The organism is Alteromonas marina (assembly GCF_000808575.1).
In the GTDB taxonomy this organism is placed as follows: Bacteria; Pseudomonadota; Gammaproteobacteria; order Enterobacterales; family Alteromonadaceae; genus Alteromonas; species Alteromonas marina_A.
Window position 1 is genome coordinate 1 of the sequence record NZ_JWLW01000023.1, and the last position, 57671, is coordinate 57671.

57 protein-coding genes (1 of these 57 running past the window's edge) are annotated in these 57671 nt (G+C 44.7%); 37 read left to right on the top strand and 20 right to left on the bottom strand.

The annotated features are described in order from the left end of the window. Positions 1-51: 51 nt before the first annotated feature. The 4 genes from gyrB to dnaA all read right to left on the bottom strand — a co-directional run bounded on the left by gyrB (position 52) and on the right by dnaA (position 6485). The gene (gene gyrB / locus RJ41_RS12285) at positions 52-2472 is read right to left on the bottom strand and encodes a DNA topoisomerase (ATP-hydrolyzing) subunit B (protein WP_039221179.1); all 2421 of its coding nucleotides are present in this window, start codon (positions 2470-2472) and stop codon (positions 52-54) included. A gap of 8 nt (positions 2473-2480) precedes the next feature. Beyond that, on the bottom strand, positions 2481-3569 hold the full coding sequence (recF, locus tag RJ41_RS12290) for a DNA replication/repair protein RecF (RefSeq protein ID WP_039221183.1): 1089 nt from the start codon (positions 3567-3569) through the stop codon (positions 2481-2483). A gap of 124 nt (positions 3570-3693) precedes the next feature. Beyond that, on the bottom strand, positions 3694-4794 hold the full coding sequence (gene dnaN / locus RJ41_RS12295; RefSeq protein WP_012516526.1) for a DNA polymerase III subunit beta: 1101 nt from the start codon (positions 4792-4794) through the stop codon (positions 3694-3696). 32 nt (positions 4795-4826) lie between these two features. Next, positions 4827-6485 (bottom strand): chromosomal replication initiator protein DnaA, encoded by a 1659-nt coding sequence (gene dnaA, locus RJ41_RS12300; RefSeq protein ID WP_039221192.1) that lies wholly within the window; start codon positions 6483-6485, stop codon positions 4827-4829. 437 nt (positions 6486-6922) lie between these two features. On the opposite strand from dnaA, the gene RJ41_RS19095 reads away from it, so the two are divergent. The 25 genes from RJ41_RS19095 (at position 6923) to RJ41_RS12415 (ending at position 28246) form a co-directional block, all read left to right on the top strand. Continuing rightward, a complete protein-coding gene (locus tag RJ41_RS19095) occupies positions 6923-7090 on the top strand; it encodes a hypothetical protein (protein WP_156964779.1) in 168 nt (55 codons plus the stop codon). A gap of 20 nt (positions 7091-7110) precedes the next feature. Further along, positions 7111-7245, top strand: a complete 135-nt coding sequence (gene rpmH, locus RJ41_RS12305; protein ID WP_014290886.1) for a 50S ribosomal protein L34 — start codon at positions 7111-7113, stop codon at positions 7243-7245. Positions 7246-7260: 15 nt separating this feature from the next. Then, positions 7261-7620, top strand: coding sequence for a ribonuclease P protein component (rnpA, locus tag RJ41_RS12310; protein ID WP_015000154.1), 360 nt, complete (start codon positions 7261-7263; stop codon positions 7618-7620). Further along, positions 7605-7853 carry a membrane protein insertion efficiency factor YidD gene (gene yidD, locus RJ41_RS18940; protein ID WP_081765860.1) on the top strand — a complete coding sequence of 83 codons (249 nt, stop codon included), beginning with the start codon at positions 7605-7607 and terminating at the stop codon, positions 7851-7853. The genes rnpA and yidD overlap by 16 nt, the downstream gene beginning before the upstream one ends. 10 nt (positions 7854-7863) lie before the next feature. Beyond that, positions 7864-9522: a membrane protein insertase YidC gene (yidC, locus tag RJ41_RS12315; protein WP_039221209.1), complete on the top strand. Its 1659-nt coding sequence runs from the start codon at positions 7864-7866 to the stop codon at positions 9520-9522. Between the two features lie 64 nt (positions 9523-9586). Then, on the top strand, positions 9587-10069 hold the full coding sequence (locus RJ41_RS12320; RefSeq protein ID WP_039221213.1) for a YajQ family cyclic di-GMP-binding protein: 483 nt from the start codon (positions 9587-9589) through the stop codon (positions 10067-10069). Between the two features lie 2 nt (positions 10070-10071). Next, the gene (gene mnmE / locus RJ41_RS12325; RefSeq protein ID WP_039221216.1) at positions 10072-11460 is read left to right on the top strand and encodes a tRNA uridine-5-carboxymethylaminomethyl(34) synthesis GTPase MnmE; all 1389 of its coding nucleotides are present in this window, start codon (positions 10072-10074) and stop codon (positions 11458-11460) included. A 97-nt stretch (positions 11461-11557) separates the two neighbouring features. Continuing rightward, positions 11558-11995: an FMN-binding protein MioC gene (gene mioC, locus RJ41_RS12330; protein ID WP_039221219.1), complete on the top strand. Its 438-nt coding sequence runs from the start codon at positions 11558-11560 to the stop codon at positions 11993-11995. Between the two features lie 27 nt (positions 11996-12022). Beyond that, the gene (locus tag RJ41_RS12335; RefSeq protein ID WP_015000151.1) at positions 12023-12691 is read left to right on the top strand and encodes a DnaT-like ssDNA-binding domain-containing protein; all 669 of its coding nucleotides are present in this window, start codon (positions 12023-12025) and stop codon (positions 12689-12691) included. A 6-nt stretch (positions 12692-12697) separates the two neighbouring features. Beyond that, positions 12698-13525, top strand: a complete 828-nt coding sequence (locus tag RJ41_RS12340; protein WP_014951458.1) for an ATP-binding protein — start codon at positions 12698-12700, stop codon at positions 13523-13525. Between the two features lie 895 nt (positions 13526-14420). Then, positions 14421-16322 (top strand): tRNA uridine-5-carboxymethylaminomethyl(34) synthesis enzyme MnmG, encoded by a 1902-nt coding sequence (gene mnmG / locus RJ41_RS12345; protein WP_039221252.1) that lies wholly within the window; start codon positions 14421-14423, stop codon positions 16320-16322. A 318-nt stretch (positions 16323-16640) separates the two neighbouring features. Further along, entirely contained in the window at positions 16641-17276 is a 636-nt protein-coding gene (gene rsmG / locus RJ41_RS12350) for a 16S rRNA (guanine(527)-N(7))-methyltransferase RsmG (RefSeq protein WP_039221253.1), read from the top strand. A 35-nt stretch (positions 17277-17311) separates the two neighbouring features. Beyond that, entirely contained in the window at positions 17312-18106 is a 795-nt protein-coding gene (locus tag RJ41_RS12355; RefSeq protein WP_014951455.1) for a ParA family protein, read from the top strand. Positions 18107-18151: 45 nt separating this feature from the next. Then, on the top strand, positions 18152-19030 hold the full coding sequence (locus tag RJ41_RS12360) for a ParB/RepB/Spo0J family partition protein (RefSeq protein ID WP_039221254.1): 879 nt from the start codon (positions 18152-18154) through the stop codon (positions 19028-19030). A 206-nt stretch (positions 19031-19236) separates the two neighbouring features. Next, entirely contained in the window at positions 19237-19623 is a 387-nt protein-coding gene (locus tag RJ41_RS12365) for an ATP synthase subunit I (RefSeq protein ID WP_039221255.1), read from the top strand. 101 nt (positions 19624-19724) lie between these two features. After that, positions 19725-20558, top strand: coding sequence for a F0F1 ATP synthase subunit A (atpB, locus tag RJ41_RS12370; protein WP_039221257.1), 834 nt, complete (start codon positions 19725-19727; stop codon positions 20556-20558). A gap of 99 nt (positions 20559-20657) precedes the next feature. Continuing rightward, complete coding sequence (atpE, locus tag RJ41_RS12375) at positions 20658-20879, top strand: F0F1 ATP synthase subunit C (RefSeq protein ID WP_012520222.1); 222 nt, start codon at positions 20658-20660, stop codon at positions 20877-20879. Positions 20880-20924: 45 nt separating this feature from the next. Continuing rightward, on the top strand, positions 20925-21395 hold the full coding sequence (gene atpF / locus RJ41_RS12380) for a F0F1 ATP synthase subunit B (protein ID WP_014951452.1): 471 nt from the start codon (positions 20925-20927) through the stop codon (positions 21393-21395). Between the two features lie 14 nt (positions 21396-21409). Further along, a complete protein-coding gene (atpH, locus tag RJ41_RS12385; RefSeq protein ID WP_015000145.1) occupies positions 21410-21943 on the top strand; it encodes a F0F1 ATP synthase subunit delta in 534 nt (177 codons plus the stop codon). Between the two features lie 13 nt (positions 21944-21956). Next, a complete protein-coding gene (gene atpA, locus RJ41_RS12390) occupies positions 21957-23498 on the top strand; it encodes a F0F1 ATP synthase subunit alpha (RefSeq protein WP_039221264.1) in 1542 nt (513 codons plus the stop codon). A gap of 58 nt (positions 23499-23556) precedes the next feature. Beyond that, entirely contained in the window at positions 23557-24417 is an 861-nt protein-coding gene (gene atpG / locus RJ41_RS12395) for a F0F1 ATP synthase subunit gamma (RefSeq protein ID WP_012520217.1), read from the top strand. Positions 24418-24450: 33 nt separating this feature from the next. Beyond that, the gene (atpD, locus tag RJ41_RS12400) at positions 24451-25836 is read left to right on the top strand and encodes a F0F1 ATP synthase subunit beta (RefSeq protein WP_039221268.1); all 1386 of its coding nucleotides are present in this window, start codon (positions 24451-24453) and stop codon (positions 25834-25836) included. Between the two features lie 60 nt (positions 25837-25896). Then, the gene (locus RJ41_RS12405) at positions 25897-26310 is read left to right on the top strand and encodes a F0F1 ATP synthase subunit epsilon (protein WP_039221270.1); all 414 of its coding nucleotides are present in this window, start codon (positions 25897-25899) and stop codon (positions 26308-26310) included. Positions 26311-26509: 199 nt separating this feature from the next. After that, positions 26510-27496 (top strand): hypothetical protein, encoded by a 987-nt coding sequence (locus RJ41_RS12410; RefSeq protein WP_039221272.1) that lies wholly within the window; start codon positions 26510-26512, stop codon positions 27494-27496. A gap of 150 nt (positions 27497-27646) precedes the next feature. After that, positions 27647-28246, top strand: a complete 600-nt coding sequence (locus tag RJ41_RS12415) for a glutathione S-transferase family protein (RefSeq protein ID WP_039221273.1) — start codon at positions 27647-27649, stop codon at positions 28244-28246. Positions 28247-28269: 23 nt separating this feature from the next. Here RJ41_RS12415 and RJ41_RS12420 read toward each other — a convergent pair whose 3' ends face one another. Further along, the gene (locus tag RJ41_RS12420; protein WP_039221274.1) at positions 28270-28851 is read right to left on the bottom strand and encodes a tRNA-uridine aminocarboxypropyltransferase; all 582 of its coding nucleotides are present in this window, start codon (positions 28849-28851) and stop codon (positions 28270-28272) included. Between the two features lie 79 nt (positions 28852-28930). Between RJ41_RS12420 and RJ41_RS12425 the strand changes: the two genes are divergently transcribed. From RJ41_RS12425 to RJ41_RS12435, 3 genes are all read left to right on the top strand, one after another. Then, a complete protein-coding gene (locus RJ41_RS12425) occupies positions 28931-29269 on the top strand; it encodes an MGMT family protein (RefSeq protein ID WP_039221275.1) in 339 nt (112 codons plus the stop codon). Between the two features lie 67 nt (positions 29270-29336). After that, positions 29337-30536, top strand: a complete 1200-nt coding sequence (locus RJ41_RS12430; protein WP_039221276.1) for a cyclic di-GMP phosphodiesterase — start codon at positions 29337-29339, stop codon at positions 30534-30536. Between the two features lie 349 nt (positions 30537-30885). Beyond that, positions 30886-31527, top strand: a complete 642-nt coding sequence (locus RJ41_RS12435; RefSeq protein ID WP_039221278.1) for a YiaD family glycine zipper/OmpA-like lipoprotein — start codon at positions 30886-30888, stop codon at positions 31525-31527. Between the two features lie 51 nt (positions 31528-31578). Here RJ41_RS12435 and RJ41_RS12440 read toward each other — a convergent pair whose 3' ends face one another. Then, positions 31579-32046: a nuclear transport factor 2 family protein gene (locus RJ41_RS12440; protein ID WP_039221279.1), complete on the bottom strand. Its 468-nt coding sequence runs from the start codon at positions 32044-32046 to the stop codon at positions 31579-31581. A 209-nt stretch (positions 32047-32255) separates the two neighbouring features. Here RJ41_RS12440 and RJ41_RS12445 point away from each other — a divergent pair, with 209 nt between their 5' ends. Beyond that, positions 32256-33416, top strand: coding sequence for an acetyltransferase domain-containing protein (locus tag RJ41_RS12445; protein WP_052235466.1), 1161 nt, complete (start codon positions 32256-32258; stop codon positions 33414-33416). A 140-nt stretch (positions 33417-33556) separates the two neighbouring features. On the opposite strand, the gene RJ41_RS12450 is transcribed toward RJ41_RS12445, so the two are convergent. From RJ41_RS12450 to RJ41_RS12460, 3 genes are read right to left on the bottom strand one after another with little or no spacing between them, the layout of a single operon-like run. After that, complete coding sequence (locus tag RJ41_RS12450; RefSeq protein WP_039221282.1) at positions 33557-34558, bottom strand: LacI family DNA-binding transcriptional regulator; 1002 nt, start codon at positions 34556-34558, stop codon at positions 33557-33559. A 45-nt stretch (positions 34559-34603) separates the two neighbouring features. Next, complete coding sequence (locus tag RJ41_RS12455) at positions 34604-36211, bottom strand: MFS transporter (RefSeq protein ID WP_039221283.1); 1608 nt, start codon at positions 36209-36211, stop codon at positions 34604-34606. A 17-nt stretch (positions 36212-36228) separates the two neighbouring features. Next, positions 36229-37566 (bottom strand): GH1 family beta-glucosidase, encoded by a 1338-nt coding sequence (locus tag RJ41_RS12460; RefSeq protein ID WP_039221285.1) that lies wholly within the window; start codon positions 37564-37566, stop codon positions 36229-36231. Positions 37567-38093: 527 nt separating this feature from the next. Between RJ41_RS12460 and RJ41_RS12465 the strand changes: the two genes are divergently transcribed. From RJ41_RS12465 to RJ41_RS12475, 3 genes are all read left to right on the top strand, one after another. Continuing rightward, positions 38094-41024, top strand: a complete 2931-nt coding sequence (locus RJ41_RS12465) for a TonB-dependent receptor (RefSeq protein WP_240485796.1) — start codon at positions 38094-38096, stop codon at positions 41022-41024. A gap of 141 nt (positions 41025-41165) precedes the next feature. Next, the gene (locus RJ41_RS12470; RefSeq protein ID WP_039221289.1) at positions 41166-42839 is read left to right on the top strand and encodes a tryptophan halogenase family protein; all 1674 of its coding nucleotides are present in this window, start codon (positions 41166-41168) and stop codon (positions 42837-42839) included. Next, entirely contained in the window at positions 42817-44322 is a 1506-nt protein-coding gene (locus RJ41_RS12475; protein WP_039221291.1) for a tryptophan halogenase family protein, read from the top strand. The genes RJ41_RS12470 and RJ41_RS12475 overlap by 23 nt, the downstream gene beginning before the upstream one ends. Before the next feature lie 159 nt (positions 44323-44481). On the opposite strand, the gene RJ41_RS12480 is transcribed toward RJ41_RS12475, so the two are convergent. Continuing rightward, positions 44482-45345, bottom strand: a complete 864-nt coding sequence (locus RJ41_RS12480) for a YicC/YloC family endoribonuclease (protein WP_039221292.1) — start codon at positions 45343-45345, stop codon at positions 44482-44484. Between the two features lie 301 nt (positions 45346-45646). Between RJ41_RS12480 and rph the strand changes: the two genes are divergently transcribed. From rph to tusA, 3 genes are read left to right on the top strand one after another with little or no spacing between them, the layout of a single operon-like run. After that, on the top strand, positions 45647-46360 hold the full coding sequence (gene rph / locus RJ41_RS12485; RefSeq protein ID WP_014951432.1) for a ribonuclease PH: 714 nt from the start codon (positions 45647-45649) through the stop codon (positions 46358-46360). A 57-nt stretch (positions 46361-46417) separates the two neighbouring features. After that, positions 46418-47059: an orotate phosphoribosyltransferase gene (gene pyrE / locus RJ41_RS12490; protein ID WP_039221293.1), complete on the top strand. Its 642-nt coding sequence runs from the start codon at positions 46418-46420 to the stop codon at positions 47057-47059. Next, positions 47049-47309: a sulfurtransferase TusA gene (gene tusA / locus RJ41_RS12495; RefSeq protein WP_014951430.1), complete on the top strand. Its 261-nt coding sequence runs from the start codon at positions 47049-47051 to the stop codon at positions 47307-47309. Before pyrE ends, tusA begins: the two co-directional genes overlap by 11 nt. Positions 47310-47330: 21 nt before the next feature. On the opposite strand, the gene RJ41_RS12500 is transcribed toward tusA, so the two are convergent. From RJ41_RS12500 to RJ41_RS12525, 6 genes are all read right to left on the bottom strand, one after another. Continuing rightward, positions 47331-47510 (bottom strand): hypothetical protein, encoded by a 180-nt coding sequence (locus tag RJ41_RS12500; RefSeq protein ID WP_014951429.1) that lies wholly within the window; start codon positions 47508-47510, stop codon positions 47331-47333. Between the two features lie 25 nt (positions 47511-47535). Continuing rightward, positions 47536-47997: a hypothetical protein gene (locus RJ41_RS12505; RefSeq protein WP_014951428.1), complete on the bottom strand. Its 462-nt coding sequence runs from the start codon at positions 47995-47997 to the stop codon at positions 47536-47538. Positions 47998-48160: 163 nt separating this feature from the next. Continuing rightward, positions 48161-48751, bottom strand: a complete 591-nt coding sequence (locus RJ41_RS12510) for a YqaA family protein (protein ID WP_039221298.1) — start codon at positions 48749-48751, stop codon at positions 48161-48163. A 24-nt stretch (positions 48752-48775) separates the two neighbouring features. After that, complete coding sequence (locus tag RJ41_RS12515) at positions 48776-50068, bottom strand: amidohydrolase family protein (RefSeq protein ID WP_039221300.1); 1293 nt, start codon at positions 50066-50068, stop codon at positions 48776-48778. A 150-nt stretch (positions 50069-50218) separates the two neighbouring features. After that, on the bottom strand, positions 50219-50803 hold the full coding sequence (locus RJ41_RS12520; protein ID WP_039221302.1) for a DUF1285 domain-containing protein: 585 nt from the start codon (positions 50801-50803) through the stop codon (positions 50219-50221). After that, positions 50790-51650, bottom strand: a complete 861-nt coding sequence (locus RJ41_RS12525; protein ID WP_039221305.1) for a DUF3014 domain-containing protein — start codon at positions 51648-51650, stop codon at positions 50790-50792. The genes RJ41_RS12520 and RJ41_RS12525 overlap by 14 nt, the downstream gene beginning before the upstream one ends. 382 nt (positions 51651-52032) lie before the next feature. Here RJ41_RS12525 and RJ41_RS12530 point away from each other — a divergent pair, with 382 nt between their 5' ends. Both RJ41_RS12530 and RJ41_RS12535 read left to right on the top strand, forming a co-directional pair. Then, the gene (locus tag RJ41_RS12530) at positions 52033-52425 is read left to right on the top strand and encodes a hypothetical protein (RefSeq protein ID WP_014951423.1); all 393 of its coding nucleotides are present in this window, start codon (positions 52033-52035) and stop codon (positions 52423-52425) included. A gap of 90 nt (positions 52426-52515) precedes the next feature. Beyond that, complete coding sequence (locus tag RJ41_RS12535; protein ID WP_014951422.1) at positions 52516-52824, top strand: DUF6482 family protein; 309 nt, start codon at positions 52516-52518, stop codon at positions 52822-52824. A 175-nt stretch (positions 52825-52999) separates the two neighbouring features. Here the strand turns inward: RJ41_RS12535 and RJ41_RS12540 are convergent, their stop codons facing one another. The 4 genes from RJ41_RS12540 to RJ41_RS12555 all read right to left on the bottom strand — a co-directional run. Beyond that, positions 53000-54367, bottom strand: a complete 1368-nt coding sequence (locus RJ41_RS12540) for an ABC1 kinase family protein (RefSeq protein WP_039221309.1) — start codon at positions 54365-54367, stop codon at positions 53000-53002. A 377-nt stretch (positions 54368-54744) separates the two neighbouring features. Continuing rightward, on the bottom strand, positions 54745-55164 hold the full coding sequence (locus RJ41_RS12545) for a hypothetical protein (protein ID WP_039221311.1): 420 nt from the start codon (positions 55162-55164) through the stop codon (positions 54745-54747). Between the two features lie 174 nt (positions 55165-55338). Next, a complete protein-coding gene (locus tag RJ41_RS12550; RefSeq protein WP_039221314.1) occupies positions 55339-55923 on the bottom strand; it encodes a DUF6702 family protein in 585 nt (194 codons plus the stop codon). Beyond that, positions 55913-57671: the 3' portion of a M1 family aminopeptidase gene (locus RJ41_RS12555; RefSeq protein ID WP_039221316.1), read on the bottom strand. The gene runs 704 nt beyond the window's last position; the window shows 1759 of its 2463 coding nt (coding positions 705-2463); its start codon lies off the right edge, out of view; it ends in the stop codon at positions 55913-55915. The genes RJ41_RS12550 and RJ41_RS12555 overlap by 11 nt, the downstream gene beginning before the upstream one ends.

Genomic DNA, 57671 nt, shown 5'->3' on the forward strand with positions numbered 1-57671 from the left:
TAACTGATCGGCATTAACCAATTGGTCGCTTTTTTCAAATAGCTAAAAACGCTACACGTCTAAGTTTTCCACTTTAAGTGCATTAGCTTCGATAAACTCTCGACGTGGCTCAACTTGGTCACCCATCAATGTAGTGAACAGCTGGTCACAACCAATAGCATCTTCAATGGTAACTTGAAGCATACGGCGGCTTTCTGGGTCCATAGTGGTTTCCCATAATTGCTCTGGGTTCATCTCACCTAGTCCTTTATAGCGCTGAATGTATTGACCACGTTTCGCTTCATTCATTAACCATTCTAGGGCTTCTTTGAATGACTCAACTGGCTGTCTACGTTCACCACGCTGGATGTAAGCGTCTTTACCCATCATGTCATTGATAGCAAGGTTCAGCTCTTTAAGGCGCTGATATTCAGACGACTCGATGAACTCATGATCGATAATGTACTCATAATCGATACCATGCATACGCATGATGATTGTAATGTAGTACTCGCTAAGTTCAGCATCAGTGCGAATTTCATAACGGTATGTGGCACCATCGTTTTCGCGCTCTGTAAGCTGTTCTACGAAGTGCTTCGCCACATGTTCTAGTGCAGACTCATCTTTAAGGTCTTCAAGGTTTAGCGTAGGCGTGTAAAGCATTCTGTAGAGGATAGATGCAGGCATAAGACGTTTCATACGTGCAATCATCTTCTCTACCGATTGGTACTGCTTAACAAGGTTTTCTAGGCCTACACCACTAATACCTGGGTCTTCATCGCTGGTGTGCAAAGACGCACCGTCAATTGCGATTGATGTTAGGTAGTTAGTTAGCGCATCGTCATCTTTAAGATACTGCTCTTGTTTACCCTTCTTCACTTTGTATAGCGGTGGCTGTGCAATATATACATATCCACGCTCAATGATTTCAGGCATTTGACGATAGAAAAATGTGAGTAGAAGCGTACGAATGTGAGAACCATCTACGTCAGCATCGGTCATGATAATGATGCTGTGATAGCGTAATTTTTCAGGGTCATACTCGTCACGACCGATACCACAACCTAGTGCCGTGATAAGCGTCGCAACTTCCTGAGAAGAAAGCATCTTATCAAAACGCGCTTTCTCAACGTTTAGGATTTTACCTTTAAGCGGCAGAATAGCTTGATTTTTACGGTTACGACCCTGCTTAGCTGAACCGCCCGCAGAGTCACCCTCCACAATGTATAATTCACTAAGTGCAGGATCTTTTTCCTGACAGTCAGCTAGCTTACCCGGCAGACCAGCCAAGTCGAGCGCACCTTTACGGCGTGTCATTTCACGGGCCTTTCGCGCAGCTTCACGAGCACGAGCAGCATCGATAATCTTACTCGCAATGATTTTACTTTCTGCAGGGTTTTCTAATAAGAACTCGGCTAGCTTTTCATTCATTGCCGATTCAACAGCTGGACGAACTTCAGAAGATACAAGCTTATCTTTAGTCTGTGAGCTAAATTTTGGATCTGGTACTTTAACGGAAATAACCGCGGTTAGACCTTCACGCGCGTCGTCACCACTGGCATTCGTTTTAGCCTTTTTGTTCAGGCCTTCCTTTTCCATGTAGTTATTCAATGTACGCGTCAACGCTCCACGGAAGCCCGCCAAGTGAGTACCGCCGTCGCGCTGAGGAATATTGTTGGTGAAACAGAACACGTTCTCTTGGAAGCTATCGTTCCATTGCATCGCTACTTCTACTGCAATACCGTCTTCTTGTTCACTGCTGAAATGAAACACTTTCTGGTGAACTGGTGTTTTCTTCTCATTCAAATATTCGACAAAAGCTTGTATACCACCTTCGTACATGAAGTGGTCTTCTTTACCGTCGCGTTCATCTTTCAAGCGAATCGACACACCAGAGTTAAGGAATGATAGTTCACGGAGGCGCTTGGCAAGAATATCGTAGTGGTAAAGCGTATCTGTGAAAGTATCTGAACTTGGCCAAAAACGGATCATAGTTCCTGTTTTATCAGTATCGCCTGTTACCGCTAGCGGCGCTTGTGGAACACCATGATGATATTCTTGTTCGTGCGCTTTACCGCCACGACGAATACGAAGCTTCAGTCGGCTTGAAAGTGCATTTACTACTGATACACCTACACCGTGCAAACCGCCCGATACCTTATATGAGTTATCGTCGAACTTACCGCCGGCGTGAAGAACCGTCATAATGACTTCAGCTGCAGATACACCCTCTTCTGGGTGCAATTCAGTTGGTATACCACGTCCATCGTCAGACACAGATACTGAGCCATCGCTGTGAATGAGCACAGTAATCTCAGAACAATGTCCAGCAAGTGCTTCATCGATAGAGTTATCGACCACCTCGAAAACCATGTGGTGTAATCCGGTACCATCATCAGTATCACCGATATACATACCAGGACGCTTTCTTACGGCATCTAATCCTTTAAGTACTTTAATACTGGACGAGTCGTAGTTGTTCTCTGCTGACATACTAGCTTTTACTCCTCTTTCACGCTTCCATGTTCCACGTGAAACATTTTCTTTTCGTTGTATTTTTGTATAAAAGCGAGCTGCGTGGATTCTATTGCAGTAACGAAAACCTGCGTATCCATTTTGAGCAACCCATCAATAAATTGTTCTCTTTTATCGGCATCTAGTTCGGCACCCACATCATCAAGTAAAAAGATACTTTTACGCTGCGTTGCCTTATTAAATAGCTTAGTCTGTGACATTTGAAGCGCTGCCACAGCCATTCTAAGCTGCCCTCTCGATAAAAGCTCCTGGGCGTTTACTCCATTCACTTTAAGCCGTAAATCGGCTTTATGGGGCCCAGAAGAGGTATGCCCTATTTTACCATCATACTCACGTTTTTTAACTAGGCTTTCTGATAAACCGACATCTTTTTCCCACCCTTTATAGTAACTCAATTCCACATCGAAGTTCGGAAGAAATTCTTGCGAGTACTGCTTAAAAATAGGCGTAAGGGTATCGACATATCCCTGACGCGTAGCCGATAAAGACTCACCGAGTTCAGAGAACTGAGACTCCCAATATTGGTTTTGTGGCGCGCTTAAATTTGCCTGCTGTTTCAGCAACGCATTTCTATGCTTTAGGAATTTACCGTATTGATTTGCAAGCGATTGAAACTGATGTTCCACGTGAAACAATCCCCAATCACAAAACCGGCGGCGCTCGGATGGTGAACCAATAATAAGGTCAGTACTCTGCGGAGTAAAAAGTTGAAGCGGTACCAGGCTGACTAAATCTGATAACTTATTTGAATGCTCACCGTTAATACTACAGGTGAATGTCTCGTTTCGACTTCGTTGAAAGCCTAGCTTTAATTCATCCCCTTCTTCAGTTTTGCATGACGCGAAAACACTGAAGCTGTTCTTCTCATTTTGAATAACCGAGCTGTGTTTATTTGTTCTAAAAGAACGTCCAAAACCAAGGTAGTAAAGTGCTTCGATTAACGAGGATTTCCCACTCCCATTTACCCCTTTAATGATGGTTAAAGCTGGTGAAGGAGAAAGTGATACGGAAGTAAGATTACGAAACTGTGTAATCTGGACGCGGTCCAGTTTCATGAGGTCACACTGATGAAAGAAAAGAAGCGAGGTGTGTCAACACACATCGCTTCTTGAATTGATAATTTTAATAACAAAATAACGTGGATATGCGAAACGCTGCAAATACTTAATGTAGCAGTAACTACAGTCGCATTGGCATAATTACGTATAACGCGGCGTCATCAGCATCATCTTCGATTAGCGCACTCGCGTTTGAATCTGATAGGCTCACTTTAACACCATCAGATCCAAGCGCGTTCAATACGTCAATTAGATAGGCAACGTTAAAGCCAATTTCTAAATCGTCACCTTGATACTGAACATCAACGATTTCTTCAGCTTCTTCTTGCTCTGGGTTATTCGCCGTTATCTTAAGCTCACCAGAAGACAAGTTTAATCGTACGCCTCTAAACTTCTCGTTAGATAGAATGGCCGCACGTGAGAATGCTTCTTTTAATACAGCTTTACTCGCAATAATTTCCTTGTCGCCATTTTGAGGTAACACACGGCGATAATCAGGAAATCTGCCATCAACTAGTTTCGAAGTGAAAATGAAATCGTTTGAGAAAATTCGAAGATGGTTGGCGCCTATTTGCACCTTAAGAGATTTGTCATCCTCGCTAATAAGACGAGAAATTTCTAACACGCCTTTACGTGGAATAATCACCTGACGAGATGGCAACGCGGTCTCATAGTTTAGGCGACAAAGTGCAAGGCGGTGACCGTCTGTTGCAACGGTACGAATGATATTCTCTTCCGTTTCAAGGGACATACCATTTAAGTAATAACGTACGTCTTGTTGAGCCATTGAAAAGCTCGTTGCATCAATAAGACGTTTTAGATCACTGCACGATAATTCAAACTCAACTTCACCTTCCCAATCTTCTAAATTTGGGTAGTCGTTGGCAGATAAAGTAGAAAGCGTATAACGACCTCGACCGGCACGAATAAGTGCTTTGCTGCCGTCTAACGAGAAATGAATATCTGTTCCTTCAGAAATACCACGAATAATATCAAACAGCTTTTTAGCAGGAACAGTAATTTCACCTTCCGTGAATTCACCTTCTAATTTCACGCTAGAAATTAGTTCTACCTCTAAATCTGTACCAGTAAGCCAAAGTGCGTCCTCACTTACTTTGATGAGAACATTGGAAAGAATTGGCAGTGTGTGTCTACGCTCTACAGCACCAGATACCAACTGTAGGGGTTGTAAAAATTGTTCGCGGCTTATAGTAAATTTCATCGCAGTGCTATCTCGCCTCTAAGGTCGTGGTGTTAGGAAGACAAAGTCCTAATGAGGTTCTTATAGTCCTCTTTTATATCATGACTTTCTTCTCTTAGCTGCTCTATTTTTCTACAAGCGTGTAAAACCGTAGTGTGGTCTCGTCCACCAAACGCGTTTCCTAGTTCAGGTAAACTGTGGTTGGTAAGTTCTTTGGCCAGCGCCATCGCGACTTGGCGAGGACGCGCCACACTACGACTACGTCGTTTAGACAAAATATCAGCTACTTTTATCTTATAATAATCTGCGACGGTTTTCTGAATATTATCAACGGTTACCAATTTTTCTTGAAGTGCGAGAAGGTCTCGAAGCGCTTCGCGAACGAAATCAATAGTGATAGGGCGACCGGTAAAGTTTGCGTTAGCAATAACACGGTTTAGTGCACCCTCGAGCTCGCGTACGTTTGAACGCAATCGCTTAGCTATAAAGAACGCCACTTCATTAGGTAAGTGAATCCGGTTCTCTGCCGCTTTGCGCATCAAAATAGCTACTCGGGTTTCAAGCTCTGGTGGCTCTATAGCAATGGTTAAACCCCAACCGAAGCGCGATTTCAATCGATCCTCTACTCCATCAATCTCTTTAGGATATCTATCAGAAGTAAGGATGATTTGTTGGTTACCTTCAAGAAGCGCATTGAACGTGTGGAAGAACTCTTCTTGTGAACGCTCTTTATTAGCAAAGAATTGAATATCATCGATAAGTAACGCATCAACGCTGCGATAGAAGCGCTTAAAGTCCTCTATAGCGTTATTTTGTAGTGCCTTAACCATATCCTGCACGAAACGCTCTGAATGCATATACACAATTTTAGCGTCACCGTTATTAGCTACGATGCCATTACCCACTGCATGTAATAAGTGAGTTTTACCTAAGCCCGTACCACCGTAAATAAACAGTGGGTTGTAAGAACCGCCTGGGTTATTTGCAACTTGAGTTGCAGCCGCACGTGCTAGCTGGTTAGATTTACCTTCGACAAAGTTGTCGAATTGATAAGTCGGATTAATATTACTTTTATGCTTCATCGCCTCAGGGATCGGGATCACTTTTGGCGGTGTTGACGATCTTGGCGCTTGATCTGCGTGTGCATTATATCCATTACGGTCGTGGTCTTGCGCACCGCGATCATTTAGATCCATACCCTGTGTGTATGAAGGTGATTTTGAAAACGCATTGTTTTGTCCCTGCTCACCCGCTTGGCTCGCCGTTGATGGCATACCGCTATTCGGCATTGGTGAGTAAGACGATGTGTGCTGCCCATTACTGCCGCTGTGAACAGACTGGTTACTACTATTATAGTTCTGATACCCTTGACCGCCCGCAGGCGCACTAGGCTTACTTGGTTGATTATTATTAGGCGTATTTGGAGCAGGTGAAGATCCACTGGTACTTACAGGCTGACTACGGCTTACGCTGTGACGATTCATCACTTCTAAACGCAATTGTGGTGCGTCACTACCGGCAAACTCTTTTAGTAGTGCGGTAATATTATTCAGGTACTTGTCTCTTACCCAATCAAGTACAAAACGATTGGGAGCATAGAGTGCAACAACGCCTTGTTGTTCTTCACAAACAAGAGGTCGTATCCACATACTAAACTGCTGCGTTGGTAGTTCTTGACGCAATCTTTCAAGGCATTGGTTCCACAAGGACATGGTACGTAGTTAGCTCCCGTAACTCGCTAGAAAACCAACTCCTGAAAAGCCAAGCATAAAGAAAGCAGGCACTAAAAAGCGCCATTAGAAGAAAATAGCGTTGGAAGTGTTGGGTAGCAGCGAGAAATTAAGTTATCGTTTTAATCGCTGTGGATTATCTTACTTTATCAACACAATGTAAATGGCGATCCCGAACGATCTTTTCGATCAAAACAACAAACATCTGATTAGTAAGCTTTTTTCTTTTAGATCAAATCAAACTATAACGAGAAAAATTCATTCTAAATTTGTGCTAAAAAACCGTTAGATCACCTTGCTTTTTATATCCATCTCTGTGTTTTTCACAACGCACTGTGGATAACCTAACCAAATTTAACGCGTTATTCACAGACTATTTGTACGAAAACTGCGTTATCGATTAAGCTATCGGTTAGAAAATGCAAAAATTGTTCACTTATTCATCCGAAAAGCGAGAATATACATTGACAGCACGCCCCGAGATCTCTAGAATTCAGCGTCCTTTTTCGATGGGCTTTTCTGGTGAAAACACCACATTGTTCTGGCAACAGCATAATGTGTTACCAAAAACGCCTATGTTTAACTAAATATAAGTGAGACTTTGGTCATGAAAAGAACATTTCAACCGAGCAATCTAAAGCGCAAGCGTTCTCACGGTTTTCGTGCTCGTATGGCGACTAAAAATGGTCGTAAAGTACTAGCAGCTCGCCGTGCAAAAGGCCGCGCTCGTCTTTCAGCTTAATTGAAAGACGCCAAAGTGGGCGAGAATAATTTTTCTAGGGAGTTACGTCTGTTAACTCCCACCCACTTTACCTATGTGTTTGATAACGCAACCCCAGCTGTATCTCCCTCTTTTACTGTTCTAGCCAGAAAAAATACACTTTCAACTCCTCGTTTAGGCATTACGCTCGCGAAAAAACGTATCCGTAAAGCTCACGATAGAAATCGTTTGAAGCGATTAGTCAGAGAAAGTTTTAGGCATAAACAGCACAACTTACCCAATGTCGATATTATCGTTATTGGCAAGTCAGGCGCTGACAACCTTAGCAACCAAGAAGTTTTCGCTACATTGGACAAGCTATGGAAAAAATTAAACAAGCGTTGCGGCAACTCTTAATTGTAGTGCCTTTGGCATTGATAAAATTTTATCAATGGTTCATTTCCCCTATGTTAGGGCAACGATGTCGTTTCCATCCTTCTTGTTCTTGGTATGCTATAGACGCATTAAAAACGCACGGATTAGTAAAAGGCGGTTGGTTATCTATTAAACGCATATTAAAATGCCACCCTTTGCATGCCGGCGGATATGATCCAGTGCCGGAAAAACAACAAGATAAACACTCAAAATAAAGAGACCTCTATGGAATCGCAACGTAGTTTTCTGATAATTGGCCTTGCGCTAGTTAGCTTTTTGCTTTGGCAATCATGGCAAAAAGATTATGGGCCACAGCCAGTTGTGCCTGTTGAGCAACAACAAACGCAAGAGACATCACAAGGCGTACCGTCATTTAATGACAATGGCAGCGAAGATGTACCTAGTAGTGATAGCGTTCCTGCTGCACAACCTGTCGCAGCGGCGCAAAGCTCAAACCGCATTATTGAAGTAAAGACCGATACGCTTGATTTACGCATCGATTTGCTAGGCGGCGATGTAGTATCAGCAGACTTACTTAAGTTTCCGGTAGAGCAAGGTTCGGATATTCCTTACAGCCTACTTCGCTCTGGCAACGGTCTTTATGTAGCGCAAAGTGGCCTAATCGGTGCTCAAGGGCCTGATGCAAGCAGCAGTGGCCGCCCGGTGTATAATGCACAAAGTGACTATTATGAAATGACTGGCGACACCCTTGTTATTCCTCTTACATGGAAAAACAATCAAGGCTTGTCAGTTACCAAAACCTTCACTTTCACTAAAGGTCAGTACGACGTAAACGTAAGCTATAGCGTGGAAAATGGTACTGGCAGCGCAGCAACGGTTCAGCCGTATGCACAGCTTAAACAAGTGATGGAGTTTGAAGACGACAGCAACATGTTTATGCCAACGTACCGTGGTGCTGCATATTCAACAGAAGATGACCGCTACCAGAAGTACTCGTTTGACGAGATTGAAGATGACAACCTACGCGAAACCACGAAAGCGGGTTGGGTTGGCATGCTTGAACATTACTTTGTATCAGCATGGGTACCTTCTCAAGAGCAAACGAACACGCTTTATTCTCGTAACCTGAAAAATCAGTATGCGGTAATTGGTGTATTGTCTCCGTCTGAAAGCGTAGCGCCTGGTGAAACCAAAACCCTTGCGTCTACCCTTTATATGGGTCCTAAAGATCAAGAAAGCCTAGCGAAGATTGCGCGCGGCCTAGACCTAACCGTTGATTACGGTATTCTTTTCTGGATTTCACAGCCGCTGTTCGCCCTTCTTACCTTCCTTCATAGCCTAGTTAATAACTGGGGTGTGGCAATTATCCTTATCACTATTGTAGTAAAAGGCGCGATGTACTGGCTAACTAAGAAGCAATACGAGTCAATGGCACGTATGCGCAACTTAGCACCTAAGATGCAGCAGCTAAAAGACCGTTTTGGCGACGACAGACAAAAAATGTCTCAAGCTATGATGGAGCTTTACCGCAAAGAGAAAGTAAACCCAATGGGCGGTTGCTTACCTCTTCTTCTGCAAATGCCTATCTTCCTTGCGCTTTATTGGGTACTGATGGAAAGTGTTGAACTACGCCATGCAGACTTTGTGCTTTGGATCACTGACCTGTCTACAAAAGACCCGTACTTTGTGCTGCCAATTCTAACTGGCGCAAGTATGTACCTATTGCAAAAACTTCAGCCAACCACCATTACTGATCCAATGCAGCAGAAAATCATGCAATGGATGCCGGTAGCAATGAGTGTATTCTTCCTGTGGTTCCCTGCAGGTCTGGTACTATACTGGCTAGTCAGTAACGTGATTACCTTGGTTCAAGCCAAAATGATTTATGCTTCAATGGAGAAGCGGGGCATCAGCAGTAAATAACACGCTGATCAATGAATTATACAGCCCGCCTATGCGGGCTGTTTTGTCTTAAGAGGAATAACCTGTGCCATCATTTGATATTGTTTCTGAAATCAACATGGAAGAAGTACGCAACGCCACTGAAAACGCAAGCCGTGAGCTATCAACGCGTTTCGACTTTCGCGGTATTGACGCGAGCTTTGAGTACAAAGATAAAACCGTAGTCATGAAAGCTGAAGCTGAATTCCAACTTCAGCAAATGGAAAGCATGTTTCGAACGGCGATGTCTAAACGTAACGTAGACACTTCATCTATGGATGTTAAACCCTACGATGCCCACGGTAGAACTTACCGTCAGACCATTACCTTTAAAGAAGGTATTGAGCAGCCGATGGCGAAGAAGATTGTGAAGCTGGTGAAAGACGCAAAAATCAAAGTGCAAACGGCTATTCAAGGCGAAGAACTTCGCGTAACAGGTAAAAAGCGTGATGATTTGCAGCAAGTTATTTCGCTGATTAAAGAGTCGAACTTAGGCCAACCTTTTCAATTTAAAAACTTCCGCGACTAATTATGGAATCACTCACCCTTTCTACCGACACTATTACCGCACAAGCGACAGCGCCCGGTCGTGGCGGCGTAGGTATAGTACGTGTTTCAGGTCCTAAGGCTAAAGCCATCGCAGAGGCGTTAGTACCAAGCGCACTAACACCACGTCTTGCGACCTATACGCCGTTTGTTGATGCTAACAACAGCGTAATAGACCAGGGCATAGCACTGTTTTTTAAAGGGCCTAACTCATTTACTGGTGAAGATGTACTTGAACTGCAGGGCCATGGCGGTCAAGTTGTCATGGACATGCTGATTGATGCCGTGCTTGCAACGGGCCATGCCCGACTTGCCAATCCAGGTGAATTCAGTGAACAGGCCTTTTTAAATGATAAATTAGACCTTGCGCAAGCAGAGGCGATTGCCGACTTGATTGATGCAAGCTCTAAACAGGCAGCCAAAAGTGCGTTGCGCTCCCTACAGGGTGAGTTTTCTACACAAATTCAAACGCTATCTGACCAAATCGTGCACCTTCGTATGTACGTAGAAGCGGCCATCGATTTCCCTGAAGAGGAAATTGATTTCTTATCTGACGGGAAAGTATCAGGTGACTTAAGCGCAATTATGCAAAGCTTAACCAAAGTACGCGAGCAGGCTAAACAAGGCACCTTGTTACGCGAAGGTATGCAGGTGGTGATTGCGGGGCGCCCTAACGCCGGTAAATCGAGCTTATTAAATGCCCTGGCAGGACGTGATAGCGCCATTGTTACCGATATAGCCGGTACCACGCGAGACGTACTTAAAGAGCATATTCACATTGATGGTATGCCGGTGCACATTATCGACACAGCGGGACTTCGAGAAAGCCCAGATAAAGTGGAACAAATTGGTATTGAGCGCGCGTGGCAAGCTATCAATGAAGCTGACCACGTATTATTCGTTGTAGACTCTACCGCAACTGCTGTTATCGACCCTTATGAAATATGGCCAGAATTTATGGCCCGATTGCCACAAGGCATCCCCGTTACCGTAGTTCGTAACAAGGCCGACCTTAGTATCTTAGATATTGGACAAAGCACGGTTGCCACCGAGCAAGGTGATATCTCAGTCATTAATCTATCAGCCAAAGAAGGTAGCGGCGTCGACACGCTAAAAGCACATCTGGCAAAAACCATGGGCTTCGATACTACAACGGAAGGCCAATTTATTGCGCGCAGACGACACATAGACGCACTCGACCAAGCCTACAGTTATGTAAGCACAGGCGAACAACAACTACACGACGCTATGGCGGGCGAGTTACTTGCTGAAGAATTGCGCTTGGCGCATCAGGCACTATGTGAGATAACCGGTGAATTCACGTCAGACGATCTACTTGGTAAGATTTTTTCATCGTTCTGTATCGGCAAATAGCGTGACCAATAAAGTTATAAGTAAGATGGTGAATAACGTAACGGATAAGCCGTACTTACGTTAAGACGACAATCGTAAATAGAGAAGCAACCCAATAATGAGCAAGCATTTTGAAATCATCGTTGGCACCATGTTAGGCGCCGCAGAATACGTGGCAGATGCCATTGCGGAAAAACTTGATGCGAGCGGGCACACCCACACTATTCACGCTGAACCAAATTTAGATGAGATTAAAACAGAATCAACGTGGATCGTGTGTACATCAACACACGGTGCTGGCGAATTACCTGACAACATCCAGCCGTTCGCAAAGCAGTTAGAGAGCGCAGATTTAAGCGCAGTAAACGCCTACGTTATTGGGCTAGGTGACACCAGTTACGACACCTTTTGTTTCGGCGCAAAAGAAATGGAAAAACATATTAAAAATGCAGGTGGCACGTTAATCACCGACGCGCTATACATTGATGTGCTAGAACACCCTATCCCTGAAGATGCCGCTGTGGAATGGTTTGACGAAAAGCTGGCCAATGCTTAACAAGCGTTTTTACGTGGAACCAATGCGATGAACAGCAACCTTACCCAAGCTGAACTGGCGGCGTTGCAATCTCCCCTTTCTAACGATTGCCGGGTACTGTATTTACTTGGGCTTCGAACAGGTGCAAATTCGGCAACGACATCGTCAGCACCTATTGATTATAAGCAATTATTGAACTTGCTAAACGGCGACAGCAAAGACGAGCCTTACCAACGCGGTCGTCAAATCAATAGCTTGGTGAAGCAGCTTGAACAAGTAGGTTTGGTTGCCCTGCCCCTTGAACTTGATCTTGAGCATACAATCAACGGGAAAACCCTACTTCTTCCGCTTCTAAGCGAGCCGCAGTCAGACTTCGACCAACTACATGCCCGTCATAGCGCCATGACCCCTAATTGGACGCCCAACAAGGCGTTGTTTGAAGAAATGGCCTCGCTACTGGGTATTATCGATAAAACATTTGATGACAACGAGGTGGGTGAATTCATTGCCTATTGGTTAGGAAGACCAAGTTCAGTGTTTAGCGAATTCCAATGGACACAAAAGTTTGCCAACAATATCAAGCGCAAGCGTCTCGCTTCAGGCTACGCCCCAACAAAGGTGGTGGGAACGCAACAAGTGAAAGTTGCAGCCGGCATAGAAGCAGATGATAATGCTAGAAAGCTGGTGGAAAAGTATGCCGCAACTAAGAAGAGTTAATTCGTTATGGATCGTATAACCGACAAAATTGCTAATTTAGCGAGAGCGCTCAACAAAGACGTCGATCCCAATCGTGAATACATCGACTATAAAACGCTGCGTAAGCAGTACGAGGCGAAAGCGAACGAAGAAGTATCACAACTACAGCAGCGTAGTAAAAAAGCGCGTGTAGAGGCTATTCATGGCCGTTCTGATCTGAATCCTAAATGGACCTTCGCCAACTTAGTTGAAGACAGTGACGATGTGATTGAAGCCGTATCTATAGCTCAGTCTTTTATTGCTGCCCATGACGACCCTGCATGGCGTCAAAGCGGCTCGCATATGATGCTGTTTTACGGCGATTACGGTCGTGGTAAATCACATATTGCCGGTGCCATTGCCCATCAACTTATAGAGCAGTACGAAATTTCAGTGCTTTATCGTCAACTGTCTACACTGCTTGAAATGCGCAATTTCTCGTTTGATTTTGGGGCTTCGGACAACGCGGGGCAGCGCTTCAGGGAGATCAATCAGGAACTGCTAGACGTTGATCTGCTTATTCTTGATGAGGTGTGTGTAAACGAAAGCGTGTTAAAGAAAAATGCGCAGAGTTGGTTTGGTAATCTGCTAAGACAACGCTTGGTAAACAAGAAAAACTGTATTTTGATCACCAATCACAATTTAGCCGAACTTGAAAATGCCCTTGGCCCCTATTGTTTTGAGTCGATTAAAGAGTACGACACTTACAAAGTTAGGTTCCAAGGTCCAAGCCGCCGTGAAGGCTTAACCATTGAACAAGAAGACATGCAAGGCTCTGTTTCACAGCCACGCTATCAACCCAACCAGGTGCGCTAATAGCACCTGGTTTCCCCTCTCTCGAAACCTAGCCCTTACTCTGCTAGGTCTTTTTCTTCATTAAACCTTATTGCATGTTCCTGTTGTGCCAGGTAATAGCGAATCACTTAGCCTATTGATCACGCTTTTACCAAAACAATACGGTTTTAATTCATAGATACACTCAACGATCTCCTTCTGTTAAACAAATAACCATTCTTACAGACCGACTTCTTCCTTGTAAAAGTGACTGAATTTTGGTCATTTCCTATGTTTTTCTCCTGAAAAATGGGCTGTTTTGAAAAAATAATCTTGTCGTTCATAAAAACGTGCACTTTTTCTGAAGGTGTTGATAAATGCGATCGGGCGATCTAATCACAGCTTTTGGAAAAGATCTCCTCCACAATGTGATCACGCTATAACGCACGTATCTACACGATCTTTTGATCGCGATACATAAATAGCAAACATTTTATCCCCAGCTGGATCACATATTGATCACCCCTGTGGATAGGATCCTACAAACCACTGTGCATAAGCTTTGATCGAAAAAAGAATAACTTTTCAAACGATTCGGGGTGTGGATAAAAAGGCTATTTATACACAAGTTTGAGGTAGGGTTATGGATCGGGGTTTCCCAATGTTATTGATCGCGTAACTTGATGATCTTTATGTGCTTTGATCGGTTACCCACAGATCTTGATGATCCTAATAAAAGTAAAAATAAACAGATCTAAAAGAGATCTTAAGATCTTGTAATTCGATCACACCTTTTCAAAAACAGGTTTTGAGGAAAATTTAATCATTTTCTTTATCCAATAAGTCAGATAAAATACGCGCCCTTTTTTCAGCAGTATCTGCGTGAGAAAAATTAGTTTTTAATCGGCTTATCGTAAGTTAATAGTGAGGTTTAACCATGTTTTATGCTGAAGCATTTGATGTCATCGTTGTAGGTGGTGGACATGCAGGTACAGAAGCGGCACTTGCAGCTGCTCGCATGGGTGCAAATACGCTGTTGCTCACTCACAATATTGAAACGATAGGCCAGATGTCGTGTAACCCTGCAATTGGTGGGATCGGTAAAGGCCATCTTGTAAAAGAGATCGATGCGTTAGGCGGCGCAATGGCACTGGCTATCGACAAAGGCGGTATTCAGTTTAGAACATTGAATTCTTCTAAAGGCCCAGCTGTTCGTGCAACGCGTGCGCAAGCGGACCGTACGCTTTACAAAAACGCTATTCGAGACATTGTTGAAAATCAAGAAAACCTAACCTTGTTCCAACAAAGCGTTGACGATCTGATTGTTGAAAACGATCAGGTATGCGGTGTTGTTACGCAAATGGGCTTGAAGTTTAAAGCCAAGTCAGTGGTACTGACAGTGGGGACTTTCCTTGGCGGAACCATACACATTGGTCTTGAAAACTATCGCGGCGGGCGTGCCGGCGATCCACCGTCTATTGCACTTGCAGATAGACTACGTGCCCTTCCGTTTCGTGTTGACCGTTTAAAAACTGGAACACCAGCAAGACTTGATGCGCGCTCGTTAGATTTTTCTGTAATGCAGCCTCAACCTGGTGACAATCCTACGCCGGTATTTTCTTTCATGGGCGATAGAAGCATGCACCCTACCCAGATCCCGTGCTATATCACCCACACTAACGAAAAAACCCACGATATCATTCGCGGGGGATTAGATCGCTCACCCATGTTTACAGGGGTTATCGAAGGTATCGGGCCGCGCTATTGTCCAAGTATCGAAGATAAGATCACCCGTTTTGCAGACAAGACATCGCATCAAATTTTTGTTGAGCCAGAAGGTTTAAACAGCATTGAAGTTTATCCAAATGGTATTTCAACCAGTTTGCCATTTGACGTACAGATGAACCTTGTCCGCTCGATCAAAGGTTTTGAAAATGCGCACATTGTTCGCCCGGGTTATGCCATTGAATATGATTTCTTTGACCCACGCGATCTGAAACAAACACTGGAAACGAAGTTTATTCGAGGCTTGTTCTTTGCTGGCCAAATAAACGGTACCACTGGCTATGAAGAAGCGGGTGCGCAAGGGTTAGTAGCAGGCGCAAACGCAGCGCTACAAGTTCAAGAAAAAGACCCGATGATTTTACGCCGCGATCAAGCATACATGGGCGTACTTATCGACGACTTGGCTACCATGGGTACGAAAGAGCCGTACCGCATGTTCACTAGCCGTGCAGAATACAGACTACTGCTTCGTGAAGACAATGCCGATAGCCGTTTAACCGCGATGGGCCGAGAGATTGGTCTTGTTGATGATGCGCGCTGGGCGAAATTTAACGACAAGATGGAAGCGGTAGAAAGTGAACTGCAGCGTCTACGCGGTCAGTGGATCCACCCTGATCACGAAGCAACGCCGGAACTTAATACCATGCTGAAAAATCCGGTGAGTCGTGAACATTCTCTTGAAGAGCTGATCCGTCGACCTGAAATGACTTACGGTCAGTTAATGGAAATTGAAAGTGTTGGCCCAGGTATTGAAGATCCGATTGCTGCAGAGCAAGTGGAAATTCAAATTAAGTACGCCGGCTACATTGCCCGTCAAATGGATGAAATCGCGAAAACGCAGCGACACGAAAACACCCTCTTGCCGGTTGATATGGACTTCAGCAAGATTTCTGGCCTATCGAACGAGGTTGTAGCCAAGTTAACCGAAGCCAGACCGGAAACTATCGGTAAAGCATCGCGTATTTCGGGCATTACCCCGGCGGCCATCTCTTTACTGCTGGTTTACCTTAAAAAACACGGCATGTTGCGCAAGCAAGAGAAAATTAGCGCGTAAAACACGCGCTTAACTCAACGCATTACTCGCAGCGCTTAGTTTTTCCTATTTATTCGCGTATTATGATAATCATAATCGCTTAAACTATGCGAAAACTAGAAAAACTCGGCGCTTTTCACACTGTCCCATTGCACCAATTTACATTCGTTGTGCGGCTTTGATTAATTTATGTGCCTTCTTCAAGCTTACTTGTATCGAGCATGAAGAGCTGCAATAACAAACGGCTGTAAATGAGCGGCAAATAACGTTTCGCCACGTGTGTTTATGGTATGGACTGTGTAGAGCAAAAAATATTAACGCGAACAGACAGATTTTTCGATGACGATACAGCAAGAATTGCACACCATTTTGGTGTCTGGACTTGATGCCCTTTCACTAGATTTAAGTAATAAGCAACAGCAGCAGTTAGTTGACTATGTGCTGCTTATGGACAAATGGAATAAGGCGTACAACCTGACTTCTGTGCGCGATCCTAAGCAAATGATGGTCAAACACATTCTAGACTCGCTGGCTATTGTGCCCTTTCTTGATGGTGACAATATCATTGATGTTGGTACGGGCCCTGGCCTTCCTGGTATGCCGTTAGCTATCGCGTTTCCAGATAAATCATTCACATTGCTTGACTCATTGGGCAAGCGTGTACGGTTTATGACCCAATGTGTGCACACGCTCGGATTAACTAACGTAACTCCTGTGCAAAGCCGCGTTGAAGAGCACAATGGCGATACGCCTTACGATATTGTGCTAAGCCGAGCTTTCGCTTCACTAAAAGATATGTTGCACTGGTGTCAGCATCTGGTAGATTCAGAAGGTCAATTTTTGGCGCTTAAAGGTCAGTTTCCACAAGATGAGATAGACGAAGTGAGTGATCACTTCCATGTGAGCAAAACGGAAAACATCACTGTGCCAAATTTGGTAGGCGAACGACATCTGGTTTGGCTAAAAAAGAAATAGCCGGAAAATAGAAATAGACGAGAACAGGATCAAACGTGGCTAAGGTAATCGCGATCGCGAATCAAAAAGGTGGTGTTGGAAAGACAACCACTGCAGTTAACGTGGCAGCGTCAATGGCAGCAACCAAACGTAAGGTGTTGCTCATTGATCTCGATCCACAAGGTAATGCGACCATGGGAAGCGGCGTTGATAAATACGACGTTGAATCTACGGCATTTGAATTGTTGATTGAAGAAAAGCCAATTAACGATGTTATCGTTAAAGCGACAAGCGGCAAGTATGACCTCATCGCGGCGAACGGTGACGTAACCGCGGCAGAAATTAAGCTGATGGAAATGTTTGCCCGTGAAGTAAGGCTTCGCAACGCGCTGAAGCCCGTTATGGATTACTACGATTTTGTCTTTATCGACTGCCCGCCTTCGCTAAACCAGTTAACGGTGAACGCCTTGGCGGCTGCCGATTCGGTAATGGTGCCTATGCAGTGTGAATATTATGCACTAGAAGGTCTTACTGCCCTGATGGATACCATTCAAAAGTTGGCGTCCGTGGTGAATCCAGAATTGAAGATTGAAGGCGTATTGCGTACTATGTACGACCCGCGCAACCGCCTTGCTAACGACGTTTCAGAACAGTTGAAGCGTCATTTTGGTGAGCAGGTTTATCGCACGGTTATTCCGCGCAATGTTCGCCTAGCTGAAGCACCGAGCTTCGGGACGCCAGCGATGTACTATGATAAGTCATCTACAGGGGCTAAAGCCTACCTGGCACTGGCAGGCGAAATACTGCGTCGTAGGGATAAAACAACGCCTGCACAGGCAAAAGCAAGTTAAACGACAATAAGCTGAACACTATCAGCACATGCCATAGAGGACACTATGTCAGCACGTAAAAGAGGCCTTGGCCGCGGTTTAGATGCGCTACTCGCAACCAGCCAATCATCTGCTCAAAAAGAACAAGATGCCGCCGAGGTAAATTCAACTAACGGTGAGTTAAGCAAACTCCCTATTGAATACTTAGTGCCGGGCAAGTATCAGCCTCGTAAAGACATGTCATCTGAGGCATTAGAAGAATTGGCATCGTCCATTCGTGCGCAAGGTATTATTCAGCCTATCGTAGTGAGAAAAGTCGACGAGCACCGCTATGAAATCATTGCCGGTGAACGTCGCTGGCGAGCTTCACAACTGGCACAGCTAGACGAAGTGCCTTGTTTGGTCAAGAACGTGCCTGATGAAGCGGCAGTGGCCATCGCCCTTATCGAAAATATCCAGCGTGAAGATTTAAATGCCATGGAAGAGGCGCAAGCCCTCGACCGTTTAATGAATGAGTTCGCGCTTACCCATCAAGAAGTGGCCGAAGCGGTGGGCAAATCACGCACCACAGTGACAAACTTACTTCGCCTGAACAATTTGAACGACGACGTAAAACTGTTAGTCGAGCATGGCGATATTGAAATGGGTCATGCTAGAGCGCTGTTAGCGCTAGAAGGTGAAACTCAGTCAGAAACTGCGCAAGTAGTATCGGGCAAAGGTCTTACCGTGCGCGATACGGAAAAGCTTGTTAAAAAGCTTTTGGAGCCAGCTAAACCTAAGCCTGAGAAGAAAGTTGATCCCGACGTGCAAAACCTTATGACACGACTTTCAGAAAATTTAGGCACCCCTGTGAGCATTGATCACAATGCGAAAGGCAAAGGTAAGCTGACGATTAGCTTTAGCGACCTTGAACAATTAGATGGAATTATATCTAAAATTCAATAACTTAAAATAAAATTAGTAGAGAAGCTCCCTTTGCCAACCCGCAATTGATACGCTGTTCGGTGCTAACACCGGACACTCTCCTTTCCGGTTATAGCAATAGAAAATTTTCAGAATAACTTTCAAAAAGCGTTGTACTGTTGAAAATTGTCGGTAAAACAGTATACTTCTGACGCTTTTTGTAAGACGTGAACAAGCTGCGAGTAAAAGTGACGAACAAGTTAGCAAAACGCGGGTTAGACCTCGCCAAGAAAGGGCTACTTTTTCAGGCTGTCACGGCCCTATTCGTTACCGCTTTCGCAGCTGCCGCAGGAGGAAGTCATTCCGCCATGTCGGCAGCGGCAGGTTCTTTAATTAGTATACTGCCTAACAGTGTTTTTATGGCTTTCGCGTTTCGCTACGCAGGTGCCAGTAAAAACGACCTTGTTGCACGGAGTTTTAGCCAAGGCTCAAAATTGAAGCTGGCACTGACAATCATTTTATTTGTAATTGCTTTTAAAGGCTTAAATGCCACGCCATTAGAAATTTTTATGGCATTCGTGATTACAACCGCTAGCCACGGGCTAGCCATGTTTCATTACGGTACGAAAGAATAAAGACAGCGCGAGGCGTTGCAATAACTAAAACAACGTAATCGACCGATTGAGACAAAAGAACCAGTCACCAAATTTTTACACTTTACAACTTGGGTTAAACAATGGCATCTGAATACACTACCTCAGAATACATCAAGCACCACTTGACCAATGCCACCATGTGCTCAACTGACAACGGAATTGCTTTTAACAAAGCGTGTTCTGACGCCGGTTTTTGGGCATGGCATGTTGATACACTGGCATGGTCTATCGGTCTTGGTCTTCTTTTCCTAATTATCTTTAGAAGCGTTGCTTCAAAAGCGACAACAGGCGTACCTGGCAAAATGCAGGCGTTTGTTGAGCTTGTTGTTGAGTTTGTTGACGACAACGTTAAAAGCACTTTCCATGGTAAGAGCGCACTTATTGCGCCATTAGCGCTAACTATCTTTGTATGGGTATTGCTAATGAACCTTATGGACTTGGTGCCAGTTGATCTTATTCCATGGATATCTGGTCTTATCGGCCAAGCGGCTTTTGGCATGGATCCACACGACGTTTACAACAAGGCAGTTCCAACCACTGACCTTAACTTAACGTTCGCACTGGCTTCAGGCGTGTTTATTCTTATTCTTTTCTATTCAATCAAGATGAAAGGCATTGGCGGTTTTGCGAAAGAACTTACTATGCAGCCTTTCGGTCACCCTATCTTTATTCCGGTGAACTTTATTCTTGAAACGGTTACTTTGCTTGCGCGTCCGCTTTCACTAGCACTGCGTTTGTTCGGTAACTTGTATGCCAGTGAGCTAATCTTCATTTTGATTGCTACAATTGGTTATTTCCAGCTTCCACTGCACTTCATGTGGGCTGTGTTCCATATTCTGGTACTTCCGCTTCAAGCGTTTATTTTCATGATGCTTACCATCGTGTACTTAAGCCTGGCGTGTGAAGACCACTAAGCATTAACGGGTGTCGGTTTTGATTTTTAATCGACACCGTTTTTACAGAGTTTGACTTTTAAACATTAACTTTAAATTTAACTTAAATCGGAGACGTAAATGTTATACATCGCTGTTGCACTACTGATTGGTCTTGGTGCCCTTGGTACCGCTATTGGTTTCGGTCTACTAGGTGGTAAATTCCTTGAATCTGCTGCTCGTCAACCTGAACTAGCACCTCAACTACAAGTTAAGATGTTCATCGTAGCGGGTCTTATCGACGCCATCGCGATGATCGGTGTTGGTATCGCTCTATACCTATTGTTCGCTGTTGGTGCCTAATTCTACTAAACACTTTTTTAGCGAACTTTAAGAGGAGGGGCGATTGTGAATTTTAACGCCACTTTTATTGGTCAATTAATCGCCTTCGCTGTGTTCGTGGTGTTCTGCATGAAATATGTATGGCCTCCACTAATGGCAGCGATTGAAGAACGTCAGAAGAAGATTGCCGATGGGCTTGAAGCTTCTGAGCGTGCAGAGAAAGACCTAGAGCTTGCTCAAGCGAAAGCTACTGAGCAATTGAAAGATGCGAAAGCGCAAGCAGCTGAAATTATCGAGCAGGCTAAAAAGCGTGCCAACCAATTGGTTGACGAAGAAACGCAAAAAGGCCATGCGGAACGCGAAAAGATTATCGCTTCTGGTTATGCCGAGATTGAAGCTGAACGCAATCGTGCCAAAGAAGATTTGCGCAAGCAGGTTTCTGCACTTGCAGTAGCTGGCGCACAGCAAATCTTACAACGTGAAATCGATGCAAACGCACAAAACGACATTGTTGAAAAACTTGTCGCTGAGCTTTAATAGGGAGATGAGCCATGTCTGAATTGACAACCGTTGCTCGTCCTTATGCTAAAGCTGCTTTCGATTTTGCTGTCGAGAAAGACGCCGTTGCAAAATGGCAAGAAATGTTAGCCTTTGCAGGCGCTGTAGCAGCGAACGATGACATGCACCAGCTTTTGTCTGGTGCGGTTGCCGCTGACACGCTTGCCGACATTTTTAACAATGTTTGTGGTGAGCAACTCGACGAACACGGCCAAAACCTAGTTAAGGTTTTGGCTGAAAATAAACGTTTAGCCGCGTTGCCTGAAATTTCTACTTTGTTTGATGCATTTAAAGCAGATTACGACAAAGAAATAGAAGTGGACGTAACCTCAGCAACTACGCTGACCGATGCACAACAAAATGAGTTGGTTGCATCTTTGGAAAAACGTTTGGCACGTAAAGTGAAGCTTAATTGTAACGTGGACCCTGCCCTGATCGCTGGAATGGTAATTAATGCCGGCGATACAGTTATTGATGGTTCCGTAAAGTCGAAATTGAACCGTCTAGCAGACGCGTTGCAAGCATAACGGGGATAAGAGCATGCAACTTAATTCCACTGAAATTGCTGAACTGATCAAGAAAAGAATTGAACAGTTCAATGTAAGCAGTGAAGCACGTAATGAAGGTACTATCGTCGCAGTAACAGACGGTATTATCCGCATTCACGGCCTTGCAGATGTAATGCAAGGTGAAATGATCGAGCTTCCTGGAAGCCGTTACGCAATTGCACTAAACCTTGAGCGAGACTCTGTAGGTGCAGTTGTTATGGGTCCTTATGCGGACCTTAAAGAAGGCGATAAAGTACAATCTACTGGTCGTATTCTTGAAGTACCAGTAGGTAATGCACTACTAGGTCGTGTTGTTAACACACTAGGTGAGCCTATCGATGGTAAAGGCGCAATCGACGCTGCTGGTTTCGAGCCAGTTGAGAAAATTGCACCTGGCGTAATCGAGCGTCAATCGGTAGACCAGCCAGTACAAACTGGTTATAAGTCAGTTGACGCCATGATCCCAGTAGGTCGTGGTCAGCGTGAGCTTATCATCGGTGACCGTCAGTGTGGTAAAACAGCAATGGCTGTTGACGCTATCATCAACCAAAAAGGTACAGGCATTAAATGTGTGTACGTAGCGGTTGGTCAGAAAGCGTCTACTATCGCTAACGTAGTACGTAAACTAGAAGAGCACGGTGCACTTGACCACACTATCGTGGTTGCAGCATCTGCATCTGAGTCTGCTGCGCTTCAATACTTAGCGCCTTACTCTGGTTGTACTATGGGTGAATTCTTCCGCGACCGCGGTGAAGACGCGCTAATCGTATATGATGATTTGTCTAAGCAAGCTGTTGCTTACCGTCAAATCTCACTACTACTTAAGCGTCCACCAGGCCGTGAAGCATACCCAGGTGACGTATTCTACCTTCACTCACGTCTACTAGAACGTGCTGCACGTGTAAACGAACAATACGTTGAGCGTTACACAAACGGCGAAGTGAAAGGTAAGACAGGTTCATTGACTGCGCTTCCAATTATCGAAACGCAAGCTGGTGACGTATCTGCATTCGTACCAACTAACGTAATCTCAATTACCGACGGTCAGATCTTCCTAGAAACTGACTTGTTTAACGCAGGTATCCGTCCAGCGGTTAACGCTGGTATCTCGGTATCTCGTGTTGGTGGTGCTGCACAGACTAAAATCATCAAGAAGTTGGGTGGCGGTATCCGTCTAGCCCTAGCTCAGTATCGTGAACTTGCGGCGTTCTCGCAGTTTGCTTCTGACCTTGATGACGCAACTCGTGAGCAACTTGAGCACGGTGAGCGCGTAACTGAGCTAATGAAGCAGAAGCAGTACGCACCACTTTCAATTGCTGATATGGGTGTATCTCTGTTCGCGGTAGAAAAAGGTTTCCTTAAGGGTATCGAGCTTAACAAAATCCTAGATTTTGAAGCCGCTCTTCACTCTTACATGAACAGCGAACACGCTGACCTTATGAAGACTATCAACGAATCAGGTAACTACAACGACGAGATTGCCTCTAAGTTGAACGACGCTTTAACAACTTTTAAAGCGACACAAACTTGGTAATCAATGGTGCTGGTGTTTAACCACCAGCGCAATTCGTTGAGTAATCGGAGAGATAGTCATGGCCAGCGGTAAAGAAATAAAAGGTAAGATTGGGAGTATCAAAAATACTCAGAAGATTACCAGTGCGATGGAAATGGTTGCTGCGTCTAAAATGAAAAAGGCGCAGGAACGTATGGCTTCTGGCCGTCCATATGCACAAAATATGCTTAAAGTGATTGGTCACATTGCAAACGGTAACCTTGAATATCGCCATCCTTATTTGGAAGAGCGTGAAGTCAAGCGAGTCGGTTACATTGTGATTTCCACTGACCGAGGCTTATGTGGTGGCTTGAACACCAATGAATTTAAGCTCGTCACTCAAGACGTCAAAAAATGGCGTGAACAAGGTGTAGAAGTGGATTTCGCTGCATTAGGTTCTAAGGCGTGCAGTTTCTTCAACCGCTTTGGTGGCAAGTTGCTTGCTGCTGAATCTGGTTTAGGTGACAAGCCGTCTGTGAGCGATGTAGTGGGTGTTGTACGCGTTATGCTTAAAGCGTACGACGAAGGACAAATTGACCGAGTATTCTTGGTATTCAATGACTTCGTTAACACCATGACACAGAAACCTGTGATCAATCAGTTATTGCCTTTGCCAAAGTCAGAAGACGAAGAATATCAACATCGTTGGGACTACATCTACGAGCCAGATCCAAAAGAAATTTTGGAAGCACTAATGGTTCGTTACATTGAGTCTCAGGTGTATCAGGGTGTTGTAGAAAACGCGGCGTCAGAACAAGCTGCGCGAATGGTTGCCATGAAGGCAGCAACCGACAACGCCGGTAACCTCATTGATGAGTTACAACTGGTATATAACAAAGCGCGTCAGGCTGCAATCACACAAGAAATCAGTGAGATTGTGAGCGGTGCCGCAGCGGTGTAGGCAAAGGTTTAAAAGAGATAACGAGGACAAATTATGAGTCAAGGTAAGGTCGTCCAAATCATTGGCGCCGTTGTGGATATTGAATTTCCACAAGATGCGGTACCAAGAGTTTATGACGCACTACAAGTTACCGAAGGTGACTTGTCAGGTCTAACCCTGGAAGTGCAACAGCAATTAGGTGGTGGTGTTGTTCGTGGCATCGCACTAGGTACTACTGACGGACTAAAACGTGGTCTTGCAGTAGAAAATACCGGTAACCCAATCATGGTTCCAGTTGGTACGAAGACACTAGGTCGTATCATGGACGTATTGGGTAACCCAATCGACGAAGCTGGCCCAATTGGTGAAGAAGAGCGTATGTCTATTCACCGTGAAGCGCCTAGCTACGAAGATCAGTCTAGCTCGGTAGAACTACTAGAAACTGGTATCAAAGTAATCGACTTGGTTTGTCCATTCGCTAAGGGTGGTAAAGTTGGTCTATTCGGTGGTGCGGGTGTAGGTAAAACCGTAAACATGATGGAACTTATCCGTAACATCGCGATCGAGCACAGCGGTTTCTCAGTATTCGCTGGTGTTGGTGAGCGTACTCGTGAGGGTAACGACTTCTATCACGAAATGAACGAATCAAACGTACTTGATAAAGTATCGCTTGTATACGGTCAGATGAACGAGCCACCGGGTAACCGTCTACGTGTTGCACTTACCGGTCTAACAATGGCTGAGAAGTTCCGTGACGAAGGCCGTGACGTTCTATTCTTCGTAGATAACATCTATCGTTATACCCTAGCAGGTACTGAAGTATCTGCACTTCTAGGTCGTATGCCATCTGCGGTAGGTTACCAGCCTACTCTTGCAGAAGAGATGGGTGTACTTCAGGAACGTATTACGTCAACGAAGACAGGTTCAATCACTTCAATCCAAGCGGTATACGTACCTGCGGATGACTTGACTGACCCATCTCCAGCGACAACCTTTGCTCACTTGGATGCAACGGTAGTACTTTCTCGTGATATCGCGTCTCTTGGTATCTACCCTGCGGTAGACCCACTAGATTCAACGTCTCGTCAGCTAGACCCGCTAGTAATTGGTCAAGAGCACTATGACGTAGCACGTGGCGTACAGACTGTTCTTCAGCGCTATAAAGAGCTGAAAGACATCATCGCGATCCTAGGTATGGACGAACTATCTGAAGAAGACAAGCAAGTGGTATCACGTGCTCGTAAGATTCAGCGTTTCCTATCTCAGCCGTTCTTCGTAGCAGAAGTATTTACTGGTGCACCTGGTAAATATGTATCGCTAAAAGACACAATCAGTGGCTTTAAAGGCATTCTAGACGGTGAGTACGATCACCTTCCAGAGCAGGCCTTCTACATGGTTGGTTCTATCGAAGAAGCGCTAGAGAAAGCCAAGAAAGCATAATGACAGGGCTAGCAGTTGCTAGCCTAGCATAATGCTAACGTACCTAATCAGGAGGTTCACATGGCAATGACAGTACATTTGGACGTAGTAAGCGCGGAGAAAGCGATTTTCTCAGGTCGCGTTGAAGCGATTCAGGTGACCGGTAGCGAAGGTGAGCTGGGTATTCACCCAGGGCACGCGCCACTTATCTCTGCTATTAAACCTGGTATGGTGCGTTTGGTTAAACAGCACGGTGAAGAAGAAGTAATTTATGTTGCTGGTGGTGTACTAGAAGTACAACCTGGCAATGTTACCGTACTGGCTGATACCGCGGTTCGAGCTGAAGATCTTGACGAGCAGGCAGCACAAGAAGCCAAACGACGTGCAGAAGAGCACATCGCCAACCCAGGCGCTGACTTTAACTACGCTGAAGCAGCTCACGAGCTTGCAGAAGCTATTGCTCAACTTCGTCTTATTCAGAAGTTACGCAAGTAAAAAGCACAGCTTTGAAAAAACCCGCCAAATGGCGGGTTTTTTATTGCCGAACGAAAAGTGGTCGTTCACATTCTCTTACGTTTATTTTTATTGCTATCGCACTACACAAAGCTTATCGTTACAGCGTTTTAACCGATTTAAATTAAAACGTAATCGGCGCTAATTCTAGTGCCACCTTTGCCTGTAACGAATTATAGAAATGAAGCTTAACCTGTATTCCAACATGCACAAAGGTGCCTCTATTGGATTTTTTCCTCTGCTAACAACACTGATTTTACTTTCAGTGCATTACTTTACGGGCGCTTTAGACTGGCCTGGCGTAGGGGAAGTAAGAGCACAGCGGGATTTCAATTCTGCAATTGGCATGTCGTTGTTAACGGGGTATTTTTGGTTCGCACTGCGTTTAATGCATCAGAATGTTGCGAGCACTTTAATTTCCCTGCTTGTCAAAACAAACCAACTCAGTCAGTTTTCATCCCACCGAAGTGAACTCTCTCTTGAGTTCAAACACCACATTTTCAACGCCATCATTATTTCGATCATGATCACTATTGTGTATTGCATGTTTGAGGGGTTGATAACGGTAAAGCAGGAAATTCACGTCCTCTTTCTCACTGCAACGGCAGTCCCCTTTTGGTTCTTAGCCATTTTATTTTTATTTCAGATATCCTCTAATATTAAATACCTTACTAACAAAGTTTTGCCTCATGCTGGCGGTAATATTGACCGCCTTAAATCGATAATGACAATTTTAAAGCTAGGAACTACCAACAGTATTTTCGCTATGGGCGCGCTTACTATCTTCCCAATCTTCTGGTTAAAAAAAGACATACCTTCTATAGATGTTTTAGTGGTTACTTTTTTCACTGGGGTTGTCGGGTTCTATTTATTTTGGCCTGTAATCAAGCTGAAAAAAAGACTGGAAGACGAGCAAAAAGAAGTGGTTTTAATTCTTGAAGAACACATAGAAGATGGAATCAAGCGATGTGCAAAACAGCAAGAGTCTGTAACGGCGGTTTCTATCGAACAGCTAGAAAGTGAAAAAGAACGCGTGCTTAAGATGGGGGCTCGTATCTTTGCACCAAGGGACAAAGCACGAGTTGCAGCATGCCTCGCTCTCATCCCTATTTCTTGGGTTTTGTTGTTTGTTGTAGAGTGGCTAATTCAATTGCCTCGATACCACTAAATTGCGGCCATCGGAAGGGCCCCTCTTAAGCCAACCTCATCTGCTTATACAAAACATCGCCCACATGGTTATATATATTCTTTCATACTGATTGTCGCTGATTCGAAGCATTGCTATGGTAAAAGTTCATAAGTTAACGAGATTACTATTGTGCGAATATATGGCGACAAACGCTCTGGAAATTGCTACAAGCTCCAACTGCTTCTTTCTTTATTAGGTAAAACCTGCGAATGGGTTGATGTAGATATAATGAAGGGAGAGACAAGAGCACCGTCTTTTTTAGAAAAGTCCCCGAACGGAAAAATTCCGTTGCTAGAACTCGATGATGGTAGGGTGTTGTCAGAATCTAATGCGATCATGCACTATCTAGCATCTAATACCCCTTTAATCCCCTCTTCTCCCTATAGTTTTTCGCAGCTTTTGCAGTGGCAGTTTTTCGAACAATACAGTCACGAGCCTTATATCGCCGTTGCTCGTTACATCAATGTTTATTTAGGGCTACCCGAGGACAGGAAAGCGGAATACGAATCTAAACAAGCCGGGGGGTATCGTGCTCTGGCGGTTATGGAGCACCAACTCAATACGACACCGTTTTTACTTGGTGATGCTCTAACTCTTGCGGATATTTCGCTGTTTGCCTATACCCACGTTGCCCATGAGGGTGGGTTTGATCTTTCTGCCTACCCTGCCATTCGAAATTGGATAAGTTTAGTCAAAGATCAAAAGGGCTTCATTCCCATGAACGCGTAATGTGCGCTAAACGAAGTTATACGCTACAAATGCCTTCTATGTGACATGGGGCCTTGCCACTTATCTTGTAAGGCTCTTTGGGCCTCGTGAAGCCCCGAAATATCGCTTTGATCTAAGCGCAGCAATGCATAAGCGGTTGCCTCTAGCGTAGAGAGTGCGTTACTTAATGTCGTATGCCGAATAGCATAGTTAGACGCCGGTGCAGAATTGAAGTGAAACGCTCGCAACTTTGCTAGCCATGGATTCTGTTTAACTAAGCCAAATGCTTGTTTCCAACTACCATCTATAAGAATCAATTTGCTGAGTTTAGAACGTTCGTCGGCGCTTACATCTTCTATAGGTGTACTATGTTCACTCGGGTAAATTAACACTGAATGCTGAGGTAAGCAGTGTTTGGATAGGGATTGCATAGCGATGACATCATTAGCAGGTATGATCCGCGTTGATGGAATACACAATGAAACTAAGCGCGCCGTGTTCTTGGCATGAAGTGCTTCTTTTTCGTGTTGAATTATCACAATCTCTAACGATGTATCTACTGTGTTAATGTGAGAGCAAATACAGGTTTTTTGAGGATATCCACAGTGTTCACAATAAAGGCGCATAACTGAATTTCTTTATTCTCTCTTGAACGTTTATCGCACTTATTAACTAAGTACCTCAATAGATAGGATAATATACAACATGCCACATGAAGCAGTACAATCTCGAGTAGAGAAAACGCTCTCTTTAGTGCCTGAGGGGCAGGTAATAAGTTACGCCTTGCTCGCCGACCTGTGTGGATTACCCGGTAGGGCAAGAATGATGGGAAAGTGTTTAAGAGAAATAAATGCTGACTGCCACTGGCATCGCGTACTACGTGCTGACGGTAAAATTGCTTTTCCTGTTGGCTCTGAAAAAGCGGATGAGCAGAGAGAGCGATTAGCCGAGGAAGGTGTGGTCGTTAAAAACTACCGAGTGAATATGACGAAGTTTGGTTGGAAGCCAGATTTACATACTATACTAGTAGAGTTAGAGTACTGAACTTTCACTTTTTATATGAGAGCAGTTAGCAAATATATGGCGATTAATATAGTGCAGTGCATATAAGATGATAAAAAAGATTACTATTGATCAGTTAGTGCCAGGCATGTTTGTTCATCAAATTTTAGAGCAAAAAGGTGCGTTGACGGTAACGAGCCAAGGGCGCGTTACGTCTGGTGATGTGGTTAAAACGCTTAAAAAGAGAGGTGTGAAAACACTCGCCATTGATACAGATAAGGCGTTTAACGTTGAACAACCTAGTTCATCGGCCACTGTGGAAAAGCACCAAAACTCGCCTTCTGATCAGCCGGTAAAATCAAAAAAAATATCACTTGAAAATGAGCTGGTAAGAGCCGCAAAGCTTCACGAGCAAGGCAAGGAACTTCAAAAGTTGTTACTTGCCAATGTGCAAAAAGAGACGCCTTTTGATGCAAGTATTCCTAAAGCATTTTCAAACAAATTAGTTGAATCGGTAGATAGAAACCCCGACGCGCTGCTTTGCCTGACTAAAATTCGCGAGAAAGACGACTATTTATTAGAGCATTCTCTTAACGTTGCTATTTTACTCGCCAATTTTGGCAAGTATTTAGGAATGTCTGAAGAAGAGGTGCAAGATCTCTCCTATGCAGGCTTTCTACATGACTTGGGCAAAATCAAAATCCCAGATGAAATTCTTCATAAGCCAGGCCGCCTCACAGAGAGCGAAATGGAAATCATGAAAGGTCATGTAAAGCATGGGGTCGACTATTTAAAAAGTACGGAAATTGCACAGCCGCTGATTCAAGCGATTAGTGAGCATCATGAACGATTGGACGGGTTAGGTTACCCTGCTGGGACCAAAGGTGAGGATATTAGCCAAGCGGGTCGAATGCTTGCCATTGCCGATATGTACGATGCACTCACAGCAGACCGGGTGTATAAGGCCGGTATGCCTAGCCAAAAGGCATTCTCTATTTTGATGAGTGATGCGCCAACGCGGCTTGACCAGTCGCTCGTTCAACAGTTTATAAAATGTCTGGGCGTTTATCCTGTGGGGAGCCTAGTTCTATTATCAAATGATAAATTAGCGATGGTGCTTGAACAGAGAGACTCCCCGTTTACGCCACTCGTGAAGGTTTTTTATTCGGTTCGCAGTAACCACTATTTAACGCCGAAAGATGTTGACCTATCATCGGATAAAACAATCAGTATCAACAAAGCCGTAATAGCGTCTGACTATAAGATTGATGTGAACGCATTTTTTGAGCGTTCAGTTTCAATAGGCTAAAACGTTACTTTTTAGCAACACAGTGTAGTATTTACACTGTGCACCAACGCATTTTTCTTCTTTCTTCCAACGCTCATTTAGCTAACGTTCAGGTTTGATGCCCTACAATACTCTATACGTGAAGTGCTGTAATGCCTTTGAGTGCTGACCTTTAGGAAAAATTAAGCAGGATGCGAACTCGTGACGATCAGGTATTCGTTATTACTCACACAGATAATATTTGCCAGTGGAACGCTAATTGCTATCACTGTAGTTGTTTAATGCAAAACTAACACTGAGCTTATTGAGAGTGGCAATGGATAAATGCAACTCATCAATATTAAGCTTTTAATTGAAATAAGAGGAAGTTATGAAAAAGACTCTTGCTGTAAGTTTGATTGCTGCGTCACTAACGGTAGCAGGTTGCGCAACTGATCCGAATAATACGCAAAAAGGAGCCGCAATTGGTGCGGTAGTAGGCGCATTGCTGGGTAAAGCGACAGGTGATAACGACAAAAGTCGTTATGCGTGGGGCGCTGCGGTAGGTGCAATCGCGGGTGGTGCGATAGGTAACTACATGGACAAACAGGAAGAAGAGCTTCGAACTGAGCTTTCTGATACTGGCGTTCAAGTTGTGCGCGAAGGCGATAATCTGCGATTGATCATGCCAGGCGACATTACCTTTGCTACTGACAGTTCTAGCATCAGCCCTAACTTCAATCCGGTTCTTCAAGACGTTGCCAAAGTCGTAAACAACTACGAAAAAACCGTTCTTATGATTAAAGGCCATACGGATGACACAGGCTCTGAGCAGTATAATCAGTCTTTATCTGAGCGTCGTGCAGGAGCGGTTAAGAATTTACTTATTAACTATTCTGTTAACCCGACGCGCATCACAACGGTAGGTATGGGCGAATACGCACCTAAAGTACCTAACAATAGTGCAGCAAACCGCTCAATGAACCGTCGAGTAGAGATGGAAATTCAACCACTCACACAGTCTAATACCTAAAGGTAGTTAAGACCTAAAGAGAAACAAAGGCCCCGTGACGTCGGGGCTTTTTTATTGCATTGTTTTAATTTGATTAGCAACGCTATCTGCAAGCGCGTTGGGTATAGGGATAGTTAAATGGTATTGGGTTACTTTCCACTTCGCTCCCTCTTTTATTAAGACACCTGTGCCTCGTGTTTCTCCCAGGCTTTCATTATCGAGCAGTTCATCGAACCAGGCTACGTCGTTATTAGGGGAAAAATAGATATGCCTGTCTCGCGGGTGGTATGTCCATCCTCTGCCTTTATCAAAGTGAGGTTTGGCGTACGCCTTAAACGCTTCTTTGGTCCATACTTCAGATGCGTCGGTGCCAATGAAGATCGCACTGTCGTGATACAAACTGAAATACTCATCAAGGTCCGCCACTGACGCGTTGTGATGTAAGGCGTTGAGTGTCTGATTCACCGCGTCGCGGTCGTCGTTCGCAACGGCTGCCGTCGCTGCAGCAAGCATGACCAGACTTAACAATAGATATTTCATAGTGACTCCGTTTTTCTCTTAGGATTTCTTATTATGCTGCTGAACGCATTATTCGTATATTCGAAGCAAACAATTATAACTTTTTAGTGTAATGTTATAGCATAGGGTTAATAGTGTGGCTCTCGATGTTATCAATAGCTTAAAAGCCTTTGCGTTTTTAATCGACGTTATATTGGCAATAAACATCTCTTATCGAAGTAGTGGCTAAAATGTCTCCAAATATTCAACGAAACCGTATTCGAAGTATTGATATGATGCGTGGCTTAGTCATGCTCATTATGCTTATCGATCACGTGCGAGAACGCTTTTTTCTGCATTTGCAGGTATCTGATCCCATGGATATCGATACTACGTCGCCCGCTTTATTCTTCACAAGGCTAGCCGCACACTACTGCGCCCCCACTTTTGTATTTTTGACGGGGTTATCCGCCTGGCTTTATGCCAATCCTGCGGATTCGGTGAATAAGCCTAAGCCTACACGCAATGTAAGAGAGTTCTTATTTAAGCGTGGATTGTTTATTTTGTTCTTGGAGTTCACATTTATTACGTTTAGTTGGGGGGCGAGTTTCCAAACGCTTTATCTTCAGGTGATGTGGGCCATAGGTATCAGTATGATTTCTCTGGCAGTATTGAGTTATCTTCCAAGAACACTATTGCTCATATTAGGCCTCTTAATTGTCTTTGGACATAATGCACTAACGCCAATTAGCTATGTTCCACATGAAACAGGCTATACACTTTGGACAATGCTGCACGATAGAGGCTATATACTGCAGTCAGCCACACTCAATATCAAAGTGAGTTATCCCGTGCTTCCTTGGATAGGGGTAATATTGCTCGGTTATGTATGTGGGCCCCTTTACAGTCAACAACTTGATAAAGCGCGACGCGGTCGGTGGTTGCTTGGTTTATTTGCTGTGTCGCTCAGCCTATTTTGCCTACTTCGCGGTTTGAATATTTACGGTGAGACCTTGCCTTGGGAGCTACAACAAAGTGCTATCAGTACGTTGATGTCATTACTTAATTTGACTAAGTACCCACCGTCTTTAGCATTTTTGCTCTTTACGCTGGCCGGCATGTTTCTATTGTTGTTTGCTTTCGAACGCGTTAAGGAAACGCAGTTTGCGTTTCTTGACACCTTTGGCTCGGTTCCGATGTTTTTCTACATCCTGCATTTGTACGTATTGCTGGTGATGTACGGCATTGCATTCGTTATCTGGGGCGCAAATAAAGGAAAGTACGTGGGCGTAGACCACATTTATCAAATTTGGCTAATAGCTGCAGGTCTTAGTATAGTGCTTTATTTCCCTGTTAAATGGTTTAGCGCCTACAAATCCAAACACCACTCACCTTGGCTTAAATATTTATAAAACAGCCCTTTGCGTCTATGGAGGGTTCTACCATCATTAAGATGGATAGCAAAGTGTGCTATTGGGAGCGAAAGGCACTTAATTGAAAGTTTTAATTGAGAGTTTAGATGAAAGTCGGTTTTCGACTTACCAGCTTGGCTTCATCCTTCATGTTTTACCGTAGACTCCCGAACAACCAAGGAAGGTTCGAAGTACAGCTGAACGTTATTAGCCTGACCATATACTTTATTAAGTATGTACTTGGCTGACATTTCAGCCATTTCCGCAATTGGGTTACTCACCGTGGTAAGACGAGGAAAAACATGGTGGGCAAATACCACGTCATCGAAACCGACAATAGATAAGTCTTGGGGAAGGCTCATGCCTAAATCTCTCGCGCAGCTTATCGCACCCGATGCCATCCAGTCGTTGGCACACACTAAAGCCGTAAAGGGCACATCGCGCGCCATCAGCTCTAACAGGCCAATCTTACCGTCATCTTCAGAATAGTCGCCGTTAAAAATTAACTGTGGGTTTATGGGCAACCCTGCTTCCGACAAGGCGCGCTTGTGCCCTTCCAGGCGCAACATCGCGTCACTCTTGCCAGCAGGTCCAGAGATATATGCAATATCTTTATGGCCTAACTCGAGTAAATGGCGGGTAGCCAGATATCCACCCTTTTCATTATCGAGACTAGTGCATGCCTCAGCTAACCCTTCCACCCGTCTGTTAACCAAAGCAACGGGAAGTTTCGACTGATTTAACTCCAATAAATACTCATCAGGCAATGCTTCTGCATGCATGATGAGTGCATCACAGTTACGACTAATGAGAAACTCTACCGCGTCTTTCTCTGTTTCTAGGCAATTTCGTCCTACCGAAATAATGACATGTTTATCTGCGGCACGCAGCGTTGACTCTACAGCTTGCATTAGGTCGCCAAAAAACGGAGCGTTAAGTTCAGGTACAAGTACCCCAACGCTGTCAGTGCGGTTATTTGCCAATGAACGAGCGACAGAATTTGGGCGGTAATTTAGCTCTTTAACCGCTTTCTCTACGCGTTCTTTCAGTACTTTGTTTACCGAAGCCTTACCATTTAATACGCGGGATACCGTAGATAAAGAAACACCTGCACGCTCGGCAACTTGATAAATGGTGGGCACGTGATAAGACCTCGTTCTCTAAAACAATCACTCTAACTGACTGTATTATGCCGATATCGACGGTTGTTCGCTACGTCGAGAGAGTAAAGCTTGTGTAACTTCTTTTTGTTTTTCGTCATTTAATGGGTACAGACAGATTAACGCTGCGCCAGCAAAGCCAAATAGCGCCGGTATCCAACTCATTAAAGACTTCATGCCCGGAAGCGTTTGATTAATTGTATTGATATCAAGACCGTTATAGCCATAGCTTCCTAATACCAATAAGACGAGCGCCCCTGCAAAACCTCCCCCTGTTTTTTGAACAAAAGAGCCTGCAGAGTAGACGAGTCCGGTGGCTCTTCGACCTGTCTTATATTCGCTGTAGTCTGCTGAGTCTCCTAGCATAGAGAAAAATAATGTAGGTAATATGGCTGCAAAAAACTCTGCACTGCAACCTAGAATGAATATGGCGCTCACGCTTTTCTGAGGAACAAAATAAATGCCAGAGGTCAATACACTACTTGCTAACAGCGCGATAATAAAAAGCTTCTTTCGTCCAAAAACAGCGGCTAATTTAGACGTTGCTAATGCACCGAAAATCGACACCACCAGCAGTGAAATGAAAAAGTAGCCTGTGAGCAGCTCATTGCCCATGTAATATTTGAAATAGTAGGCAATAACGCCATATTTGATGCCGTTAAACATCATGGTTAGAAAACCCATTCCTAACAGAATTAGCCAGGGTTTATTGGAAAGCAGGTCGATAATATCCTGCTGAGAACGGGTGTTTTCGGCTTCCGGTCGGCGAGTTAACCGTTTAACTGCAATAGTAGTAAGCGCTATAACAGTAATGAAGATTGCCCCAGTTAATACGTCTCGATAATAAAAGAAGGCGGTTATTGCTGAAAGAGGAACTAGAATTAACGGTAACTGCTTTCCCAAGTCGATGAGTTCAGATGTTAGTGAACGAGGAGCGGGCGCTACTTGGGAACCTGTCTCTGTTTTTGGAGAGTCCAGTTTAGTGTCTTGAGGCTTTGAAACCTGCTGCAACGTTACGCGCTCTTTCGTGGTAAAAACTGTTACACACATTAATATGACAAGCAACGTGGCAAACAACCACATGGTATATTGATACCCTACAGCAGTGTTCCCTTGGCCTAGCATGTCCACCAGCATAGGCAAACAACCCATAACAAGCAGTCCACCAAAGAATGCCCCGGCAAAACGAAAGCCAGACAAACTTGTACGCTCTCTATCATCACTGGTCATCACGCCCATTAGCGCTGAGTACGGTACATTATTAACCGTATACGCTAAGGTTAGTCCGATGTAGGTCAGGTAAGCGTAAATGAGTTTGCCTGAATACGAGAGATCAGGTGTGGTAAAGCAAAGGACCATGAAAAGGCCAAGAAAAGGAGTAGAGCCTAATATCCAAGGGCGAAACTTTCCCATCTTAGTTTGGGTTCTGTCAGCAATCATTCCCATGATAATATCGGTCACACCGTCAGAAAGACGAACGACAAGAAATAGCATCGCAGCTGCAGCGGCTGTAATACCGAACGTATCGGTATAAAATACCGCCAAATATGCAAGTGCGCCCCGCCAAACTAAATTGGCCGCAGCGTCGCCCATGCCATAACCTACTTTTTCTTTTAATGTCAGCTTATGGTTCATTGCTATTTCCACTGTTGTTATGTTCGACTTGCTATGAGCGCTTTATAAGCATTGGCGCTAAGTTTAAGCGTACGCTTTTGCGTTTCAAAATCCACATAAACTAGCCCAAATCGCTTTTCGTAACCTTCCGCCCACTCGAAGTTATCAAGCAGGCTCCATGCGAAGTAACCACTCACTTCTACTCCATCAATCACTGCGTTGTGTACCATGTTTAAATGGGCATTGTAGTAATCAACCCGATCCACATCATTAACAAGACCATCTTTGAGTTCGTCTGCCATTGCAGCACCATTTTCAGTTATAAAAATGGGAGGAAGCGTATATCGTTCGTTTAATGAAGTAAGTAAATCATAAAGCGCTTTTGGATAGATTTCCCAACCAATATCGGTCAATGGACCTTGATGAGGATGCTCTAAATACAATGCGCCTTTCTCTTTGGGCGCAGAGTAGTGTAATCGCGTGTAGAAATTTACCCCTAAGAAATCGATAGGCTGACAGATTGTCTCCATATCACCAGCTTCAACTGGTGGTCTATCCGCTTCGTCTATATCAAATAACACTTCGGGGTAGCTTCCCTCCATTACAGGCTGCATATACCATTGGTTGATATAGTCATCTGCTTTGCGGGTGGCTAATAGGTCTTCAGTCTTTTGTGTGGCGGGGTAGCATGGCGTAAAATTCAATACTATGCCAGCTTCACTATTTGGGACATTTTTTCTAAGCACCTTCATCCCAAGGCCGTGTGCTAGCAAAATGTGATGTGCCGCAGTTCTTCCGTATTTTCTACCTATTCTGCCAGGGGCGTGTACGCCTATTTCATACCCTAAATAAGCACTGCAAAAAGGTTCATTGAATGTTGCATAGGAAAAAACGGACTCGCCTAACGCCTGCGTTATTTTGTCAACATAGTCTTCAAATGCAAAAGCGGTTTGTCGGTAAAGCCACCCACCCTTATCTTCCAGGTGCTGCGGGAGATCCCAGTGATAAAGGGTAACAAATGGCTTAATGCCTTTTTCATTTAACGCATCAACTAGCGTTTTATAAAAGGCAACGCCTTTTGGGTTTAGCTCACCTTCTTGAGTGATAACGCGCGGCCAAGAAATAGAGAAACGGTAAGCATCTACATTTAAGTCTAACAAAATGTTGAAATCTTCTCTCCAGCGAGCAATATGATCACAGGCGACATCGCCATTGGAGTGATCAGCGATGGCTGAAGGCCGTTCACAAAATCTATCCCAAATACACTCGAGACGGTTATCGACATCCCCTTCTATCTGAAAACTTGACGTGGCAGTTCCATAAAGAAACGAATTTTTGAGTAAGGGACTGCCTGCGGGAAGCGAAATGCTGTTCATATGTCGATAACCTTTTTCTTACTGCGCAAATTCTAAGAGGATGCTGGCAGTACAATTAATCTAAAATAGTGAATCGGTTTATAGCACAAATAAAAATCAATTAGAAAGCGCTTTCTTATTTTTGTTTCATTTTTACGTTAATAAAACTGAAATTTTGATAGTCTGTTTGGGATTTTTATCGCCATTTCATAGAGTTTTTATTTTTTTTGTAAAGTGTTGATATTTATTTGTTTAAATTACTTTTAAAGAGGCTTGCAATATCTCGGGCTAGATACTCCCTGTGAATTAATTGTAAAAAATGTGTTGATCTTAAACTTCTGTTGAATTAATGTTCGGAAAGCGCTTTCTTGTGCATGGGTGTTATCGTTTCTCTTCGAGAAAGCCCTTTCTGGTAGCGCGTAAGGTTCACAACACATATAAAAGCCACTATTAAAGAGAGAAAGACCGTGACACAAACAACACCAATTAAAAGCAAGATCGCAGCAAGTTTGTCATTGATATTCGGCACCGCTTTGAGTAGCGGCGTGATGTCACCTGCGACGGCGCAAGAAACAGAAAAAAACATAGAAGTTATTCAGGTATCAGGCATACGAAGTAGTGTTCAGAAGTCGATGGGAATAAAACGCGACTCCGCCGGTGTTGTCGATGCTATTTCGGCGGAAGATATTGGTAAATTCCCAGATACTAACTTAGCGGAATCGCTCCAGCGTATAACGGGTATTTCTATTAACCGAAACAATGGTGAAGGTAATCAGGTAACAGCTCGCGGTTTCGGTCCAGACTACAATATGGTTACCCTAAATGGGCGTACTATGCCGGGTTCCGCATTACCTGGTGGTGGCGGTGTCGCGAACTCTAGAGCTTATGACTTTTCTGACTTAGCTTCTGAAAGTGTAAGAACTGTAGAAGTCTACAAGACGGGCAGAGCAAGTATCGCAACAGGCGGGATTGGTGCTTCAATTAATATCAAAACAGCTAGACCCTTCGATTCAGCAGACAACGGTTTTACTGCAAGCGTAGGTGCTAAGGCACTGCATGATACGACTAACCGCGTTGGTGATGACGTCACGCCAGAAGTCTCGGGCTTTATCAATTACCTCAATGACGACAATACTTTTGGTGTGACGTTTACCGGCTCATTCCAACAGCGTGACAGTGCTGCGCAAGGGGCATTTGTAAATCAGTGGAGAGTCAACTCATTTGACGGCACGGTACCGCAATCTCCTGATCCTGCCAATTCAAACAGTGGCGAGCCTGTAGTTTTGAACAACGCCCCTGCTATTGGGCAGCTTTTCGGCATTCCATCTGATTTACGTTACTACATGGCAGACCGCGAGCGTGATAGAACCAATGCACAGCTAACAATCCAGTTTGCCCCGTCGGATAAGATGACGGCCACGCTAGATTACACGTATTCAAGGCAGGATCTATTTGAAGCGCGCGCTGAACAATCAATTTGGATGGATGACAGATACTTTGCGGAACTGACCTTTGACGATGAAGCAGTAAGGACACCGGTATTAATCACTCAAGAACGCAGAGATTTACTGCCTCGCGACCTAGGCTTGGCACTCCAGGAGCTAAACCAAGTTAACGAAAATAAGTCTATTGGTTTAAACCTCGAGTATTTAGTAAATGATGATCTTACCCTGTTTTTTGACCTTCATAATTCGTCAGCTGAAGGTCGGCCAGATGCGCCTTATGGAACATGGACAAACTTAGGATTAGGCGCAAACGTGGTCAAAGGACAAGGCGTCGATTTCAGAGGCGATTTCCCGATTATGTTTGTCGATTTTGACGATGCTGCTCGAGACAACCTAAACGGTAATGGTGTACTTGACCAAGATGATGTAGGTACATCGATACTAGACATGAATTTCTCATCGCAAGATACCGAGATTACCCAAGCTCGTCTTGATGGGTCTTACGTCATGGATACCGGAAGCATTAACTTTGGTATAGAGTCGCGCTCTATGGAAAGTACGTCACTTCAATCACTAACGCGCCACACAATGGGAAATTGGGGTATTGAAAATCCCGGTGAACTTCCTGCGGGCTCTTTAACTCCGCTCGATTTAGTAAACGAATTTGATGATTTTAACACCGGCGGTATGTTCTCACAGGGCTTCACCGGGAGTGTTGCAGAAATTGGTGCATTTGCAGCCCAAGAATATGGATTTGACTTAGTGGCTAACAATCCATTCGCGACCAACCGCACTATTGAAGAAGACATAACCGCAGTTTACTTTGAGCTAGACTTGTCAGGTGAGTTGAACGGCATGGAATATAACCTGCTTACTGGCGTTCGCTATGAAAATACTGATGTTACTTCTATTGCAAACATAAGCTTACCGAGCGGTATTGCGTGGGAAGGTAATAATGATTTTAACGTGCGCTTTGGTAGTGAAATGGAAGATGTTGCCGTTAAAACAAGTTACGACCATGTATTACCAGCATTAGATTTTGATATAGAAATTGTGGAAAACATGATCGCTCGTTTTTCTTATAGCAAGACTATCGCGCGCCCAACTTATGAAAGGCTGAGCGCCGCTTCAACAGTCTCGCCACAGAGTTTCCCTACCCTTATTGGAAGTGGCACAACGGCTACGGCTAGTTCGGGTAATCCAACGCTTGTTCCACTTGAATCCGATAATCTAGATCTGTCGTTTGAGTACTATTTCGAAGAAACCAGTTATGTGTCGATTGGTTTCTACGACAAGCGAGTTAAGAATTTTGTTGGTGATGAACAGGTAGAGGAAAACGTATTTGGATTGCGTGATGTAACCAACGGACCACGGGCACAAGAAGCCTTGGCCGAACTGGAAGCTCGTGGTATTCCAGTAAGCGACACATCTTTATTCAACATGGTTGCCGCGCTAGAAAACGGTATTGACTATGACTCACTAACGGATGACCAGTTTGAGCAGCAATTCGATATATTGCCAAACAGCGATGATCCGCTTCTTACCTTCGTCAACGCTAAACCGGTTAACAATAAAGCGGCGAATATTTATGGTTTTGAGTTCGCGGCACAGCACTTCTTTGGTGACAGTGGCTTTGGTGTACAGGCAAACTATACAACGGTTACTGGAGATATCGGTTTTGACAATGAAGCTAACCCGTTAATTACACAATTTGCTCTAGTAGGTTTAAGTGATACTGCTAATCTTGTATTCATGTACGAGAAAGACGCTTTGCAAGCTCGTATTGCATACAACTGGCGCGACAAGTTTTTAGACACAACTTCTCAGTACATCAATGAGCCGGGTTATACCGAAGCGTATTCACAGATAGATTTAAGTATCTCCTATGATGTTACCGAAGATTTAACGGTAGCCTTTGAAGGGATCAACATCACTGAAGAAAATATTCGCAGACATGGGCGTACCAGCGCAATGCTTTGGAACTTAGATGAATATGGCGCTAGATATGCGCTAAGCGCCAGATATACATTTTAAATATTGGGGTGTGTTTACCCGCTAAAGTGCTTAGGGTTGCGCTTTAGCGGGTTTTTTTGTCATAGTGCTGTTTAAATAGTAAACACAAGCTTCAACACGTCAGAGAAACAGTGCTTTTCAATGTAGCGTGGTTATCGTCTTATGAATAATTCACAAAACCAATGCGGTCTACATCGGGTCGTCATTGTTGGAGGTGGGACAGCAGGATGGCTTGCGGCTGGCGTTTTTGGGGCAAAACTTAGCACAAAACATTCAGTTACCCTTGTTGAATCTCCTACTGTCTCATCCATCGGCGTTGGTGAAGGTTCATGGCCGTCACTTCGCGATACCCTTCTGGATATTGGCATTAGTGAATCTGAGTTTTTAACTTTATGCCAAGGCGCTTTTAAACAAGGTTCTAGCTTTGTGAATTGGCGTAAAAATGCGCACAGCTATTACCATCCATTTACTGTTCCTGCTGCCTACAACGAACTCGACATCCATGCTTGCTGGAAGGCACTAGCGCCAAACACGCCATACCAAGATGCATTCTCGTTACAGGCCGCAATGTGTGTAGCAGGCAAGGCGCCGAAACAAATAGCTACCCCAGACTATGCCCACGTGCTCAATTACGGTTATCACTTTGACGCTACAAAGCTTGCCGATTTGCTGAAACAACATTGCGTAGACAAGCTAAATGTTGATTATGTGAGCGGGCATATTGGGTCTATTAAATCGTCTTCAGATGGTTATATTGAAAAATTGATAACTGAGTGCGGCAAAGAAATCGTTGGCGATCTGTTTATTGATTGTTCAGGGAGCAGCGGCTTACTTATAGATAAACATTTTAATGTGCCATGGATACCGGTTAAGCGCACAATGCTTAACGATCGCGCCGTTGCGCTTCAAGTGCCTTATTCTGATACCGATACAGAAATAAAGAGTACCACGGTAGCTACTGCACAAACCTGTGGGTGGACGTGGGATATTGCGTTGCAGCACCGCCGAGGTGTAGGCCTGGTTTACTGTTCTCAATTCACAAATGAAGAGCAAGCAAAGCAGGTGCTGATTGACTACGTTCGTGAACGCTACCCTAGTGCACAAGATGCAGAGCTTTCTTTTCGTACACTCTCCTTTGAACCTGGCTATAGATCACAGTTTTGGGTAAAAAACTGTTTAAGCTTAGGTATGTCTTCGGGGTTTGTTGAACCGCTTGAAGCATCAGCCATTGCCATGGTCGAGCTTGGCTTGCGTATGCTCTGCGAGGCGTTTCCGCACAATAAAAAGCACATGGAAATAGTTAGTAAGCGCTACAACTCGCGCTTTGCATATCGCTGGCAGCGCGTTATCGACTTTCTAAAACTACATTATGTTTTGAGCGATAGAGAAGAGCCGTATTGGATAGCGCAAAGAGATAAGGCGTCCATACCCGACTCACTCGCTGAATTGCTTGAACTGTGGAAGTATCAAAGCCCTTCACGCTTAGATCTTATCGAGAACGAAGAGATTTTTCCCTCTGCTAGCTACCAGTATGTACTGTACGGCATGGGCTATTCTACGTCTGCGCCCCTATTACGGCTAAGCGAAGCGAATAAGCGTAAAGCTCTGCATATTCTCAAAACCTTACAACGAACTAAAAACGCTTATCTGAAGGGATTGCCGTCTAACAGAGTTTTACTCAATGATATTGCAAAGCGCTACAACAACGAAAAACAACACGTGCCCTCGCATGCTCAATGTGAAAAGAACGAACATGCTTCAGCTTCGAGTTGTAAGGACATAAAAAATACTTCAGATAAAAAGGACACCTATTATGACCGTATCGGGTTTAGATAGCAGTAAAAATCAAACGCCCGTTAAGAACGTAGTCATTGCGGGTGGCGGTACTGCGGGATGGATGGCGGCCACAGCGCTGTCACGGCTTTTGGGTAAGTCGATAAAGGTTACGCTAGTCGAGTCGAAAGATATTGGCATTGTAGGTGTGGGCGAGGCCACTATTCCGCCGATAAGAACATTTCACAAATTACTGGGCATCGACGAAAAAGCATTTATGCGCGCTACCCAAGCCACATTCAAACTGGGTATTGAGTTTGAAAACTGGCGTGAACAGGCTCACAGCTATATCCATTCGTTTGGTATTACCGGAAGAGAGTGTTGGGCTGGCGAGTTTCATCATTTTTGGCTGAGGGCTAAAGAATACGGATTTGGTGGTGAATTTGGTGATTATTGCCCGGAACTGATTGCCGCTAAACAGAGCAAGTTCGCCACATCAGAAGCCATGCCGCTTAACTTTGCCTATCATTTTGATGCTGTTGCCTACGGTCGATTTTTAAAGTCTCTAGCGTGTGAAGCTGGGGTTACGCACAAGGAAGGAGACATAGAAAAGGTCACTGTATGCCCACAAGCAGGCAACATCCAGTCCCTTCAATTAGCAAGCGGAGAAGTGATAAACGGTGACTTCTTTATAGACTGTACGGGCTTTAAAGGGCTGCTTATTGAACAGGCGCTTCACACCGGTTACGACGATTGGCGACACTATCTTTTTTGCGATAGTGCGGTAGCTATGCAAACTGAGCTTACAGCCCCACCTGTGCCATACACCAAAAGCGTGGCCCATAAGGCGGGGTGGCGCTGGCAGATACCACTTCAAGAGCGAATGGGTAATGGATTGGTATTTTGTAGCCGCTTTATGAGCGATGAAGACGCCATAGATACACTTAAAGCTCAGGTGACAGGCGCGCCCATTAATGAGCCTAGAGTGATTCGTTTTACGCCTGGTAAACGCAGGCGTGGTTGGAATAAAAACTGCGTGGCACTAGGGCTATCCAGTGGATTTATTGAGCCTTTAGAGTCGACCAGTATCCATCTAATCATGACTGGCCTTATACGCTTAATGCGCCTATTCCCTTTCGATGGCATCACCCAAAGCGCAATCGACGAATACAATAATAAGTTTGATAGCGAAATGTCGGCCATACTCGATTTTATTGTGATGCATTACAAGGTGACACAGCGAGAGGACAGCCCCTTTTGGCAGCAATGCCAACGCATGGAGATTCCTACGTCACTTGAGCATAAATTGGCTTTATTTGCCGAGTCTGGCCGCGTGTTTTTAGATGACGGAGATATTTTTCGCGTCGATTCATGGACCCAAGTATTAATGGGCCAGGGCATGACACCAAGCCAGTACCATCGTGTTGCCGATGAAATGAGTGAGCAGTCTTTAAAGCAGTTTATGGCAGGATTAAAGCAGCAGGTGGATAATCACGTAGCTAAACTTCCCTCGCACGAGGCCTTTTTAACACAGTATTTGAATTGAATTATTAGAAGCGTTAGATGTTGGCGGCAGGTCGCGCGTTAACGGTGACTCAAGCAGCTCGTAACCGACGAGTAACCAAACGCCCTACAGAAGTCTCAAACCCAGCTAGAAAGCTGGGTTTGGTGTTATTTATTGAATGAGTTTGAGTCTGCTTTTTAATTACTCAATATTCTGAATTTGCTCGCGCATCTGCTCAATCAGGACTTTAAGTTCAACCGCCGATTGTGTGATGTCGGTGCTGATAGACTTTGAACCTAACGTGTTCGATTCGCGGTTAAACTCCTGCATCATGAAATCAAGACGGCGGCCTACTGCTCCACCCTTCTTAAGGATATTGCGGGTTTCCTTAACGTGAGCATTTAGACGATCTAACTCTTCTGCCACATCTACTTTTTGCGCCAGCATGATCATTTCTTGTTCAAAACGGCCTGCATCAAGTTCAACCTTTGCCTCTTCAAAGCGGGTTTGCACTTTTTCTCGCTGCCACACCATGATTTCAGGCATACGTGCGGCCACTTTTTCAGCTTCCACTTCAATGGCATCTAGGCGCTGGGTGATCATACCTTTAAGGGCTTCCCCTTCGGTAGCGCGGGCACTAATAAAATCGTTAAGTGCTTGGTCGAACGCGGCCATTACGTCAGCGTGGATGGTGTCCATATCGGCCTCTTCCGCTGCGATTACCCCAGGCCAGCGCAAAACGTCTAGCGGGTTAACCCCCGTGGATTGGCCATGGGATTGCACCCAGTCAGCGGCGTGAAGCACTTGCTTAGCCAACTCTTCGTTTAAGCTTAGCTTAGTTACAGCAGCATCGTTGGCAGTAAAACGCAGCGCACATTCGACCTTACCTCGAGCTAGCTTTTTACGGAATCGTTCACGTAAAACCGGCTCCAATGAGCGAAACTGCTCCGGCAGGCGAAAATAAGTTTCTAAAAAGCGTTGGTTGACCGAGCGTATTTCCCACACGGCTGAGCCCCACTCTTTTTTGGTTTCTACGCGCGCAAACGCTGTCATGCTGTAAATCATAAATATCCTTTAAATTTAACTGAAAGCCTGCAAAAACAACCCGAACGTCGTGTTGTATACGTGAATATCTACAGCAGGTTTTCTTGTATTTTGTATATTAGCGCACATTTACGTAATTCAATAAGCAAACATGTAAAGTTCGTTTTTAACGGCCGCGGGTATTGCGTTATACTTAGGCGCAATTTCGTAGCTACATCGAATTTATAGGTTTTGACCGCGAACTGGGCTTTCTATTCACATATCGCCAATAAAACCTGTAAAACGCTACCCTTTTTTAAGCACTTACGTTGTGGAGAACACTATGCGTCCAAGCGGCAGAACCGCCAGTCAAATTCGCCCTGTTACAATTACTCGCCAATACACTTGTCACGCAGAAGGCTCTGTTCTTGTAGAGTTTGGTAACACTAAGGTGTTGTGTAATGCGACGGTAGAAGAAGGTGTGCCACGCTTTATGAAGGGCCAAGGGAAAGGCTGGATTACAGCTGAGTACAGCATGCTTCCACGTGCTACCCATACGCGAAGCGGCCGTGAAGCGGCGCGCGGTAAACAAGGCGGCCGCACGTTAGAGATCCAGCGTCTAATTGCGCGTTCACTACGCGCAGCGGTAGATTTAAAACTTCTGGGTGAAAACACCATTACGTTGGACTGCGACGTTATTCAGGCCGACGGCGGTACGCGCACAGCGTCAATTACCGGTGCGTGTGTAGCTCTTGTTGATGCACTTACTTACATGCGTGCGAAAGGCATTATCAAAACTAACCCGCTTAAACATATGATTGCCGCCCTTTCAGTAGGTATTTACGAAGGTACGCCAATCGCTGACCTTGAGTACACCGAAGACTCTGAGGCAGAGACAGACATGAATATCGTGATGACCGAAACCGGCAAGCTGATTGAAGTTCAAGGTACTGCAGAGGGCGAACCCTTCTCGTTTGAAGAGCTTGACGAGATGCTGAAAATTGGTAAGCACGGTTTACGTGAACTGTTCGACATTCAAAAAGCGGCGCTAGCGTAAGCGAGTCATCGACACGTAGTTAGAACCAACGCGTAAATTAGAAATTAAGAGGTCATCATGAAAGCGTTTCAGCGTGATTTTATTGAGTTTGCCATTGAACGTGGCGTACTGAAATTTGGCGAATTCACTTTAAAGTCAGGCCGCGTTAGCCCGTACTTTTTCAATGCAGGTTTGTTTAATCGCGGTGGCGATTTGGCTAAGTTGGGGCGTTTTTACGCTGATGCGTTAATGGACGCTGGCGTTGAGTTCGATGTACTTTTTGGTCCAGCCTATAAGGGCATTCCTATTGCGACTACTACCGCAGTCGCACTGGCAGATAGCCACAATCTTGACGTGCCTTATTGCTTCAACCGCAAAGAAGCGAAAACCCACGGTGAAGGCGGTAATCTAGTTGGTAGTCCACTAGAAGGTAAGGTTATGCTGGTGGATGACGTGATCACTGCGGGTACGGCTATTCGCGAATCGATGACCTTAATCGAGCAGCAGCAGGCTAGCTTGTCTGGCGTGCTGATTGCGCTAGACAGACAAGAGCGCGGTAATGGCGAACTGTCAGCTATTCAAGAGGTCGAGCGCGATTTTGGCACTCAGGTTATCTCTATTGTATCGCTTGCCGATGTCGTGGCTTATCTGACCGAGAAAGGCGGGTTTGATAGCGAAATCAGCGCCATTAACACCTATCGTGAAAATTATGGCATCTGATTTTGACAGCGCATTTAGCGCGGCTAGTCAGCATTTAGATGCGCTAGGATTGCGTTGCCCAGAGCCAGTAATGATGGTGCGTCTGAATATTCGAAAGCTGGCCGATGGGGAAACTTTATCGGTCACGGCTGACGATCCCTCAACGGCCAGAGATATTCCTAGCTTTTGCCGCTTTATGGACCACACGCTGGTTGCGTCTCAAACCGAGACCATGCCTTACCAATACGTTATTAAGAAAGGGCGCGCTTGAGCGCCTTTTTTGTTACTGTTTCTATTCGCGACCGCTAGCAGCCTGCAATAAAAGTTGCTTCAAAACCTGCTTGCTTCGCGAACAGGTACAGTGAATATCTGTCATGTGTAGCACTTCACCATTAAGCATTTTTTGAAGTACAGAAGCTCTAACGTTTAATGAGACAAAGCCGTCTTCGCTTGAAATTTGTTTCGACGCCATAACTATCTCCTTTTATCTAAAGTATTTAATGCACGGCCACAGAAGCGAGTCGTTTGCTTGCTTGGGGGACATAGGTTTGCTCAAGGGTATGCTGAATGGCCGCGATTAGCCTGCATATAGAAGGATTGGTGGCATGCAGGGGTAATATGGCAATAAGCTGTTGCTGACATTCTTGTAAAATAGCGTGAGATTCTCGCTTCCTATGTTCTTCGGCAAGCAGAGAAGATAAGTACATTCCCATAGTGGAAAAAGCGAGTACGTCTTCTTGAACTACACTGACTTTCTGCAAAGAGGTAGGCTGAAGCGCATTAAGGATAACCTTTGCGGCCTCAAAGGTCTGATAGCCTAACTCTCTCGCATAATCCAATCTACCCTGTTGATGGGCTTGCTGCGTCTGCGCTTGCATAGCATAGCGATGCTGTCGCGCGTTTGAAGGGTTTAGCTGTAGCCACTTTTTGTAAACTGGGCATAGCCGCTGAACATTCATATAAGCACCTCCTGTTTTTTATTACATTAGTGCAAATAAGAATCATTATCAAATGTAAAGTTCAAAAAATCTATTGGGTTGATTTGATATTTACGTTGTCGTGAACCAACGGCATCGTTTGTCTCGCACTATTAAGTGCTTTGAGTCACTAGTACAGGCAAGCTTATTGGCTGATTAAATTTGACAGCCACCATAAAAGAAGCACTGCAACTGAGATAGCAATAACCGCTTTCATTTTGTAGCGCTTAATGAGCTGCTCAGCTTTGTCTCCTGTGCAATACACCACAGCTGCGAGCCCAAAATAGCGAATTGAACGTGCAATAACAGTGGCTAAAAGAAAAAGTGGAAGTGAGTATTGGGTTGCACCTGCCGCAAGCATCGCAACCTGAAAAGGAATTGGGGCAATACCTAAGGTCATCACAAACCAAAAGCCTTGATTCTGCATTTGTTGTTTAACGCTTTCGAACTGTTCTTGGCTAAAAAAGGTATCGATAACCCACTGGCCAACAAGGTCAAAAAGGTAATAGCCGAGTGCATAGCCGAAGACTGCGCCAATCACGCAGCCTACGGTGGCCATTAATGCGATTTTCCATAGCGACTCTCGCCTGGCTTGCATCAACGGCACCATAACAGCTTCTAGTGGTATGGGAACAATGGTTGATTCTAAAAATGAGGCAAGAGTGATGCCCTTTAACATATGCTTAGAATCGACAAGTTTTTTGGTTTTGTGCTTAACCTTTTTACCTAGTTCCATGTAATCCCTACCACTTTATTTTCTCTACTGCTTGTAAACAACTCCGTCTTTCATCACAAAAGACACGCTTTCCATAAGCGATATATCGTCAAGCGGGTTGCCTTTAACCGCGACAATGTCAGCCAGTTTTCCTTCTTCTAGGGTGCCAAGAATATCGCTGATGCCTAGTAAGCTCGCGCTATTCACGGTAGCACTTAGCAGCGCGTCGGCAGGCTTCATACCGGCTTCAACCATTAATGAGAACTCTTGCGCATTGTCGCCGTGGGCTGATACACCACTGTCTGTACCAAAAGCAATTTTTACGCCTGCTTTATGCGCTTGTTCAAAGGTATTTTGGATAAGCGGGCCAATGGCTGCAGCTTTCGGGCGCACCAATTCCGGAAAGAAACCATCAATTTTAGCTTTGTCTGCTACGAACTTTCCTGCCAGTATTGTTGGCACATAGTAGGTGCCGTGCTTCTTCATTAATGTGCGAATTTCGTCGTCCATATAAGTGCCGTGTTCAATAGAGTCCACACCGGCTTCAATAGCCCGCTTCATGCCTTCTTTCCCATGAGCATGCACTGCTACTGTCATACCGTAGTCTTTTGCCGTTTCAACAATTGCTTCTAGTTCATCGGTCATGAACTGCGGGTTTTGGCCGCTTTTAGCAACGCTCAATACGCCGCCGGTTGCGGTGATTTTGATTAAGTCCGCACCATCTTGGTAACGAGTCCTTACTGCTTCACGGGCTTCAGCTTCGCCATTAACCACACCTTGCTTAGGGCCTACGTCTGGGCGAAGTAAATGAGATAAGCCATTACTTGGATCGGCATGTCCGCCTGTAGTAGCAATAGATTTAGCAACGGTATAAATACGCGGGCCTGTTGCATAGCCTTTACTAATAGCGTTCCTTAGCGCAACGGTTTCGTTGTAGCCATCCCCTAAGTTGCGAACCGTGGTGAAGCCCGAATTTAACGTAATCTTAGCGTAGTTCGCTGCCCGTAATGCATAGTCGGCTTCATTTAGTGAAAAGCGCTCCAGATACGTTTGTGGACCACCGTGCTGCGACGATAAATGAACGTGCATGTCCATCAGTCCAGGCATAACGGTTGACGACCTTAAATCGATGACAGTGTCGCCTTCTTGGGCTTCAGCAAACCCTTTTTTAACCGCCTTAATTTTATTGTCTTCCACAACAATGGTGACATTTTCCTGTAGGTTTTTTGATGTACCAGTAAACACTTTCCCTGCATGTATAAGCGTGTCGGCTACAGTGGAAAAGGGCGATGAGAGTAAGGCACTGGCAACAGCCAGCGTAATCAGAGGCTTGTTCATGATATAGGTCTTCTTGTTGATTGTTTTATAGACTATATCGAATGTAATGCAGTCAGAGGGATAACGCAAAACAAAGCGCTGTTAACGGTGCTTTATTGAAGATGAATTACGTTTTGATATGTTCGAAGAGACAGAAGCAACAAAATTAGGCTAGTTGCTTACTTCACCTAAAATAAAGGTGATGCCGTTTGACTGAATACTAAATTGCGTGCCGGCGTCATGCGGTTTTTCATCAGCTTGTTCAAGCAGTTGATAATAGGTATTTTGATGTAGTCTTGCCCACAAGTTTCTGCGAACGCATAGGTAGGGAATGGGCGTTGCCTCTGGATCTTGTATGGCTTTAGGCGGAACGCGAAGTTTGAGCTGATCAGAACGCTCTAACCTTACAATGTCGCCCGTTTGTGTGGTAAACACATAGGTGTTGTCACTCGCTGATTCACCCTGTTCTCTATGCCATTGAGTTACAAGAAAAGGTGTGTCTTCAACGGTTATACCCACTTTCTCTACGGGCGTAACTAAGAAGTACTTATCGCCTTCACGCTTCAACACAGAGGCAAATAGCTGAACAAGGCTTGCGCGTCCTATAGGGCTGCCTTCGTAAAACCATCTTCCATCAAGCGCTATAGTTAGATTAATGTCACCGCAAAAATCGGGATTCCATTGTTCAACAGGAGGTAAAGGGCGCGTTTTTGACGACGTGCCCTTGAGCTGTTGTTGAAATCTAGTTAGATCCACGCTCTTCAACCATTACTTTTAGTTCGCGTAGCTTTGCCTTAATGCGACGCATGTTATCTGGGCCAGTACGAAGAAGTTGTTTCTGTGGCTCGTTTAAACTCTCTAAACGATCATCAGCATATTTGTAGGCCACCGAGTCGGTATAAACCTCTACAGGAACTGGTACTTCAGGTGTATCAAGAAGCTGATCAATTGCATCTAGTAATACGCTGTTGAAGTCTTGGTCAGGACTTCCAATTTCGGCGTACTTCTCCTGAATATCGTCTTTATAAATATCGTATATATTAAGCAGTGCTTCGTTATTGAATGACTCCAACATATCTACATACGGTGTATAACGTTTATAGCTTGCTGCATCAATCCATTGCTTGCCTGCTTGAGAGTATACGCGGAAGTTCTGCTCGGGTGGCGTTAGTAACTGGTGGTTAGGCGCCATCTCATCATTTGCTAGATTCGTAACCGACACCACAAAGCGTTGAATTAGACCTTCGTCAACCAGCATGCGGTTAACCATTTCTTCGCTCGCAGACGAACTCTCAATAAGTGAAGCTTTCACCGCAGGATCGCTGGTATCCAGAGGTTCCGGCTCTGGTTCCACTGTCTCTGGAAGCGGCTCGACCTCGTCTTTCTCCTCAAGCTCTACTGTTGGGGCTGGCTGAGTAGGCTCGAATACTTCAGGCTCTTCTGGGGTAGTCACTTCAGGTTCAGTCAATTCGGGCTCAGGAGTAACTACAGGCACAGGCTCATCGTCGCTGGGCCAAAACACTACAGCCAGAATAACAATAAGTAGGATGCCTACAATAATAAAGTGTGGGCCTAACGATTTCTTTTCCGACGATTCGCTCATAATGACTCCGCTACAAAACTTTCCTTTTGGTAATACTACCAGAGATAACACCCAAATTTAGAAAATCAATCAATAGAAATGTTCCCTTCGATTGTAAATTCCTTATTTTGAACACGTTTTGAACGTAAAAAAGTCATTTTCCGATTTCTTTTTATACAAATTTAGTGGAAAACCCCCATTTTTTCTTCTCATTCACATTCGATATTATGTAAATGGAAAAATAATTTTAAAACAAATGTTTAACAAATTGGGTTTGTGTACTAATGTGTTGATTAGTCATTGAAAAGCAAATGCTAGCTCGTTGTTATCTATAATAATTAGTGAATATTTCGAGCCTCACGACCCCGTTTCAACTTAAATGTGCCCTTATAGGATAATTAGCGTGAGTAAGTTTAGACAGTATCACCCTAAATTACACCGAGCAGTAAAACGCTACAGTGTTATGCAGCATCTAATCATGCTGGGAGTAATGCTTTATCTCCTTTTAAATATCAATAACTTGTCAACTAAGCATCAGATCATCGCTGTAGCGACTGTCATTGTTATGAGTATACAAAATGGCTTTATACTGTCTAAAGCGAAAGTCGCTTTAGCTGTTGAAGGCCCTAGGTTGCTGGTATTTCCTTTACTATGGATTGCTTCTGGAATGGGAACGGCGGCGTTCCTATACAGTGCCTGCTCTCTTGCATCCTTACTGGTGTTGGCAAATGCAGTACGGTTTAAAAACCATCGACCTCCGCTAGATCTATCTAATGAACCTGAGCACCTTGCCTAACGTATATATTCTGCTTTTTCGCCCTAGCTTCCGTCATTAAATAAGAATATAGGGCGTGCAAGGTGCATACTTGATTCATGAGGTAGAAAAATGCAGAAGTTCTATTTTCGAGATATTGAAGAGTCGCCTACCGCGATAGATTATCTGGAAGTTCAGTCGTATGAGATGAATGTTTACCTGGTTTATCTCACTATCGGCAGTCAAAGTGGCATGCTTTACGACAACAAAGATAAGCCCATGCGTTTTTTTAGTGCCGGCCACATTCGCGAAGCCTTTGCGCATTGTCATGTTCAACAGGCGGTAATGAAGCACGATACCCCTTACGATGAAATGATTGGCAACCCGCCAAAAAGTAAAGAGCAGATGGCGTTACCGTTCAGTATGGATTTGCCTTACTAGACTGTTGTACGAACGCTGTAAGCTTTTTTAAGTGGGTTCTGTGTAAGTATCGTAAGGTCGCAGCGTAACGTTTTTACAGTAAAACATGGCCCAGCAACGCAAAACCGATATAAACGAAATATAAGCTACGTAATAAGTAGTTTCTTACTCGCTTAACACACCAACGAAGTGCAGGTTATAGATTCAGCCATGTGCCTGCTGCCTTTCGCATATCTACTTTAGCTTTCAATCGTTTAGCCAACAGAAATAAGCCACCTAGCTTCCTGTGTATAAACAGGGCATCTACTGGCGGCGTATGCCAAAAATTGTGCTCCATAGTCAGCGCCATTCCCTTTTCGTGAAGCCTTGCAATGAGATCGCTTTGGCCAAAGTCATAAGCGCCCTCGCAGCGAATCGCTTCACACGCCTCCATACCAATGTTTATGACGGCGTCGACTTGCGTTTGAGAGTGGCTTTCGTCAATTAATCCTATGCGAAACGCGGCTTGCTGCATCATTGCTCTATCGTTGGCTGCGGCGCTGTTAAGTAACGCTTGATACTGGGCTGAAATGGCGTCAGGCACGTCCCGTGTAGCACCAAAATCTAACAGAACGATTTCTTTTGTATCGGGTTTAAACTGATAGTTGGCTAAGTTAGGGTCGCTCTGCAGCAGCTTAAAATGAAAAATTTCATTAAAAAATAAAGTCATTAGCGCCGTCATCACGGCATCTCGGACGTCCTGAGGCTCGTTTAATAGCGCATCTAAGTCACGCGCCTCTATGAAATCCATCGCTAACACGGTACTGGTGGTAAGGGGAGCAAAGGTTTGCGGAATGACAAACGCCTTACTCCCTTTGCATTGGATGTCGGTGCTTTCAACCAACGCGCGATAACGGTTAAGCATGTCAGCTTCTCGAACGTAATCAGCTTCTTGGTGAAGCTGTGCTTTCGCCTCTTGTAAAAGCGGGTTGATATCTAGTGATTTAGGTACCAAGCCAGTAAGTTTTATAAGTGTAGCTACGTTGTCTACATCGCTATCTATGCTTTTTTTTACGCCAGGATACTGCACTTTTACTGCTAACATCCGACCGTCCATCGTAATGACTTTATGCACCTGGCCAATAGAGGCCGCAGCTATAGGGGCAAAGGAAAAGTAAAGTAAGTCATCTTGCCATTTTTCGCCCCAAGACTGATTCAACGTGGTAATTAGCTGGTCTTTTGGCATAGGGTCAGCGTCGTCCCGTAATCGCCCTAGAATAGCGGCGAGCTCTTCGGGGAGAAAATCTCCTGCATCCATTGAAATAAGCTGCCCGAGCTTCATAGCTGCACCACGCATACTGGCAAGCTGATCTGCAATGTTTGAAATGTTTTTGGGCGTTAAGAGCAGCGAAGACAACGCGGGCTTCTCACCCTTTAACAGTTGCCCTGCACCTTGTGACACCACATTACCCGCAATTCTACCTGCCAATGAACCCAAGCGGCCTATTCGCGATAAACGCGACGACGGTACCGCTCTACTAGAACGGTTTAGCGATTCAGCGGACTTATTGGGCTTCTCTGCCATAGGCTCACTCAGTTTTATTAAAGGCGAAGGGTAACGTTTGGTTTGTTATTGTCTAAACATAACCTAAAAAAAGTAACTAGAGTTTATAAATTATACTGTCGGACAAAACGTCTGGATCGGCTCTTCCAGCCAAAAGTCATTGAGGACCTGTTGACCATTGCTGTACATCAAAGATCAACAGGATTTAATGTTTAGGAAGTGAGGCTGCTAACAGGGCGATCAACGGATAAGACAGCTGTTTAAACAGAAGTCTGATTTAAAAGCCGCGTTTAGATTGCCCATAATGTACTTAAAAGAAATGTGTACTTGCCGTTCCTAGTCGCTCACCGGTTTCTTACTAGGCGAGTTGCATAAGGCAATTGTAAAAGCACTGTGTGCTAGATTATCTGTGAAATAAATTGAATCACTAGTCCAACAACGCTTCCATAAGCAAACCCAGCCCAGCCACTTGTCGCTCTATAGCGCCAAAGTGCTGCACCAAAAAAGCCACACCAAAGCATGGCAGAATAGGTGGAAACAAGGCCGCCGCCCATCCCTGTATCTGGCAAAAACAGCATGACGACGAAAGTTAGCGCCATTGCGCCACTTAACAGCACCCACATGATATTTTTCTTATCTGCGAACGCATTGTTTTGTTTGACACTCTTTGCATCGGCATCTTGCGTTTGCTGCGCATTTTCTGCTTGAACAGCGCACTGAGCTGCTTTGGATGCACGTAGTTTTCGTGCACTACGCTCACTTCTTGATTGGGGTTTCTTGACCTGTGAAGGCAACGGTGATGCAGCGCTATGGGTCATGATGTACCTCATTAACTGAATTTAGTAACTTTTTGTCCATAGTTAAGGTAGAGCATGCATGCCAAGATGACTATACGACTTCGGTCTCACACCACGAGCAAAAAAGCCCACCCGCAATCACTGCCGTTTGACAAGGAATGCGGGTGGGCTTTCACAAACTTATACCGTTAGGTATTAGTGATGGTCGCTATTTTGGCTTTTGAAGCTTACTTCAAGCAAATTTACGCTATCAGCAAAGGTCAGGGTTTTGATATCACCCTTGCCTTCTACATTTAGTGTATTCACTTGTTTTGGCCACAAGTCACGCAATGCATCATGGCGAATTTTAATGCCTTCAAGTACAGGCGGCTCAGCTGTTTCCTGATAAACCCAAAAGTGCTTACCTTCAACTTCAAAGCCAACATCAGCAAGCTTTAATGGCTCGCCTGCTGCATTTAAAATTGCAAAGTGGTGGGCGACGTAATCAGCGAATTGTTGCTGCGTTTCTATGTCGTCCATAATATCTGCGTGCTTGTCGAACAGTGCCTTAACCGCGTGTTCAGCATCGTGCAAATTAAAGCGGTGCATCACCTCAATATTTTCTGTTCTAGGATTGAACAGCACCGTGGTAATTGCTGCTTTTATTTGATGCGCTTGGGATGCAGTACTGTAGGACATTGCGCTAATTAATAGCGCAGCCGTAATTGCGAATGCACTTACGCTTGCAAGCAGAGCATGCGCGCTCTGCTGCAAGCGGGTCAAAGATAACTTATTCGTCATCTTTGTCCTCGTCGTCGGTTTTTAGCTCGGTCTTTGAGTCGTGCATAAGGTCGCGGTACTCGTAAGTGTTACGCGGCTTATTCTTATACGCTTCAATACGCGAAGGAATAATACGACGGGGGTAGTGGTTGTTTTCCACATCTACGTCTGCGGTTTCCCAGTGCGGATCAACCGTCACGCTTACCAGCTCTTTGTCTTTGTCGGTAACAATAAGCTTGCTTACCGCTTTAGGTGTACGACGCCAAATTTCCGCAGGAATACGCATTTCTTCTTTTGTGCCGTCTTCAAACGTTAGCTCAAGGATGATTGGCATCACCAACCCACCCTTGTTGCTGAAATCAAGCACGTAGTAGTTTTTGTCTTCTTTCACCGCACGCTCAAAGGCTTTACGCTCCCAAGGCTCAAGATCTTTCAAGAATTTCTTGTACTTGTTGCGCTCTTTGTTAGTTACGGTGTAACGATCGTTTTCGTCGTAGAAGTCACTAATATCTTCAAAGCGGTCTACCCAAAGTTTTTTACCTTCTTCTTTATTTCGAATATCGGTAAGCGACTTTGGTTTTTCCATTTCTGCTTCGCGTTCGCGAGCAAAGTCGATATCTGGATCTTCAGTGTCTAAACGCAGCTTGTATACGCTGTCTAGGCTGATGTCTACGTGGTCTGTGGTGTAAAACCAACCGCGCCAGAACCAGTCTAGATCAACGCCCGACGCTTCTTCCATAGTACGGAAGAAATCTGATGGTGTAGGACGTTTAAACATCCAACGTTGCGCGTACTCTTTAAACGCGAAATCAAACAGCTCACGGCCAAGAATAGTTTCGCGAAGAATGTTAAGCGCTACTGCAGGCTTGGTATAGGCATTTGGGCCAAGGCGAAGTACAGAGTCAGACTGGGTCATAATTGGCACCTGTGTCTGAGACTTCATGTAGCCAGTGATATCACGTGGCTCAACGCCCCAAGGGATCGTAGGGTCCCACTCGCGACCGGCAACGCCGTCTAGGAAGCTGTTAAGGCCTTCATCCATCCATGTCCATTGACGCTCGTCAGAGTTAACCGTCATAGGGAAATAGATATGACCTACTTCGTGAATAACCACGCCAATAAGGAAACGTTTCTCAGCCAGCGAGTACGTGCGTGAACCATCGTCACGAAGCTCTGTACGCGGACCGTTGAAGGTGATCATGGGGTATTCCATGCCGCCAACTGGACCATTAACTGACTGGGCTACTGGGTATGGGTAATCGAAGCTAAAGCGGCTATAAACATCCATGGTGTGGATGATTGATTCTGTAGAATACTTCTGCCATAGCTCGCCACCTTCTTTCGGGTAGAAAGACATAGCCATTACCAATGGTTGAGTGTCACCGCCTTGCTGATAACCACGCGCATCCCACGCAAATTTACGCGAAGAGGCCCATGCAAAGTCACGTACGTTTTCTGCCTTAAACTTCCAAGTTTTAAGCTTAGTCGTGCCTTCTTTTTCGTTCTCAATCGCTTCTTCTGGTGAAACGATGAATACGATGCGGTCAGCTTTTTCTGCCTTCTTTAAACGGTCGCGCTGTGTTTTAGTTAACACGTCTTTCGGGTTTTGAAGCACACCCGTTGATGACACGATGTGGTCAGCAGGAACTGTAATATCTACTTCGTAGTTACCGAATTCTAGCGTGAACTCACCACGGCCAATAAATTCTTTATTGGTCCAGGCTTCGTAGTCCGTGTATGCAGCTAGGCGTGGGAACCACTGTGCTAGC

Coding starts and splice junctions, on each gene's coding strand:
- mioC (WP_039221219.1), top strand. CDS start 11,558: ATGAGCAAGCATTTTGAAATCATCGTTGGCACCATGTTAGGCGCCGCA.
- atpD (WP_039221268.1), top strand. CDS start 24,451: ATGAGTCAAGGTAAGGTCGTCCAAATCATTGGCGCCGTTGTGGATATT.
- RJ41_RS12410 (WP_039221272.1), top strand. CDS start 26,510: ATGAAGCTTAACCTGTATTCCAACATGCACAAAGGTGCCTCTATTGGA.
- rpmH (WP_014290886.1), top strand. CDS start 7,111: ATGAAAAGAACATTTCAACCGAGCAATCTAAAGCGCAAGCGTTCTCAC.
- RJ41_RS12340 (WP_014951458.1), top strand. CDS start 12,698: ATGGATCGTATAACCGACAAAATTGCTAATTTAGCGAGAGCGCTCAAC.
- RJ41_RS12525 (WP_039221305.1), bottom strand. CDS start 51,650: ATGAGCGAATCGTCGGAAAAGAAATCGTTAGGCCCACACTTTATTATT.
- RJ41_RS12475 (WP_039221291.1), top strand. CDS start 42,817: ATGACCGTATCGGGTTTAGATAGCAGTAAAAATCAAACGCCCGTTAAG.
- atpB (WP_039221257.1), top strand. CDS start 19,725: ATGGCATCTGAATACACTACCTCAGAATACATCAAGCACCACTTGACC.
- recF (WP_039221183.1), bottom strand. CDS start 3,569: ATGAAACTGGACCGCGTCCAGATTACACAGTTTCGTAATCTTACTTCC.
- yidC (WP_039221209.1), top strand. CDS start 7,864: ATGGAATCGCAACGTAGTTTTCTGATAATTGGCCTTGCGCTAGTTAGC.
- mnmE (WP_039221216.1), top strand. CDS start 10,072: ATGGAATCACTCACCCTTTCTACCGACACTATTACCGCACAAGCGACA.
- RJ41_RS19095 (WP_156964779.1), top strand. CDS start 6,923: ATGCAAAAATTGTTCACTTATTCATCCGAAAAGCGAGAATATACATTG.
- RJ41_RS12335 (WP_015000151.1), top strand. CDS start 12,023: ATGAACAGCAACCTTACCCAAGCTGAACTGGCGGCGTTGCAATCTCCC.
- RJ41_RS12505 (WP_014951428.1), bottom strand. CDS start 47,997: ATGAATGTTCAGCGGCTATGCCCAGTTTACAAAAAGTGGCTACAGCTA.
- rph (WP_014951432.1), top strand. CDS start 45,647: ATGCGTCCAAGCGGCAGAACCGCCAGTCAAATTCGCCCTGTTACAATT.
- RJ41_RS12455 (WP_039221283.1), bottom strand. CDS start 36,211: ATGAACCATAAGCTGACATTAAAAGAAAAAGTAGGTTATGGCATGGGC.
- RJ41_RS12435 (WP_039221278.1), top strand. CDS start 30,886: ATGAAAAAGACTCTTGCTGTAAGTTTGATTGCTGCGTCACTAACGGTA.
- RJ41_RS12460 (WP_039221285.1), bottom strand. CDS start 37,566: ATGAACAGCATTTCGCTTCCCGCAGGCAGTCCCTTACTCAAAAATTCG.
- RJ41_RS12425 (WP_039221275.1), top strand. CDS start 28,931: ATGCCACATGAAGCAGTACAATCTCGAGTAGAGAAAACGCTCTCTTTA.
- pyrE (WP_039221293.1), top strand. CDS start 46,418: ATGAAAGCGTTTCAGCGTGATTTTATTGAGTTTGCCATTGAACGTGGC.
- RJ41_RS12545 (WP_039221311.1), bottom strand. CDS start 55,164: ATGACCCATAGCGCTGCATCACCGTTGCCTTCACAGGTCAAGAAACCC.
- RJ41_RS12550 (WP_039221314.1), bottom strand. CDS start 55,923: ATGACGAATAAGTTATCTTTGACCCGCTTGCAGCAGAGCGCGCATGCT.
- RJ41_RS12420 (WP_039221274.1), bottom strand. CDS start 28,851: ATGCGCCTTTATTGTGAACACTGTGGATATCCTCAAAAAACCTGTATT.
- atpA (WP_039221264.1), top strand. CDS start 21,957: ATGCAACTTAATTCCACTGAAATTGCTGAACTGATCAAGAAAAGAATT.
- RJ41_RS12480 (WP_039221292.1), bottom strand. CDS start 45,345: ATGATTTACAGCATGACAGCGTTTGCGCGCGTAGAAACCAAAAAAGAG.
- atpE (WP_012520222.1), top strand. CDS start 20,658: ATGTTATACATCGCTGTTGCACTACTGATTGGTCTTGGTGCCCTTGGT.
- tusA (WP_014951430.1), top strand. CDS start 47,049: ATGGCATCTGATTTTGACAGCGCATTTAGCGCGGCTAGTCAGCATTTA.
- RJ41_RS12500 (WP_014951429.1), bottom strand. CDS start 47,510: ATGGCGTCGAAACAAATTTCAAGCGAAGACGGCTTTGTCTCATTAAAC.
- RJ41_RS12440 (WP_039221279.1), bottom strand. CDS start 32,046: ATGAAATATCTATTGTTAAGTCTGGTCATGCTTGCTGCAGCGACGGCA.
- RJ41_RS12405 (WP_039221270.1), top strand. CDS start 25,897: ATGGCAATGACAGTACATTTGGACGTAGTAAGCGCGGAGAAAGCGATT.
- RJ41_RS12510 (WP_039221298.1), bottom strand. CDS start 48,751: ATGGAACTAGGTAAAAAGGTTAAGCACAAAACCAAAAAACTTGTCGAT.
- RJ41_RS12515 (WP_039221300.1), bottom strand. CDS start 50,068: ATGAACAAGCCTCTGATTACGCTGGCTGTTGCCAGTGCCTTACTCTCA.
- RJ41_RS12535 (WP_014951422.1), top strand. CDS start 52,516: ATGCAGAAGTTCTATTTTCGAGATATTGAAGAGTCGCCTACCGCGATA.
- RJ41_RS12465 (WP_240485796.1), top strand. CDS start 38,094: ATGTCACCTGCGACGGCGCAAGAAACAGAAAAAAACATAGAAGTTATT.
- RJ41_RS12445 (WP_052235466.1), top strand. CDS start 32,256: ATGTCTCCAAATATTCAACGAAACCGTATTCGAAGTATTGATATGATG.
- RJ41_RS12470 (WP_039221289.1), top strand. CDS start 41,166: ATGAATAATTCACAAAACCAATGCGGTCTACATCGGGTCGTCATTGTT.
- dnaA (WP_039221192.1), bottom strand. CDS start 6,485: ATGTCCTTGTGGAACCAATGCCTTGAAAGATTGCGTCAAGAACTACCA.
- RJ41_RS12540 (WP_039221309.1), bottom strand. CDS start 54,367: ATGGCAGAGAAGCCCAATAAGTCCGCTGAATCGCTAAACCGTTCTAGT.
- RJ41_RS12430 (WP_039221276.1), top strand. CDS start 29,337: ATGATAAAAAAGATTACTATTGATCAGTTAGTGCCAGGCATGTTTGTT.
- mnmG (WP_039221252.1), top strand. CDS start 14,421: ATGTTTTATGCTGAAGCATTTGATGTCATCGTTGTAGGTGGTGGACAT.
- rsmG (WP_039221253.1), top strand. CDS start 16,641: ATGACGATACAGCAAGAATTGCACACCATTTTGGTGTCTGGACTTGAT.
- dnaN (WP_012516526.1), bottom strand. CDS start 4,794: ATGAAATTTACTATAAGCCGCGAACAATTTTTACAACCCCTACAGTTG.
- atpG (WP_012520217.1), top strand. CDS start 23,557: ATGGCCAGCGGTAAAGAAATAAAAGGTAAGATTGGGAGTATCAAAAAT.
- RJ41_RS12360 (WP_039221254.1), top strand. CDS start 18,152: ATGTCAGCACGTAAAAGAGGCCTTGGCCGCGGTTTAGATGCGCTACTC.
- gyrB (WP_039221179.1), bottom strand. CDS start 2,472: ATGTCAGCAGAGAACAACTACGACTCGTCCAGTATTAAAGTACTTAAA.
- atpH (WP_015000145.1), top strand. CDS start 21,410: ATGTCTGAATTGACAACCGTTGCTCGTCCTTATGCTAAAGCTGCTTTC.